Origin of the sequence: Rathayibacter sp. AY1B4, assembly GCF_002932815.1 — a bacterium.
In the GTDB taxonomy this organism is placed as follows: Bacteria; Actinomycetota; Actinomycetes; order Actinomycetales; family Microbacteriaceae; genus Rathayibacter.
Map to the genome: position 1 here is coordinate 1 of NZ_PSWN01000023.1, position 56,295 is coordinate 56,295.

The window sequence follows — 56,295 nt, forward strand, 5'->3', positions numbered from 1 at the left end:
CCCCCCATGCAAGCGGGGGGGAGGGAGGGGGCGCAGGGGGTTGACGACCGGACCGCTCCGTCCTGTCGTCAAGCCCGCGACACCGAGGGCTCCCTGGGTCTTGACTGAGCGTGTCGCCCTTCTTCGGGGCGCTCGGCCAGGAGGTTCGACATGAGCACGACAGACAGGGATCCGGCTGACGGCGGACTGCCACGACGGGCAGAGGGCTCGGCGGCGGGCGGCACGGCGCGCATCGACTCGGCGGGGGACACGGGAGCGGCTGCGGCGACGGACCGCTCCGCGACTCCTGACCGCTCCGCCTCGACGGACCGCTCCGACTCGGCGCACTCGGCCCCCGAGCACCGCGCGCCCGTCGACCCCGACTCCGCCGAGGCGAAGCAGGCCCGTGCGGCCGCGCGCAAGGACATCCACCAGCGCGAGCGCGACCGCTTCGGCGGCTTCAAGATCGGCTGCGCCTTCTTCGGCTGGCTCGCCGCCACCGGACTCGCCGTCCTCCTGACCGCCCTCGTCACCGCGATCGGGGCCGCCGTCATCGGCACCCAGGACGTCACCGGCGACCTCGCGGCCGACCCCGCCGCGTTCGGCTGGGCGGGCGCGATCGCACTGCTGGTCATCCTCCTCGTCGCCTACTACTGCGGCGGGTACGTTGCCGGCCGCATGGCCCGCTTCAGCGGAGCGAAGCAGGGCGTCGGAGTGTGGGCCTGGGCGGTCGTCGTCGCGATCGTCGTGGGCATCGTCTCGGCGATCACCGGCGGCAGCCAGGCGCTCTCCGCGGTCAGCGGCTTCCCGACGATCCCCCTGGACGCCGGCGACGCCACGGCCGCGGCGGTCGTGACGGCGCTCGCCGCCCTGATCGTCGCGCTGGTCGGCGCCGTGCTCGGCGGTCTCGCCGGCATGCGCTTCCACCGCCGCGTCGACCGCGAGGGCCTCTCCGGCCTCTCCGTCTGACGCTCCCGTCCCTCCTCCCTCCCCGGAAGCTGCCGCTCCGGTACGCCACGCACGCCGTGCCGCGCACCGGAGTGGCAGCTCGCGGAGGGGAGGTAGGGTCCATCGCGTGACGGGGGAGCGAGGGGCGCGGCTGGCGGGCGAGCTGCGGGAGTGGGACGCGGGCGCGCTCGCGGACCTGCGGGACGAGTACCTGGCGTTCCTCGAGCAGCGCGGCGAGTCGGCGCTCGAGCGCGACGGCGGACCCGAGCACCTGACGGCGAGCTGCTTCGTGCTCTCGCCGGATCTCGCGCAGGTGCTGCTCTGCTTCCACCGCAAGGGCCGGTTCTGGGTGCAGCTCGGCGGTCACGTCGAGCCCGGCGACGGCTCCACGGCCGACGCGGCCCTCCGCGAGGCGCGGGAGGAGAGCGGAGCGGCAGGGCTGCAGCCGCTCGGCGTCCTGCCCCTCGACCTCGACCGGCACGCCCTCGGCGACGGCTTCGGCCGCTGCTCCCGCCACTGGGACGTGGGCTACGGTGCGATCGCCGATCCGGACGCTCCGGTGAGCGTCAGCGACGAGAGCGACGACGTGGCCTGGTGGCCGGTCGACGCGCTGCCCGCCGAGGTGCCGCCGGGGTTCGCCGAGCGGCTGGCCGGGGCGCTCGCCGCGGCGCGTCTGCTCCGCGGTGCGGGGTCGCTCGGCGGCTGACCGAGGCCCGCCTCCACCCACTCCGCGTCCCGGCAGCGCGCCTGCGACGAGTCCTCCCCGTGACTCCGGCGCCGTGCGGCACGATGGGGCGATGAGCAGCACCGCTGACCCCGTCGTCGTCCTCGCCGGTGCGAGCGGATTCCTCGGGACGGACCTCACCCGCCGCTTCACGGCCGACGGCTGGACGGTGCGGAGGATCGGCCGCTCCGGGCCGGACGCGCGCTGGGGCGACACCGCCGGCATCACCCGGGTCCTCGACGGTGCGCGCCTCCTGGTGAACCTGGCCGGCAAGAGCGTCGACTGCCGGTACACCGCGGCGAACCGCGCCGAGATCCTCCGCTCGCGCGTGGCGACCACCGCGGAGCTGCACCGCGCGGTCGAGGCGGCCGCGACTCCTCCGCCGGTCTGGATGAACGCGAGCACGGCCACGATCTACCGGCACGAGGAGGAGCGGGCGAACACCGAGGACGAGGGCGTGCTCGGCGAGGGCTTCTCGGTCGACGTGGCGCGGGCGTGGGAGTCGGAGTTCTTCGCCGGGGAGACGCCCGGCGTGCGGCGCGTGGCGCTGCGGATGTCCATCGTGCTCGGAGACGGTCCGGCGACGGCGATCCTGCTGCGGCTGGCGCGGCTCGGCCTCGGCGGTCCGCAGTTCGACGGGCCGTGGCCCTCGACGCGCGCGCGCCGCGAGGCCGGCGTGCACCACGAGCACCGGCGCACCAGCGGCCGTCAGCACTTCAGCTGGATCCACGTGGAGGACGTCCACCGGTCGATCCGCTTCCTCGAGGAGTCGACCCTCGACGGGCCGGTGAACCTCGCGTCGCCGAATCCGAGCGACAACACCGAGCTCTCCCGGCTGCTCCGCGCCGCCGTGGGCCGCCGGATCGGCGTGCCGGCTCCGCGCTTCGTCCTCGAACCCGCGGCGCTCCTGCTCCGCACCGAGTCCGAGCTCCTGCTCAAGTCCCGCTGGGTCGTGCCCGCCCGCCTCGAGGACGCCGGCTTCACCTTCGCGCACCCCCACCTCTCCGAGGCCCTCCGCACCCTGGCCTGACCCGCCCCCCCCGCGAGGCGACCGACCTCCGCCGCGAGCCCGTGTCGCGGAGGTCCGAGTCCGAGCGCGGGTCCACTCCACCCCCGGCCACCCTCGAGGCGTCGACCGGAACGCGTGCCGAGCGTGTCGGACGCGCCGATCGCTCCCCGAGACCCGGCCACTCTCCCAGCCGACCGCGCCACGCCGCGCGGGGAGCGGCGTGGCCGACATCACGCTGAGGTCGCTCTACTTCGCGACCTTCGCCGCGATGTCGCTCCGATACAGCCCGCCGTCGAGGTGGATCAGGTCGAGCGCGCGGTACGCCCGCTCCCGCGCCTCGGCGAAGTCGGCGCCGCGTGCGACGACGTTGAGCACGCGGCCGCCGGTGGCGACGAAGCTCCCGTCGACCAGCTGGGTCGCCGCGTGGGCGATGGTGACGCCTGGGACGTCCGCCGCCGCGTCGAGTCCGGTGATGGTCCGTCCGGTGACGGCGTTCTCGGGGTAGCCCTCGCTCGCGAGGACGACGGTGACGGCGACCTCGTCCGTGAACGCGGGCCACGGGACGGAGGCGAGCGCGCCGGTGGCCGCCGCGTGCAGCAGCGCGGACAGCGGGGAGGCGAGGCGGGGGAGGACGACCTGGGTCTCGGGGTCTCCGAAGCGGGCGTTGAACTCGATCACGCGCAGGCCCGCGTCGGTCACGATGAGGCCGCAGTAGAGGAGTCCGACGAAGGGGGTGCGCTCGCGCTCGAGCTGGCGGATGGTCGGGATGGCGACCGTGTCGATCACCTCGTCGACGAAGGCGCGCTCGCTCTCCCAGCGGTCGGCGAGCCAGGGGAGCGGGGAGTAGGCGCCCATGCCGCCGGTGTTCGGCCCCTCGTCGCCGTCGCTCAGGCGCTTGAAGTCCTGCGCGGGGGAGAGGGGGACGACGTCGTGGCCGTCGGAGAGGAGGAAGAGGGAGACCTCCTGGCCGGCGAGGAACTCCTCGATGAGGACGTCGCCGGACTGCAGCCAGAACTCGGCGTGCGCGATCGCGGCGCTGCGCGACTCCGTCACCAGGACGCCCTTGCCCGCGGCGAGGCCGTCGGCCTTGACGACCGAGGGGAGTCCGTACTCGTCGATGGCGCGGGTGGCGTCGACCAGGGTGGAGACGCGGGTCGCGCGGCCGGTGGGCACGCGGGCCATGTCCATCACGCGCTTCGCGAAGGTCTTCGAGCCCTCGAGTGCGGCGGCGGCCCGGTCGGGGCCGAAGGTGGGGATGCGGCGCTTGCGGAGCGCGTCGGCGACTCCGGCGACCAGGGGCGCCTCGGGGCCGATGACGACGAGCTCGATGCCCTGCTCCACCGCGAAGTCGCTGACCAGCCGGGGGCTGTTCGTGTCGAAGTGGATGACCTCGACGTCGCGCGCGATGCCGGCGTTGCCGGGCGCCGCGATGATCTCGTGGTGCTCCTCCTCCGCGAGGAGAGCCGTGATGATGGCGTGCTCACGGGCACCCGAACCGAGGACGAGGATCTTCACCCTGACAGGATAGGGCGCCCCGCGCCGGGGCTGGTCCCTGTGACGTCCTCCTCCGCAGGGCGGCGCTGCGGACGCCGACACGCCGGGCGGAGCCCTGCGGAGGCCTCCGGGAGCGAGCGGCGGCGGCAGGATGGGTGCATGGCCAAGGGCAGGATCGACGAGGCGAGCGGGCAGTCCGCGGTGCGGGCGGCGCTCGCCGGAGGAGCGGACCGGAACACGACGGCGACGGCGGTGCGGTTCCTCCTGCAGATCATCGAGACGAACGTCCCCGGACGCAGCGTCGAGGTGCGCGTTCCGCCGTTCGGCGCGGCCCAGTGCGTCGAGGGACCGGGCCACACCCGCGGGACTCCGCCGAACGTGATCGAGATGGACGCGGCGACCTGGCTGCCGCTCGCGACCGGCTCCCTGCCGTGGAGCGAGGGCCTCGCGAGCGGGCGGATCCACGCCTCCGGAGTGCGCGCGGACCTCACGCCGTTCCTCCCCATCCTGCGCGTCGGCTGAGCGTCGGCGAGTTAACTTCTCGTAAACGCGGCGGCGAGCCGTCGTCAGATTGTTTGACCTGGGGTCCGCCGTCGGGTTGTCTGGGAATAACCCCCTCACGCGGCACGAATCCTCTCCGGATCCACCGCTCGATGCTTGGAGTCCCCTTCACGATGCGCAGTACTTCCCCGGGCCGACGCGGCCTCACCCGACTCCTCTCCGCGACCGCCGTCGGCGCCGTCGCCGGAGCGGCCCTCCTCGGCGCCACGCCCGCCGTGGCGGCCGAGGGCGATGTCGCCATCGACATCCTCTCGATCAACGACTTCCACGGGCGGCTCGCCGCCGACCGCGCCGTCGCCGGAGCCGCCGTGCTCGCCGGCGCCGTCGACTCCTACCGCGCCGCCAACCCGAACACGCTGTTCGTCTCGGCCGGCGACAACATCGGCGCCTCGACCTTCGTGTCGAAGGTGAAGGGCGACATCCCCACGCTCGACTCGCTCAACGCGATGGGCCTCGACGTCAGCACGCTGGGCAACCACGAGTTCGACCAGGGCCGCGCCGATGTCGACGGCCGCGTCGTGGACGCCTCGGCGTTCCCCTACGTGAACGCGAACCTCTACGACACCGCGACCGGCGAGCGCGCCTACTCCCCGTACGTGATCACCGAGCAGGACGGCGTCTCCGTCGCCTTCATCGGCGCGATCACCGAGGACCTCGGCAAGCTCGTCAGCCCCGCCACGATCTCGACGCTCTCCATCGAGCCCATCGCCGAGAACGTCAACGAGGTCGCCGCGCAGCTCCAGGACGGCGACGCCGCCAACGACGAGGCCGACGTGGTCGTCCTGCTCCTGCACGAGGGAGCCGACGCCGACGCGGCCGAGCTGAACACTCCGGAGGCGGACCCCAAGTTCGGCGCGATCGTCAACGCGGTCGCCCCGAACGTCGACGCGATCGTCTCGGGCCACAGCCACCAGGAGTACAACGCGGGCATCGACGCCGGCCGGGCCTTCCCGACCGTCGTGTCGCAGACCGGCAGCTACGCCGAGAACATCGGCCGCATGTCCCTGACCGTCGACCCGGCGACCAAGCAGCTCACCTCGCTCACCAGCGAGGTCGTGCCGCTGACGAAGGTCGTCGACGACCCGGCCTCGGATGACCCGGCCAAGACGATCGTCGTCGGCGCCTTCGAGCCCGACCCCGAGGTCGAGACCATCGTCGCCGACGCCCAGGCCGTCGCCGTCCGCGAGGGCAGCGTGAAGGTCGGCACCATCACCGAGGACATCTCGCGCGCCTACCGCCCGGACGGCACCACGACCAACCGCGGCTCGGAGTCGACCCTCGGCAACCTCGTCTCGGACGCTCAGCTCTGGGCCACCCGTGAGCTCGGCACGCAGATCGCCTTCTCGAACGCGGGCGGCCTGCGCGACGACCTCTCCTACACCGCGACTCCGGACCAGCCCGGCGACGCGGACGGCGTGGTCACCTACGCCGAGGCCTCCGACGCCCAGCCCTTCGCGAACACCCTGGTGACCCTGCAGCTGACCGGCGAGCAGATCTCCGACCTGCTCGAGGAGCAGTGGGTGGGCAGCTCCAGCCACCCGCAGCTGAACCTCTCCACCTCGAAGGACCTCACCTACGTCTTCGACGCCACGGCGCCCGAGGGCTCGCGCATCTCGCAGGTGTTCTTCCAGAACGAGCCGATCGACCCGGCCGCGACCTTCACCGTCGTGACCAGCAGCTTCCTCGCGAGCGGCGGCGACGGCTTCAGCACCTTCACCGAGGGCACCGGCACGGCCGACTCCGGCCGCATCGACCTGGACGCCTTCGTCGGCTACATCCAGGACCTCGGCACCGTCAGCCCCGACCCCGTGCAGCGCACGATCGGCCTGACCGACAACGTCCCGGACTCGGGCGAGTACGCGGTCGGCGACACGATGACCGTCGACCTCTCCTCGCTCCTGTTCAGCACCGGAGCCGCGGCCGACACCACCGTGACCGCGAGCGTCGACGGCACCGTCGTCGGCACCGCGACGATCGACCCGACCCGGGCCGTCACCGACGACTCGACCGGTCGCGCCTCGTTCTCGGTCCCGATCGACGAGAGTCTGGCGGGCGGCGCGCACACCGCGACGTTCGTGCTCGACACCACCGGCACCGAGATCAGCGTCGGCTTCGCCGTCGCGGCCGGCGCCGGAGCGGGCACCCCGACTCCCGGACCGACCACGGAGCCGACGCCCGCGCCGACCACGCCGCCCACCACGGGCCCCGCGCCGACGCCGACCACTGCTCCGGTCGCCGGCTCGCACCACCTCGCCGAGACCGGAGTGGACGCGACCCCCGCGTTCGCCGCCGGGATCGCCGCTCTGCTGCTCGGTCTGGGCATGACGGTCGCGCGCCTGCGCCGCCGCACCGCCGCGAAGTAGCCGCACCGCGCGCACGACGGGCCCTCGACTCCGGTCGGGGGCCCGTCGTCGTGTGCGGGGCGAGCCGATGGTCGACCGCCGGGAGCCGCGGCGGGGAGGCGCTCCCCGAGGAGCGGCGGTAGCCCCCCGGAGACGCGAGAACGCCGCCTCCCGATCGGGAGACGGCGTCGGAACGCGATGAGGTGCTGTCGCGGAGCGGCGGGGCTCAGTGCTGCGCGGGGACCTGACGGTAGCCGTCGCGGCTGGCGACGAGCACCGTCGACACCGTGCCCCATGCGGCGAGGCCACTGAGGACGACGAGGATTGCGATGCTCATGAGTGTTCTGCCTTTCGTTGCGGCGGCTTCTGATCGATCCGCCGGGATGCTGTGTACAACGTCCAGTGTCCGGCCCGGTGTTCCGTAGGACAATCGAACTGTTCTTGCCCTGACGTGTAGTTTCTCTACATGGATGTGCGACGGCTGGAACTGCTCCGCGAGCTCTCGATGCGCCGCTCGATCACGGCCGTGGCGGAGGCGACGCACCGCACGCCCTCCGCGGTCTCGCAGCAGCTCAAGGTGCTCGAGCGCGAGGCCGGCGTGCCGCTGATCGAGCGCTCCGGCCGCGGCGTGGTGCTCACGGCGGCGGGACGCGAGCTCGCCCGGAGCGCCACCGAGATCGCGATCGCGCTCGAGCGGGCCGACGCCGTCTGGCAGACGTTCAAGAACAACCCGATCGGCGAGGTCACCATCGCGACCTTCCCCACCGCGGGCCAGATGCTCCTCCCGAACGCGCTGGTCGCGCTCCGCAGCGTCGAGGGACTCGTCGTGCAGTGCGAGGACGCGGACCCCGGCACCGACGAGTTCGCCGACCTGACCGCCGACTTCGATATCGTGCTCGCCCACTCGCCCACCGGCAGAAGCGCCTGGGCCGGCCGCGGACTCGCGATGGCGGAGCTGATGGTCGAGCCCCTCGACATCGGCCTGCCGGCCGGGCACCGCCTCGCGGACCGGGCGACGGTCTCGGCGGCGGACCTGGTCGGCGAGACCTGGATCGGCGTCCCGGACGGGTTCCCGTTCGAGCGCGTGATGCAGGACATCGAGACCGCGTCCGGCGAGGCGGTGCGGGTGGAGCAGCGCTTCGCGTCGACCCGAGTGACGGAGGCGTTCGTCGCGGCGGGCCTGGGCATCGCGGTGCTCCCGCGCTACACGGCGGGCGGCGCGGGAGTGGTGGTGAAGCCGCTCCGCGGAGTGAACTCCGTGCGGCACATCGTCGCGCTGATGCGGCCGGACCGGGCGGAGCGGCTCTCGGTCCGCACCGTCGTCCGCGAGCTGCGCGCGCAGGCGGGCCGGCTCGTGCACGCGCTCTGAGCGATCACGGTGCCTCGCCCTCGCCCGCGCGGGGGAGAATGGAGACATGAGCGATCCCGCCCGCCCCGAGGTCACCCGCGAAGAGGTCGACGTCCGCCGCTCCCCGCGCGTCTGGCGCATCCTGACCCTCGGCGTCGGGCTCGGAGCGATCGCGGCCTTCGTGCTGACCTTCGCGCTGCCCGAGACGCAGGGCTTCTCCCGCGGGCAGGTCTTCGGCTTCAGCCTGCTGCTCTTCGTGACGCTGTTCGGCGCTCTCGCGGGGCTCGTCGTGGTGCTGCTCGACCGGGTCGTCGGCCGGAAGGTCGTCCGGACCACCGCCGAGCGGATCGTCGAGCGCGAGGACGCGGCCGAGGAGCCCGTGGCCGAGGAGGCCCTGCCCGACGCGCGGACGACGTCCGACGAGGACGACCCGCAGACGGGGTCCGACCGGGTCTAGCCGGCGGAGGCAGGCCGCCCTGCGGCCGCTGCACTCCGCCCTGCGCTGAGGGTCCCGCCCGCGGCTCGCGCTCGCGGACGGGACCGCGGCGTCAGCGTCCCCGGCGCGACGAGGAGCGGCGGCTGCTGCTCGCGCTGGACGTCGGGCGCTTGGCGGCGGCGCGCTTGGCCTTCTGCGACTTCGAGATCTTCTTGGCCACGAAGGTGAGCAGGAACGGAAGGATTCGGTAGATCACGGGGGACTCCTCGGGTGCATGCGCGCGGGGCCGCGCACCCTCCGATCATGGAGCGGCGCACGGATCCGCGGCACCCGTTGCGCCGCGCCCGGCGCTGTGCAGAGCTCAGCTCAGCTGCGTGCGCTCCACCCAGTCGAGGTACTCCGGGGTGACGGTGCCCGTGACGTACTCGCCGGTGAAGCAGCTGGTCTCGAGGTCGGTGACGTCCGAGCCCTCGAGGATCGCCGCCTTCATGTCGGCGACCTCCTGGTAGATCAGCTGGTCGGCGCCGATCGCCTCCGAGATCTCGGGGATGCGGCGGTTGTGGGCCACGAGCTCCTGGCGCGAGGGCATGTTGATCCCGTACACGTGCGGGTAGCGCACGGGAGGCGCGGCGGATGCGAAGGTGACCGTGTTCGCGCCGGCCGCGCGGGCCATGTCGACGATCTCCTTGGAGGTGGTGCCGCGGACGATCGAGTCGTCGACGATCAGGACGTTCTTGCCCTTGAACTCGCTCGACATCGCGTTGAGCTTCTGCCGCACCGACTTCTTGCGGACCGCCTGCCCGGGCATGATGAACGTCCGGCCGACGTAGCGGTTCTTGTAGAAGCCCTCGCGGTACTCGATCCCGAGCTTCTGCGCGACCTGCATCGCGGCGGGGCGGGAGGAGTCGGGGATCGGCATGACGACGTCGATCGCTCCGCCCGGGGTGTACTGCGCGATGGTGTCGGCGAGGCGGTCGCCCAGGCGCAGGCGCGCCTCGTAGACCGAGATGCCCGACATCACGGAGTCGGGGCGGGCGAGGTAGACGTACTCGAACGAGCACGGGATGAGTCGCGGGTCCTTCGCGCACTGGCGGCTGGCCATCCGGCCGTCGGGGGTGATGAAGACCGCCTCGCCGGGAGCGACGTCGCGGACGATCTCGAAGCCCTGCGCCTCGAGCACGAGCGACTCGGAGGCGACGACCCAGTCGTCCGGCGCCCCGGTGTTGCTGCGGCGGCCGACGATGAGCGGGCGGATCCCGAAGGGGTCGCGGAACGCCAGCAGCCCGACGCCGGCGATCAGCGCGATGGTGGCGTAGGAGCCCTCGACGCGCTCGTGCACGCGGGCGACGGCGTCGAACACCTCGTCGGCGTCGAGGTCGCGGCCCGACATCGAGGCCTGCAGCTCGTTCGCCAGCACGTTGACCAGCAGCTCCGTGTCGGAGGTGGTGTTGAGGTGGCGGCGGTCGATGCGGAAGAGCTCCTCGGTGAGCTCGCGCGTGTTCGTGAGGTTGCCGTTGTGGACGAGGATGATGCCGTACGGCGCGTTCACGTAGAACGGCTGGGCCTCCTCCTCGCGCTCGGCGTTGCCCTTCGTCGCGTAGCGCACGTGGCCGAGGCCCATGGATCCGAGCAGCGAGCGCATGTCGCGGGTGCGGAACGCCTCGCGGACCTGTCCCGCGGCCTTCTTGATGTGCAGAGTGCTGCCGTCGGCGGTCGCGATGCCGGTCGAGTCCTGGCCGCGGTGCTGCAGGAGGGAGAGGCTGTCGTAGATGGACTGGTTGACCGGTCCGGAGGACACGATCCCAACGATTCCGCACATGCCGGAGGGGCTCCCAAGGGGATAGCAGGGGGGTTTGACGGTCCATCCTGGCACGCGGGGGACTCATCCCCTAATGGTTCGCCGTGGGCGGATCCGTGGTCGCGGGGGTGCTCGGGGCGGCGCCGACCGGCGGATCGGCCGGGCGGTCGGTCGGGGAGCCGCGCGGCCGCTCAGCTGCTCGGAGCCGTCCAGGCTCCGGCGAGGCTGCGGTCCAGGACGCGGCGCCAGCCCTGCGGAGCCGCGGACTCGCGGCTGGTCGTGCCCGCCATCCAGAGCAGGGCCATCAGGTCGTCGTGGGTGAAGTCGGGGGAGAGGGATCCGTCGCGGTGGGCGGCCTCGACGAGATCCCGGCCGAGCTCGATCGAGCGGTCGCAGGCCTCGATGAGGGCGACCGCGTCGGGGAAGCGGCGCAGCATCGCGTCGTTGAGGGCGGGGTCCTCCAGCTGGAGGTCGATCATCCCGGAGACGAAGCGCTCCAGGCGTCCGCGGGAGGACCGCTCGGCGAGAGCGCGCTCGGTCAGGCCCTTCAGCTTCTCGCCCGCGACGGCCGGGATGACGGCGTCGATGAGCTCCTCACGGGAGCCGACGCGGTTGTAGAGGGTGCCGATGCTCACGCCGGCGTGACGGGCGATGTCCTCGAGGGGGGCGGCGAGGCCGCGGGAGCCGAAGACCTCGAGGGCGGCGGCGTGCAGCTTCTCGACGTTCCGCTGCGCGTCCCGGCGCAGGACCTTCTGCTCGTCCATGCGATCCTTCCGATGATCTTGAGGTGCCACTCAAGTTATGGTCCAATGAGTGTTGAGGCTGACCTCAACTTAGCAGCCCCGCTCATCGCGCCCCGGGGCGCACGACGACAGGACCTCTCATGCCCCTTCTCACCGTCATCGGCGCGGGCCCCGGCCTCGGCCTCGAGATCGCCCGCGTCTTCGGCCGGGCCGGCTTCACCGTCGCCCTCGTCTCGCGGAACCAGGAGAAGCTGGACGGCCTGGCCGCCCGCCTCGCCGAGGAGGGCATCGAGGCGACGGGGTTCGCCGCCGACATCGCGCAGCCCGAGACCCTCACCGCCGCGCTGCGGGCGATCCGTGCCGACCTCGGTCCGATCGACGTCCTCGAGTTCTCCCCCGCCGACTCCGCTCTCACCCCGGTCGGCGTCCTGGACGTCACGCCCGAGAACCTGCAGCCGCAGATCGACTTCTACCTCGGCGGCGCGCTCCGCGCCGTCGGCGAGGTGGTTCCGGACATGATCGCCGCCGGCAGCGGGACGATCCTCGTCACCACCGGCGGCGGCTCCGTCTCCCCGCACGCGGCGCTGGCGAACATCAACATCGCCGCCGCGGGCCTGCGGAACTGGGTCCTCAACCTCCACTCCGCGCTCGAGCCCCGGGGCGTCTACGCCGCCCACGTGGCGATCACCGCGCTCATCGACGGCGGCCACCCGGACGCGGCGGCCGAGGTCATCGCCCGGTCCTACCTCGACCTCCACCGCAGCCGCGACCGCGCCGAGCTGCACTACGTCGCCTGGGACGCGTGACCGCGGGCGCGGAGCGGGAGCCGCCTGTGCGGCGGACCCGGATCCGCGCCGCGGCGGGAGAGGGCAGTCGGTAGGGTCGTCGCGTGAGTGATGAGACGAGCAGCTACGCCCGCGCAGGAGTCGACACGGCGGCGGGGGACCTCGCCGTCGAGCTGATGAAGTCGGCGGTGTCGGCGACGCACGACAGCCGGGTCCTCGGCGGGGTCGGCGGCTTCGCGGGCCTCTACGACGTCTCCTTCCTCCGCGACTTCCGAGCCCCCCTCCTCGCGACCTCGACCGACGGCGTCGGCACCAAGGTCGCGCTCGCCCAGGCGATCGACAAGCACGACACCATCGGGCAGGACCTCGTCGGCATGGTCGTCGACGACATCGTCGTGGTCGGCGCCCGCCCCTTCTTCATGACCGACTACATCGCGTGCGGCAAGGTCGTCCCGGCCCGCATCGCCGACATCGTCGCCGGCATCGCGCGCGCCTGTTCCGAGACGGGCACCGCGCTCGTCGGCGGCGAGACGGCCGAGCACCCGGGCCTGCTCGGACCCGACGACTACGACGTGGCGGGCGCGGCGGTCGGCGCGATCGAGGCCGACCAGGTGCGCGGCGCCGACCGCGTGCGCGACGGCGACGTCGTGGTGGCGATGGCCTCCTCCGGACTGCACTCGAACGGCTACTCGCTCGTGCGCCACATCCTCGCCGAGCGCGGCATCGGCTTCACCGACCGCTCCGAGGAGCTGGGCGGCGTGGTCGGCGAGGTGCTGCTGGAGCCGACCCGCCTCTACACCCGGCCCCTCCTCGACCTGCTCGACGACGCCGAGCTCGGCCCGGCCGTCCACTCCATCAGCCACGTCACCGGCGGCGGGATCGCGGCGAACCTCGCACGGGTGCTGCCGCGCGGCTCCTGGGTCGAGGTCGAGCGGGCGAGCTGGAGCCCGTCCGACGTGTTCCGCGCGCTCGCCGGGATGTCCGGCGCGACGCTCGAGAGCACCGAGGGCACCTGGAACCTCGGCATCGGCATGTTCGCCGTGGTCGCGGCGGAGGCGGCCGACGGCGTGATCGCGCGCCTCGAGCGCTCGGGCGTCCCGTCGTGGGTCGCGGGCCGCGTCTCGACCGCCGCGCGCGGGTTCGAGGGCTTCGAGCAGGGCGCGAAGGGCGTCGACGGCGGAGCGGTCCGCCTGGTCGGGTCCTACGCGGGCTGATCCCCGGAGGCGTCGCGGATCAGCGCGGTGCGGCGTGCGCGCGCTCCCAGGAGTGCTCGTGCCGGGTCAGCAGCCACGAGCCCGCCGCGCAGAGGGCGCAGGCGGCCGCGGTGGCGAGCAGGGCGGTCGCCCAGGTCGGGGCGTCGCGGCTGACGAGCAGGTTCGCACAGGCGACCAGCACGCCGAGGCCGGCGCCCGCGCTGGTGCCGAGCACGAACGGGCCGTCGCGGCGGCTCGCGACGCGCACCGCGACCATGCCGGCGACCGCTCCCGCGCCTCCGACGACTCCGATGCCCGCGCCGGAGGCCGCTCCCATGAGCAGGCCGAAGCTCACCAGTCCGGGCGGTCCGTCGGCGGCGAGGACGCCGGGCAGGTAGAGGACCAGGGCGACGGCGGCGCCGACCGCGCCGCCCACCAGGATCGCGCCGACCAGCAGGGCGGCGGTGACGTAGCCGACCCGCGCGACAGGCCGCGCGGATCCTCCGGGTTCGAACATTCGCGGCTCCATCGACGCGGCCCGCGGGGCAGCGGGCGGTCCTCGGACAGTACGCCCGAACGCCCCTCGGCGGAACCGTCGTCGGGGATCGGCGGGGCTAGCGCCGGAGGGTCTCGCTCGGGAGCTCGCCGAACCGCGTCGCGTAGTGCTGGGCGAAGCGGCCGCCGCTGATGAACCCCCAGCGTGCGGCGACGTCGCCGACCACCAGCGAGCCGATCGATCCGGCCGAGAGCTCCTCGTGCGCGCGCTCGAGGCGGACGTCGCGCAGGTAGTGCCGCGGGGTCTCGCCGAAGGCGCGCTGGAACGCGAGCTGCACGCCGCGGACCGTGAGCCCGGCCGCGTCGGCGATGTCGGCCACTCCGAGGGGCAGGTCGGCGTTGGCCTGCACGAACTCCACGGCCCGGCGGAGGCGCCGCGCGCTGACCGAGGGCGGCACGGCCGGCAGCGGGGCGATGCGGTGGGCGAAGGTCTGCAGGGCGGCGAGCGCGGCGATGCGGGCGACGCCGTCGCGCTGCAGCACGGTGGGCGCGTGCGCGGAGGCGAGGGTGTCGCGCAGGAGCCGGATCGCCGCCCACCAGGCGGTCGTGTCGCGCGCCACGGGGGCGAACCGCAGCGGGCCGGGCTCGGTGCCGTGCAGCTCGGCGGCGATCGCCTCGAGGTGGGCGGCCTCGAAGTGCACGAGCGCGTCGCGGTACTCGAAGGCCTCGAAGCCGAAGGGCCGGCCGCTCGGGAACATGGCCGGGCGCCCGACGACGAGGCGGTGCTCGTCGCGCCCCAGATCGAGGGAGGCGCGCCCCGCGGTCAGCCAGAGGGCGACGTAGACGTCGCTCGGGGCTACCGTGCCGCGCACCCGGCCCAGGAAGGAGGCGGAGTGGAGGCTCACGGGCCCGGGCCCGGTCGTCGTGTAGCGGAACGCGAACGGCACGACCGAGCGCTCGGCCCGGAAGCCGGAGCCGTTGTACGAGCCGGCGTAGAAGTCGCGCGCCTCGTCGAGGTCGCTCCCGCGACGCTCCGACTGCCACACGGGCAGCCGTGCGGGCGGGGAAGTGCTCATCGGGTCAGTGTCCCAGGGGGCACCGACATTCTGCACTCAGTGGCGGAAAGCGGGAGAACGTGCTCGGCCGAGCGACCCGCGCTCCAGGTCGGGTCCCTCACCCGCCGGATCGCCGTCCGCACGCGAAACGGGGCCGCCCCGAGGGAGCGGCCCCGATTCACGGGAGGAGTCACGCACGCTTCTGGTGCGGCTCCTCGACGAGGTCCGTGTCGTCGCCGTCGTCCTCGGCGTCGATCCACTTCGAGTAGTCCGGCTCGTCCGGGTGGCTGAGCTCGCGCTCGAGCGCGCTGTAATCGACCGCCGGGCTGAACGACTTCAGCTCACGGGCGATCTTGGTGTTCTTCGCCTTCTGACGGCCGCGCCCCATGGGTGACCCCCTCACGATGACAGGCCAGACGGGCAGTGAGCCGGCTGGGGAAAAGAGCAGACAGGGAAAGTTGAAATCTACGCGGTAGTTTAGCAGACGGGGGACACGCCACCCCGGGCCTCGATCTGCCGGACGGCCGCCCATCCTCGACCGCGTCAGGAGCACCGTGGACAGCGTCGCCCCACCGCGTCCCGTCGTGGTGATCGGCGCGGGCCAGGCGGGTCTGTCCGTGGCCTACTACCTGCGCCGTCTCGGCCTCGTCCCCGGGCGCGACCTGATCGTCCTCGACCGCGGTCCGGAGCCCGGCGGGGCCTGGCAGTTCCGCTGGGAGGCCCTGCGGCTCGGCTCCGTGCACCGCGTGCACGATCTCCCGGGCATGGAGCGGATGGGGCTCTCGTTCCGCACGGCCGATCACCGGCGACCGGCACGGGACGTGGTCCGCGAGTACTACGGGCGCTACGAGGAGGAGCTCGGTCTCGAGATCCGCCGTCCGGAGTCGGTGCGGCGCGTCACGAGTGCGACGCCGCACGACACGAGGTCGCCGCTCGTCGTCGAGTCCGACCGCGCGGTCGAGCGCGCGAGTCTGCTCGTCAACGCGACCGGCACCTGGGGATCGCCCTTCGTCCCGCACTACCCCGGGCGCGACCGCTTCCGCGGCGTGCAGATCGACCCGACCGAGTACGCCCGCGCCGAGGACTTCGCCGGGAAGCAGGTGCTCGTGGTCGGCGGCGGCACCTCGGCGATCGGCTTCCTGCTGGAGCTCGAGCGGGTGGCGCGCTCGCTGACGTGGGCGACGCGGCGACCGGTGGTCTACCACGACGGCGAGCAGCTGGCGATGGAGTCGGCGGTGGAGGCGGTGGCCGAGCAGGACCGCGCCGCCCGCGCCGGGCTGCCCCTCCCGAGCATCGTCGGCGGCACGGGCGTGCAGCGCACCCGCCGGGTGGTCGCCGGGATCGAGCGCGGGCTCCTGCACGAGCGGGGCATGTTCTCGTCGATCGAGGAGGAGGGCGTGCGCTGGCCGGACGGCTCCTTCACGCGCGCCGACGCGATCATCTGGGCGACGGGCTTCCGGCCGGAGCTGCGCCACCTCGCTCCGCTCGGGCTGCGCGAGCGCGAGGGCGGCATCGCGGTCGCCGACGGAGCCTCGCTGACGGATCCGCGCGTCTTCTTCGCCGGCTACGGCCCGACGGCCTCGACCATCGGGGCGAACCGCTCGGGCCGGCGCATCGCGCGCGCGGTCGTGGCGCGTCTGCCCTGAGCGCGCCTGCCCTGAGCCGGCCTGATCTGAGCCGGTCCGCCCTGAGCGGCGCGGCGCCTCAGATCCTGCCGTCCCAGTCCACCGGCACGACGGAGCCGCGGTAGCGGATCCCGTCCACGCGGATCGGCCCGGCGAGCGCGGGCGAGAGCGGCGCGACGACCAGGGTGTCGCCTCCGGGAGCGAGCCCCAGCGCCGCCGACAGCACGGCGACGGAGGCGGCCGCCGACCAGGCCTGCGGTCGGCAGGCCGCCGGGTACGGCACCGGCGCGTGCACCTCGGCGGCGGGGTCGCCCGAGTGCAGCTCGGGCATCCGGTAGCCGAAGCCCTCGGCCGCGGCGATCAGTCCGCGCGAGAGGGTCGTCGCCTCCGCCCCGAAGCCCTCCCGGGCGAGCCCGGTGACGGCGATCGCGGTGTCGTGGGCCCAGACGGAGCCGCCGTGGTACGACAGCGGCCAGTAGCCGCCCGAGCCGGTGTCCAGGGTGCGCAGGCCGAAGCCCGAGTCGAGCCCGGGGGAGACCAGCAGCTCGGCGACCCGGGCGGCGTGCTCGGGGGAGAGGATGCCGGTGCCGAGGAGGTGGCCGAGGTTGCTGGTGATCGTGTCGACCGGGCGCCCGGCCGCGTCGAGCGCGATCGCCGGGTAGCCGCCGTCGGCGTCGTCGATCCAGAACGCCTCCGCGAAGCGCGCCTTCAGCGTCGACGCCGCCTCGCGCCACTCCGAGCCCTCACGGCCGAGGTGCTCGAGCAGCGCCGCTCCGCCGACCATGGCCTCGTGGGCGTAGGCCTGCACCTCGCAGAGCGCGATCGGACCCTCGGCGAGCGTGCCGTCGCGCCACTGGATCGAGTCGCCCGAGTCCTTCCAGCCCTGGTTGGCGAGGCCGTGCCCCGTGGTGTCGACGTACTCGAGGAACCCGTCGCCGTCCGAGTCGCCGTCGTCGCGGAGCCAGCGCAGCGCCGCCTCCAGAGCGGGCAGCAGCTCCTCGACCTCGTCGTCCGGGAGCCCCCAGCGCCAGGCGTCGTGGAGGAGGCAGACCCAGAGCGCGGTGGCGTCGACCGTGCCGAAGTAGAGCGGGGGCAGCGAGACGCCCTCGCCGGGGATCTCGAGGGTCGTGGCGCGCAGCTCGTGCATGATCCTGCCCGGCTGCTCGGCGGTGTCCGCGACGTGGCGGGTGCCCTGGAGGCCGGCCAGGACGCGGAGGGTGGAGGCGGCGATCCCGGTCCCGAGGGGGAGGAGCATCCGCGCCGCCCAGATCGAGTCGCGGCCGAAGAGGGTGAAGAACCACGGCGCTCCCGCCGCGAGGAACGGCTCGCCGGGCCGCTCCACGGTGACCATGCGCAGGGCGTCGAGGTCGTCGAGCGCGGCGCGGCACCAGGAGGCGAGGCGGGAGTCGCCGGTCTCGAGCGCGGTCCCCGCCCATTCGGCCGGTCCGGACGCGGCGGCGACCACGGCGGAGGCGTCCTCCGCGGCGACGCTCCACACGACCTCGACGCTCCCGCGGGCCGGGACCACGACGCTCCAGGTGAGCACCGTGCCCGAGATCGAGGCGCCGGGTGCGCGCAGCTCGGCGCGGACCGGGCCGTGGGTCCAGTCGAGGCCCCCGTCCACCGGAGCGGTCGCGAAGGAGGGCTCGTCGCGGAGCCCCGCCTTCACCACGTGCACGAGCGAGAAGTCGGGGTCGAGGGTCAGCTCGACGGTCGTCGCGACCTCGTCGGGGAGCGCCGACTCGAGGCGGATGCTCTCGCGGACGCCGCCGGCGGAGACCTCCCGCGAGCGGACCACGCGGATCCGCGGGTCCGCGGCGGCGTCGTCGAGATGGCGGGCGAGCGCGGTGAAGCGGGCGGAGGAGGCGCCGTCGCGGCCGGTCGCGATCGCCTCGAGCGCCGCGCCGCCCACGCGGAGCGAGGCGCCCGCGAGCACGCGCACGTCGCCGAGGTAGAGCCCGTGCACGGGGCGGGAGCCGACCTCGCCCGCCTCGTCCGACCACAGCTGCACGGGTGCGCGGAGCAGGACGAGGGAGTCGTGGAGGAGGGGCTGGCGGGGCGGGGTCTGTCGGTCGTCGCGCTCGGTCGTCACGGTCGACTCCTCACTGGATCGTCGGTGCTGGGGGCGTGCCGCCGATCGTCCTCCGCCGGCCCCGGGAGTGCCGGAGCGTGGCGGACGGTTGACAGCGGCGTCGTCGGAGGTAACCTTACCGAAGGATTTGATCGATCAAACCGGTATATTCCGCCAGGTTGGAACGATCAAGAGCACGTCGAGGAGGACCCATGGCACTGCCGACCGTCGAGGACGTCGCCCGTGCCGCCGGCGTCTCGCGCCAGACCGTGTCGAACGTGCTCAACAGCCCGCACATCGTCCGTGACAGCACCCGCGAGCGCGTGGAGAAGGCGATCGGCGACCTCAACTACCGGCCGCACGCCTCGGCCCGCCGCCTCCGCACCCGCAAGTCCGGCACCATCGGCGTCCGGATGGACCGCGTGCTCGACGGCATCTCCGGCAGCCTGCTCGACCGCTTCCTCCACGCCGTCACCGAGCAGGCCGATGCGCGGGGCATGCGCATCCTCCTCTACACGGCGAAGAGCCCGGAGGAGGAGATCGAGCGGATCGGGCGCCTCCGCGACGGAGCCGACGTCGACGCCTTCGTGCTCACCTCCACCTTCTACGGCGACCCCCGGACCGCCTGGCTGATCGAGCAGGCCGTGCCCTTCGTCACCTTCGGCCGGCCGTGGGGCGTCGACGACCGCAACGACCCGCAGCACCTCTGGGTCGACGTCGACGGCGCCGCCGGGCTCGCCCAGGCCACGGCGCACCTCGCCGACAGCGGCTGCTCCCGCATCGGCTTCCTCGGCTGGCCGAGCGGATCCGCGACCGGCGACGACCGCCGCGGCGGCTGGGAGCGGGTGCACCGCGAGCGGTTCCCCGACGCGCCCCTGCTCGCCGCCTCCTCCGAGGACGACGTCCAGCAGGCCCGGATCGCGGCCATCGAGTTCCTCCGCTCGACCCCGGAGCTCGACGGGCTGGTCTGCGTCTCCGACTCGCTCGCGCTCGGCGCCTCGATGGCCGCCGTGGCCGTCGGCCGGTCCTCCCTCCCGATCGTCGGCTTCGACAACACCCCCGTCGCCGCGGCCGTCGGTCTGCCGAGCATCGAGCAGGACCTCGACGCGGTGGCCGCGGGCGCGCTCGAGCTCCTGCTGGGCGAGCGCGGCGACGACGTCGTCCACCGCTCGCTCGCGCCGGGCGAGGCCCACCGCCTGATCGAGCCCCACCTCGTGCTCCGCACACCCCTCCACCACCCCGCCGACTGAGGCGCCGTCACTCCGACCGGCGCCCCTCCCCACGAAAGGCCAGACCATGACACCCACCCACCGCGCGGCACGCTGGGGTGCCGCGATCCTCGCCGGAGGCCTGCTGCTCCCGCTCGCCGCCTGCTCGAGCGGCTCCGACTCCGGTGACGCGGGCGGCGACTCCGCCCTCACCGTGATGATCGGCTCGTCCGGCGACGCCGAGACGACCGCCGTCACCGACGCCGTGAACGCCTGGGGCGAGCAGAACAGCACGACGGTCGACGTGGTCGCCGCCAGCGACCTGACGCAGCAGCTCGGCCAGGGCTTCTCCGGCGGCAACCCGCCCGATCTCTTCTACATGAGCTGGGACCAGTTCCAGACCTACGCGAGCAACCGCTACCTGGAGCCGTACGCCCAGGACGCCGGGAACGCCGACACCTTCTACCCGGCGCTGCGCGACGCGTTCAGCTACGACGACCGGTTCTACTGCGAGCCCAAGGACTTCTCCACGCTCGGCCTCGTGATCAACACGGACCTCTGGGCGGCGGCCGGCCTCACCGACGCGGACGTCCCCACCGACTGGGCCTCGCTCGAGGCGGCGGCGACGAAGCTGACCGCGAACGGAGTGACCGGGCTCTCCTTCGGCGCCGAGTACGCGCGCATCGGCACCTTCATGAACCAGGCCGGCGGATCGCTCCTCTCGGAGGACGGCACCACCGTCACCGCGGACACCCCCGAGAACGTCGCGGGCCTGACCGAGGTGAAGACGCTGCTCACCGACGGCGTGCTGAAGTTCCCGGCCGCGCTCGACTCCGGCTGGTCCGGCGAGGCGTTCGGCAAGGGCGCGGCGGCGATGGTCATCGAGGGCCCGTGGATCAACGGAGCGCTCGCGGCCGACTACCCCGACGTGAACTACCGCGTCGCCGAGCTCCCCGCCGGCCCCGGCGGGAAGTCGACCTTCACCTTCAGCAACTGCTGGGGCATCCCCGTCGGCAGCGCCACGGCCGAGAAGACGGAGTCGCTCGTGTCGGCCCTGACCTCGGACGAGCAGCAGCTCGCCTTCTCGGACGCCTTCGGAGTCATCCCCTCCACCGAGACCGGAGCCGCCGAGTACGCGACGAAGTACCCCGAGAACTCCGCCTTCGTCTCCGGCAACGACTACGCGGTGAGCCCGGTGGCTTTCGCCGGCGCGGCGACCGTCATCACCGACTTCAACTCGGCGCTCGAGGGCCTCGCGACCGGCGACCCGGAGTCGATCCTCGGCGATCTGCAGACCAACCTGCAGGACGCGCTCGACACCGCGAACGCGAAGTAGCCCGGCCGGGAGGCGGCGGACCCGACCGCCGCCTCCCCGTGCCCGACCGGCACGCCCCACCCCGCGCACGTGAGTCGAAGGAGACGCATCGATGAGCACCACCGCCGCCCCCCGGAGCCGCCGCTCCGGCATCCGCGGGCACGAGGCCCGCTACGGCTGGCTCTTCACCCTCCCGGCGATCGTCGTGATCGGCGTGTTCCTCGTCGTCCCGATCGGCCTCGCCCTCTGGGTCAGCGTCAGCAACTGGAACGGGCTCGGCTCGCCCCTCGGGCCGACCGCGCAGTTCGTCGGAGCCGACAACTACCGCGCGGTGCTCACCGACTCCGGCCTGGCGCAGAAGGACTTCGGCACCGCGATCCGCAACAACGTCTACTACGTGCTGCTCGTGGTGCCGCTGCAGACCGCGCTCGCGCTCTTCCTCGCCGTGCAGGTGAACCGGCGGATCCTGCGGGGCCGGGGCTTCTTCCGCACCGCCTTCTACTTCCCCTCCGTCACCTCCTCGATCGCGATCACCGTGATCTTCCTGTTCCTCTTCTCCGCCTCCGGCGTCGTCAACGCGGTGCTCGGCTGGTTCGGCGCCGACGGGCCGACCTGGATGGCCGACCCGACCGGCGTTCTGCACTCGCTCCTGGGCGCCGTCGGCGTCGACGGCTCCGGGCCGCTGGCCGCGGGCGCCCCGCTCGGCCTCACCTGGTGGGACTGGCTGTCCGGCCCGTCCGTCGCGATGTGCGTTCTGATCACGATGGCGATCTTCACCACCTCGGGCACGTTCATGCTGCTGTTCCTCGCGGCGCTGCAGAACATCGGCGCCGAGATCGACGAGGCGGCGCTCATGGACGGCGCCGGCCCGCTCCGGAAGTTCTTCTCGGTCACTCTGCCGATGCTCAAGCCCACGCTCTTCACCGTGCTGACCCTCGGACTGATCGGCACCTGGCAGGTGTTCGACCAGATCTACCTCACCGGAGGAGGGGCGCCGGGCAAGACGCTGCTCACCCCGGCGTACCTCGCCTACGAGTCCTCGTTCACGGATCTCCGCTGGGGTCAGGGCGCCGCGATCGCCTTCATCCTCTTCTTCATCATCGTCGTGCTGACGCTCCTGCAGCGGGCGCTCCTCCGAGAGAAGGGGGAGCCGCGCCGGCGCCCCCGCCGCGCCGCCCGCGCCGACGCCGCGACGACCCTCACCACGGGAGGCATCCGATGAGCACGCTGACCGAGCCCGGCACCCGCGCCCCCGAGAGCCCCGAGCCCGCCGCGCCGGTCCCGCACCGCCGCATCCGCCTCGGCGCGCGCGGCCGCGCGTCGCTGATCGGCGGCTACCTGCTGCTGATCGCGCTGGCGCTGGTGTACATCTACCCGTTCCTGATCTCGGTCGCCTCGTCGTTCAAGTCGGACGCCGACGCCACCGCGAACCCGCTGTCGCTGCTGCCCGCGACCTGGTCGTTCGCCTCCTACGAGCGGCTGTTCACCGACGTCCCGCTGCCGCTGTGGACGCTCAACTCGGTGATCGTCACCGTGTTCGTCACGGTCGGCCGGGTCTTCTTCGACTCGCTGGCCGGCTACGCGCTGTCGCGGCTGCGCTTCCGCGGACGGGGCCTGCTGTTCGCGCTGTTCATCGGAGTGATGAGCGTGCCCGCGGTGGTGCTGCTGATCCCGCGGTTCCTGATCCTCAAGCAGCTCGGCCTCTACGACAGCTACGCGGGGATGATCGTCCCGCTGATCGTGGACGCGGCGGGGATCTTCATCATGAAGCAGTTCTTCGACTCGATCCCGCTCTCCATCGAGGAGGCCGCGCGGATCGACGGAGCCGGAGTGTTCCGGACCTTCCGCTCGATCGTGGTGCCGATGGCGCGTCCGGCGATCGTGACGCTGTTCATCCTGTCGTTCCAGGGCTCGTGGAACGAGTTCTCGCACTTCGTGGTGTCTCGGCAGTCGCCGGAGCTCAACACGCTGACGACCGGAGTCGCGTCGCTCGTGTCGGGGCAGCTGGGCACCGGCAACCAGTACCCGCTGCAGCTCGCGGCCGCGGTGCTGATGTCGATCCCGGTGGCCGTGCTGTTCTTCGTCTTCCAGCGGCGGATCATGAACACGACCGAGGGCGCGGAGAAGGGCTGACGCGGGGGCTCCGGCTCCTGCTGAGCGAGCATCGCGCGTGGGTGACCGGTTCCTGCTGATCGAGCAGCGCACAGGGCGCGTATCGAGATCCGTGTCCGTGCGACGGGCCTCGATACGCGCCTGCGGGGCTGCTCGACCAGCATGCGGGAGTGCCGCCGCTACTTCGCGAGGAACTCCAGGACGACGCGGTTCCACTCCTCCGGGTGGCTCACGGTCACTCCGTGCGGGGCGCCGTGGACGACGTGCAGCTCGGAGCCGGGGATCGCCGCGTGGGTGCGGGCGCCGGAGCCCTCGAACGGAACCGTGCCGTCGCCGTCGCCGTGGATGACGAGCGCGGGCACCGACACGTTGGGCAGGTCCTCGCGGAAGTCGGTGGTCGCGAACGCCGTCATGCAGGCGAGGGCCGCGTGCTTGGCCGACTGCTTCGCCAGAGCGATCGCCTCCTGGCGCTGCTCCTCCGTCACCTTCAGCACGCCGTCGACCGAGAAGAAGTCGGTGGTGAACTGGTCGTAGAAGTCGTCCTCGCTCTTCGTGAGGCCCGCGGTCATCTGCGCGGCCTGCGCCTTCTCGAGCGGGCCGTCCGGGTTGTCGTCCGTCTTCATCAGGTACGGCGGGACGGCCGAGGCGAAGACGACGCTGTGCAGGCGATCGGCGCCGTACTTCGTGAAGTAGCGGGCGACCTCGCCGCCGCCCATCGAGAAGCCGACCAGGGTGACGTCCTGCAGGTCGAGCTCGGTGAGGAGGGTGTGCAGGTCCTCGGTGAGCGTGTCGTAGCTGTAGCCGGTGAGCGGCTTGTCGCTGCGCCCGAAGCCGCGGCGGTCGTAGGTGACGACGCGGTAGCCGGCCTCGGCGAACGCGGGGACCTGCTCCTTCCACGACTCGCCCGAGAGGGGCCAGCCGTGGATGAGGACCAGGGGGCGGCCCGATCCGCCGGTGTCGTCGACGTGCAGGTCCGTGTCCTTGAAGAGTCCGTGGTGGGCGGTGATCTCGGCCATGGCGAGTGCTCCTTCCGGCGCCGACGATCGGCGTCACTTGATGTTCGAGGACGTCCCTGCGAGCGGATGGCCGGGGCGGGGAGGGTTGACAGCTCCCGTCACTCCGCGACGACGGCCGCGGCGAGGCCCCGCAGCGCGGTGTGCAGCCCGGGGCTCATGGGCAGCCCGGCGTCGAGCACCGCGTTCGCGGCGGCGACCAGCACCGGTGCCGCAGGGGAGGAGACCACGGTGAGGCCGGCGGGCGGATCCGCGTCGCCCGAGGGCCGCACGACCAGGACGAGCCGGGAGCTGGGAGCGCTCGTGCTGATCGTCGCTCCCGATCGGGCGGGCAGCACCGCGAGGGTGCCGCGGCCGACGAACTCGCGCTCCTCCCGACTGGCGACGGTGAACGCGCCCTCGAGCGGGAGCAGGAGCACCACCGACCCCGGGTCGGCGCGGGGGCTCGGGCGGAAGTCGATCGTGCCGGCCGTGTGCCAGATCCGCCGGAGGAGCACGCCCTCGGCAGCCGCCTCCTGCCCGGTGACGGCGAACGCGGGGTCGGGCCCGGCCTCGGCGTGGCGGGCCCGCAGCCAGTGCCGGGCGGAGTCGCCGCGGAGGGGCATCGGGCGGATCAGCGGATCGGACACGGCGGCTCCCGAGGAACGCGGACCTGAATCGGCCGAGACAGTGAGGAACCATCATCCTAGGAGCGGCGGGAGGCGTGGTCTCCGGAGTGGCGCGTCCTCACATGCCGATGCCGCCCCGGCCGCGCTGAGCGCGACGCCGGAGCGGCATCCGAAGGGTGGTGCGGACTACTGGAATCCGCCGCCGCGGTCCTCCGGGTCCTCGATCGGGTCGGAGTCGGGAGTGTCGATCGAGTAGGTCACGTGGACCGCCTCGCCGACCTCCTTCGCGGAGACGGCGTTGTAGACGAGGTGCGTCTCCTGGCCGTCGACGGCGGCGTAGACGTCGACCTCCTTCTCGTAGCCCCCCTCGGTGCTGACGCGGTTCTCGGTCTGGCCGTCGAACGGCCCGCCCTGGAAGAAGGCGAGGTAGCTCTCGCCCTCGGCGAGTGCGCGGATGTCGTTGCTCATGCCCCCAGGTCTACCACTCGGCGCCTTCCCGCCGCTCGGCCTTGCGCTCGGCGGGCGGAGGAGGGCCGGGGCGCCGCATTCCTCACGCCGGTCGTTCTCGGCTCCGCGGCCGGGGTCAGGAGGCCGACCGTTCCATCCGGCGCCAGGCTCCGCCGAGCAGCGGAGTGCCGGCGGCGACCACGTAGACCACGGCGGTGACGGCGAAGGTGAGGCGGAGGCCGAGCGTGTCGGCGGCGAGCCCTCCGAGGACTCCGCCGAGCGGCATCCCTGCCCAGGTCCCGGCGGACACGAGTCCGAGCACGCGCGCCTGGAGGGCGGTCGGGATGCGATCGAGGAAGACCGCGCCGAGGATCGGGTTCAGGGCTCCGGCGGCGAGCCCGCAGACGGCGGCCGAGGCGGCCAGCCCCACGACACCGAGACCGAGAGCCGGCGCGGCTCCGTAGGTGGCGGCGACGAGGAAGCAGGCGGCGAAGGGGATCCGGCGCGGCAGGCGGTGCGCGACGAGGCCGAAGGCGAGCGTTCCGGTCAGGGCGGCCGCGCCGAACACGCCGGAGACGAGGCCGAGGGACGACGCGCCCTCGAGGTGCCGCTCGGCGTAGAGGGGGAGGAGCGTGCTCGACCGGGCGGCGTCGAGGGTGTTGGTGACGAGGACGAGGGCGATGATGCAGCGCAGGAGGGGATCCCGGCGGATGAAGCGCAGACCCTCCCGGAGGTCCGACCAGTAGCCCGTCGAGCTCTCCTCCGGCCCCTCGGGGGTGGTCGACGGTGCCCGGACGAGTGCCGCCGTGAGGATCGCGGACGCGGCGAAGGACACTGCGGTCGCGAGGAGGGCCGCATCGGCGCCGAGAGTGCTGACCATCACCCCCGCGAGCGGCGCGCCGAGCATGGTGGAGAGGCGGGTGGTGGCGTCGAGGAAGCCGACCGAGCGCTCCAGCGGGATGCCCGCCGTCTGGGAGAGGCGGGGGAGGAGGACGCGTCGGGCGGTCTCCCCGGGGACGTCGAGGAGGCCGCTGACGAAGACGATCGTCAGGAGGACCGGGAACGGCAGCGCGTCGAGCGCGGTCAGGAGCGGGATGAGCGCGAGACTCGTGCCGCTCACCGCGTCGGAGAGCACGGACGACCGCACGAGGCCGACACGATCGACGAGTGCGCCGCCGAGCGGCCCGCCGAGGAGGACGGGTGCGGTCGCCGCGGCGGCCGCTGTCCCTACCTCCACCGGTCCTCCGCCCGCGCTCAGCACCAGGAACGGCACGGCGAACAGGGTGACGACGTTGCCGGTTCTGGAGAGGACGTGCCCGACGAGGAGTGCGGCGAGGGGCCGCGAGGAGCGCTCCGCCGCGCTCATCGCGGCCGGCGGTAGGCCTGGACGAGGAAGAACACCTCTTCCGACCCGTCGTCGGTCCGGTGGTCGTCGCTGATCCGCGCCCACTTCCGGTCGAGCTGCGCGAGCTCGTCGCGCAGCTCCCACAGCTGATCCGCGCTCAGGCGCCAGCGGCGGTCGCTGCTCGTGCCGGCGCTCACCCACTCCTCCGGCAGCGTCGGCGTCGACGCGAGGTACTCGTCGTACTGCTGCGCGTAGACGCGGGAGATCGCCGCCGCCATCTCACGGAGGGCTCCGAGCTTCTCCGGGTCGCGTGCGACCTCGCTCTCGTCCCACACGGTCTCGAGGTGCTTCGCCCTCCACCAGCGTTCCCGCCGATCCCGGCCCGACTCCGGCGCCTCCTCGATCAGCCCGGCTCCCGCCAGCTTCGTCAGGTGGTAGCTCAGCGTCCCCGGCGCCTCGTCGATGTGCTCCGAGAGCTGCGCGGCGGTTCGTGGGCTGAGCTCTCGGAGCAGCCCAAGCAGGCGTAGGCGGGTGGGGTGAGCAAGGACGCGCATGTGAGCTGCGTCGTGCAGATTCGATCGGTCGACCATGCGCTCAGCCTAAAGCACAAGAAAGATTGTGCAAGAAGCGTTGTGTATCTGGGTGGCGGCGCGGTACTTCGACGACCCGTCAGGGCACGAGCCGCTGCGTGATCGAGGCCGTCGGCCCGCTCAGCGCGATCTCGGCGAGCGCGCCGTTGACCAGGGGCATCTGCGGCGGCTGGTGCCCGGTGTCGACGTCGAGGATCACCGGCACGCCGAGATCGCCGAGAGCCCGCCGCACCGCGTCCTCCTGGCTCAGCTCGGGCAGGGACGCGCCCTCGGTCCGGCCGATCAGGACGCCGGTCGCCTGCTCGAACCACCCCGCGAGCCGGAGGGAGGTGAGCATCCGGAGCACCGAGACGGAGTCGGACCCGGCCGCCTCCAGGTAGACGACGGTGCCCTCCGCCGCGTGCCGGCGAGCGAAACCCGGCACGTCGCCGTAGGGCGTGCCCGCGAGCAGGGACACCGTCTCGAGGCATCCGCCGATCAAGCGGCCGGACATCGCCGCGTCCGCTGCCCCGTCGAGCGAGCGCCAGCGGGTCGGCTCCTCGTAGGCCCGATCGCGGTCGAGCGGCTCGTCCGCCCACGCACCCCACGGACGGCTCCGGCGTCGCGGCGCGGCGTGCTGCGTGAACGCGGCTCCGGGCTCGAGACCGGCGACCTCCGTCCAGCGGTGGAACCCGACCGGCAGCTCCCACGGCTCGTCCATCAGATTGGCGCCGTGGATCGTCGCGAGCCCGGTCGTCGTCGTCAGGGGCAGGAGCAGCGTCGAGACGTCCGACCAGCCGACGAACCAGGGCCGGGCCTCCGCGAGGGCGTGCCAGTCGAGCCTCTCCAGCAGCTCGACGGCGAGCTCGCCGCCCCATGGAGGAAGGACCGCGTCCCCGCTCCGGAAGGCGTCGTGCAGGTCGGCCGCCCGATCCGCGGCGGACGCCGGAGCGAGTCCGCCGAGGAGGGCGTGCGGCCGGACCCGGACGTCGTATCCCGCCGAGCCGAGTCGGCGCGCGGCGTCCTGCAGCCGGTCGTGCAGGTGCTCGGGGACTCCCATCGAGGGCGCGGGCACCTCCACCCGGCCTCCGACGCGGAGGGGCGCGGGGTACGTGATGCTCGCCATCCGACGACGCTAACGCCCCTCGCGGTGACGGGCTTCGAATGCTCCGTCCGGCGAGTACCTCCGCGCCCTTCCTGCCCCGACTCGCGGGCGGCCGCTGAGCGCGATCGCGAGAGGGGTCGGCGCGAGTGCCGCGCCGCCCACCCACCCACTCGTGCGCAGCGCCGCCCGCCGGGAAGAAAGATGGGGCCGGGAGGCGCACCGGAACGTGACGTCCCGGTCTCGCACAGGCGTCTCGGCTCCGCTGCTGCCTGCGGCGACCCGCGCCACGCGGCGCCCTCAGCTCGTGAGGCGGCCGATCTCGTCCTCGGAGAGGAGGCGGTCGGAGTAGAGCACGATGCGAGCCGCGGGGTCGGGGCTGTGCGCATCGGGGCCCGCCCACCTCCGGTCGAGACCGAGTCGAGCGACCGTCCGGTGCGATCGCTCGTTCCGTTCCGCGACGACCGCGGTCACGGGGAGCTCCGGCCTGAGCCGCCGCGCCCGCGCGATGCCTGCGGAGGCGATCTCCTGGGCGTACCCCCTGCCCCAGTGGTCCGGATGGACGGTGAACGCGACGTTCCAGGCCGTGTCGGTGAGGAGGGTGCATCCGCCGATCCCGATCGCACCGTCCGCGCCGCCCTCGGGACTCCGCAGCCGGACGACCCAGCTGCTGAGGTCGTCCCGTGCCCACTGCGCCGTCCGGCGGGCGAGCACCGCCCGGGTCTGCTCGACGGAGCCGTGCCGGAGGAGGGGGTCGCCCGCCGCGATCCGCTCGTCGGAGTACAGCCGCCACAGCTCGTCCAGATCGCTCTCGGCGGGACGGAACAGCCGGAGCCGCTCGGTCGTCTCGTCGGGGCGATCACCGGCGCCGATGCTGCCGCCGCTCGCTCGAGGGGGGACTCGCGACCACCGGCGCGGTCGCTGAGGGGTGAGGCGAGCGCGGTGACCGCGCCTGGACGTCCACCTGCTCAGCCCGTGATCAGGCCGGTGAGGCGGTCGGCGGCGGCTCCGACGGTCGAGACCGCGCTGACCGTGAAGAGGCACGCGACGCCCCAGAACCAGGTGCGACCGGGTGCCCCGGCGCTGCGCCGCTCGAAGGCGAGCCACCAGGCGCCGACCACCGAGACGCACGCCGCGACCACCGAGCCGAGCGCCATGCGGACGTACTCCTCCGGTCCGGGGGAGGACCAGGCCGTGGTCGCGAGGACGATGAGCAGCGGGGCCACGATCATCCCCAGTGCGCCGAGCAGCACCGCGTGGAGGTGACTGCGGGGAGGGGCCCCGGCCGTCGTCGTCGCGGTCCGCGTCCGAGTCGTGTCCATGCCGCGTCCCCCGTCGCCGCGGTCCGGTCCGCGCTGCCCCGACGCTATCCGCTCGCTGTCCCGCCGTCACCCCGCACCTCGAAGCGGGCCGCGTGCCAGGGTGGCGTCAGCACCACGCCGCCCGCGCCGCCCCGGCCGAACGCCGAGAACGTAGGATGTCCGGGATGACGATCGGACGCCGCCTCTTCCTCTCGGGAGCCGCCACGGGAGTCGGGCTCCTGGCTCTCGCGGGCTGCACGCCGTCGCGTCCGACGCCGACCCGCTCCGTCACGAAGGCCCCCGTGCCCACGCCGAGCACCACCGCCGTCCCCGCGCCGGCCGCCTTCGTGCGCTCCGCCTGGGCCGAGGATCCGTACGCGCTCGGCTCCGTCTCGTACCTGCCCGTCGGCGCGACGCCGCAGCACCGCACCGACCTGGGCACGGCGGTCCTCGACCGCGTCTTCCTCGCGGGCGAGGCCACCGACACGGAGGCGCCCGGCACGCTCCAGGGCGCCTGGAGCTCCGGGGTCCGCGCGGCCGCCGAGATCAGCGCCGTCGCCGACGAGGGCGAGCGGATCGCGATCGTCGGGGCCGGTCTCGCCGGAGCGGTCGCCGCGCGGCGCCTGTCCGACGCGGGCTTCGACGTCACCGTGGTCGAGGCGCGCGAGCGCACCGGCGGCCGCATCGCCACCGCGACTCCGGACGGCTGGCCGATCGCCGTCGAGACCGGAGCCTGGGCGCTCACCGGCCCGGGAGCCGCCCTGCGCGAGAGCATCGCGGACGCGGGCGTGGTCACGACCGCGGTCGACCTCGCCGACGTCCGCTCGAGCGACGCCGACGGCGCGGCTCTCGACACCGGCACCACGGGTGCCGACGCCCTGACCCGTGCTCTCGAGTGGGGAGCGGAGCAGCCGGAGGATCTGGCGCTCGCCGAGTCGTTCGCCGGCTCCGGAGCGCCCGATCCCGCCGAGGCCGAGCCGGGCTCCGGCGACGGCGACGCCGCCCGCGTGGCGGCGCACCTCGCCGGGACGACCGCGCTGCGCACCGGCGCCGCTCCCGAGGAGCTCTCCTCCTGGTACGGACTGGGCGACGCCTCCGCCGCCACGACCGCGGAGGAGCTGAGCGACGACTCCGGCGACGCGCTGCTGACCGACGGGCTCGCGCCGCTGGTCGACACCTTGCTCGCCGACGTCGAGGTCTCGCTGCGCGCCGTGGTGAGCGGCATCGGCTACACGGAGACCGGCGTCAGCATCCGCCTGGGCACCGGCGAGTCGTTCACAGCCGACCGGGTGCTGGTCACCGTGCCGATCGGGGTGCTCCAGACGGACGCGATCGCCTTCGACCCGCCGCTCCCGTTCGCGCAGCGCGCGGCCGTCGCGGCCCTCGGCTCCGGCGTCGTCGAGACGCTGTGGCTGCGCTTCGACGAGGCGTTCTGGGAGGCCGACGCCCCCGCGCGCTGGTCGCTCGTCGGCTCCGAGGCGGGCATCACCGAGTGGCTCAATCTTCAGCCGTCGACCGGCGAGGCGGTGCTCGTCGGGCTGGTCGGAGCGGATCAGGCCCTCTCGCTGCAGGATCTCAGCGACGACGAGCTGGTCACCCTCGCGCAGACGGCGCTCGAGCCGTTCGCCGTCGTCCCCGGCTGACGAGCTCGCGGAGCCGCGCCAGCGGCCCCCGCCACTCCGACGCGTGCGCCGCCCCGAGCGGCCGCACCCGGCTGAGCGCGAGGACGAACGCGGCGATGCCGGAGATCAGGCTCAGCACGATCACGTCGTAGAGCACGAACATCACGGGTCCGTCGACCTGGCCGGGGTCGAGGAAGAAGTACGGGTACCAGCCGATGAGGGCCCCGCGGACCAGGGTGATGACGCCCCAGACGATCGGGAAGCCGAGCACGGTCAGCGCCCCGCGCCAGGCGACCGGGCGGCGGCCGGGTCCGAGGATCCAGTCGAGGATCGCGAGCGTCGGGATCACGAAGTGCAGGAGCGCGCTCGACCAGGGCACGTCGACCCGCACGCCGCGGTTGTTGGCCTCGACCGCGATCAGCCCGAAGACGATCCCCGACACGACCATGTAGGTGAGCACGAGCGCCCGCACCGTGCTGAGCCAGCGCGGCTCCCGCTCGCGCGCGAGGGCGACCAGGCCGGACAGGCCCAGCACCACGACCCCGGCCATGTTCGACTGCGTCGTGAAGTAGGCGAAGAAGTTGTCGATCTGGAACGCGCGGAAGCCCAGTGTGTAGAAGAAGTCGCCGACGAGTCCGACCGCGCCCAGCCCGGCGAGGGCCAGGCGGAGGATCGCGAACGCCTTCCGCACACCCGCTCCGATCCGTCGCCGCTGGGCCCGGAGGGCCGGACTTCCGGACGATTCTACGGTCGCCGCGCTCGGAGCTCCCCGAGCGCGCAGCTCCGCCGGACGGGGGAGGCGGGCCTCGCGGAGGCGATCTAGCGTGGAGCGATGGTGCGCGCACAGGACGGGAAGGGTTCGGGTCGGATGTCGTCGGAGGAGGCGTCCCGGCGCTGGAACGCGGTCACGGGTCCGCTGTTCCTCGCGGCGGGAGCGGTCTTCGCGGTCCTCGGGAATCCGGTCTGGCCGGTGTTCCTCGTCCTGGGGATCACGTTCCTCGGGCTGACCGCCGGCCCCGGGAGGCCGACGAGCCGGAGCGGAGCGCAGGAGCCGGACCGCGATCGGTGACGCGCGCTTCGCGACGCGGACACTCGCCGGACGCGTCGCCGGGATAGCGTGCGTGTCATGCCCTTCACGCCGAGCCACGCCGTCGTCGCGCTCGCGTTCTCGAACGGCCGGATCCCCGCCGCGGCCGTGGCCATCGGCGCGATGGTCCCGGACATCGGCATGTACCTCCCGATCGCCGTCGCCCGCGAGTCCACCCACTCCCTCCTCGGCGTCGTCACCGTCGACCTGCTGCTCGGGATGCTCGGCCTCGCGCTGTGGAGCGCGGTCGTCGCTCCGGCCTGGCGCGACCTCGCGCCCGCGCTGGTCCGCTCGCGCCTGCGTCCCCGGCGCTCGCCGCCCCGCGGGGCCGCCGAGTGGATCCGCGTGCTCGTCTTCGCGGCCGCCGGCATCGCCATCGGAGCCGCCAGCCACGTGATGTGGGACGGCTTCACCCACCGGGGCGGCCTCTTCGTCTCGGCGATCCCCCTGCTGCAGCAGGAGCTCGGGCCCTTCCCCGGCTTCCGATGGGCGCAGTACGCGAGCGGCGTGCTCGGGCTGCTCGGGCTCGGGATCGGCGCGGTGGTCTGGTACGTCGGCCGCCGTCCCCGGAAGCTCCGCTCCGACGGCCGGCAGCCGGTGCGCATCGCGGCCGCGGCCGTGGTGCTCGCGGCCGCGGTGGTTCCCGCCGGGATCGTGCTGGCGGGGGCGGGCATCGATCCGCTCGACGCCGCCTACCGGGCGCACGTGGTGCGGGCGGCGATCCTGCTCGTGGGCGGCGGCGCTGCGGCCGCGGTCGCCGTCGCGGCGGTCTGGTGGCTCACCGGCCGAGGGGTGCGCGGGGCCGTCGTCTGAGACGACGGAGGACGAGCCTGTCGTCTCAAGGGAGCACGGGCATCCGTCGCGAGGAGGATGCGCCGGTGCATAGCCCACCGATAGCGTCGGACACGGCCCGTTGGGGCGGGCCGCCTTCGGGGGAAGGCACTAAGGGGAAATCGGGGGCTCGCGGCACACGCCGCGGGCCCTCTACCCGTTTCCGGGCCGCCGCCTCAGCGCCGCTTCGAGCGCGGCCGGTTCTGCGCGGCCGGGCGCTGCGGGATGCGCGGAGCGCCCTCGCCGGCGGCACCCTGGGGGAGCGAGGACGCGGGCGGGATCGGGCGGCGGGTCACCGGGCGCACCGGCTCGCCGCGGCGCGTCTGGCCGGGGATCGGCCGGGAGCGGCGTCCGTAGATCAGCTCGGACGAGTCGAGCAGCCACGGCACCAGCGCCACCGTCACTCCGTGCACCAGCAGGAGCTTCTGGCGGATCCGCCGCGACTTGTGGTTGTGGAGGAACGCCTCCCACCAGTGCCCGACGATGTACTGCGGCATGTAGACCGTCGTGATCTCGGAGCCGTGCTCGAGGCGGTGGGCCTTGATGTACTTGATCAGCGGGTACGAGATGTCGCGGTAGGGAGAGGCCACGCAGCGCAGCGGCACCTCGATGTCCATCTGCGCCCAGTCGGCCTTCAGCTGTGCGGTCTGCGCGTCGTCGATGGAGGAGTGCACCGCCTCCAGCGTCTCGTGCCGCGCCGCGATGGCGTAGTCGAGCGCCTTCAGCGTGGGCTTGTTCATCCGGCCCACCAGCACGATCGCGTGGTCGCCGTTGGCGCCGAAGGTCGTGGTCGGGTCGACCTCGATCTCCTTCTCGACGTCGCGGTAGTAGCGGTAGACGCCGGCCATCAGGACGCCGAGGATCGGCATCACCAGGTAGACGAGCCAGGCGCCGTGGGTGAACTTCGTGATCGTGACGACGACGAGCACCGCGAACGTCAGCGTCGCGCCGAACAGGTTGATGGCCAGGCTCGTGTAGACGGTGCGCGAGCCCTCGCCGTTGCGGATCATCCGGACCCAGTGCTTGACCATGCCCGACTGCCCGAGCGTGAACGAGACGAAGACGCCGATGATGTACAGCTGCACGAGGCTCGTGAGCGAGGCCTGGTAGACGAGCAGGATGATCGCGGCGACGAGCGCCAGGATGATCACTCCGTTGGAGTAGATGAGGCGGTCGCCGCGGGTGTTCAGCGACTTGGGCGCGTAGCCGTCGCGGGCCAGCACGGAGCCCAGCAGCGGGAAGCCGTTGAACGCGGTGTTCGCCGCGAGGAGCAGGACGGCGGCCGTCGCGGCCTGGATGATGAAGAACAGGATCGTGTTGTTGCCGAACGTGGCGGCGGCGACCTGCGCGATCACGGAGCGCTGCGGGGTCGTGGCGCAGTCGGCGAAGCCCACCAGATGGCAGGCGTTCTCGGCGTAGTGCACGTTCGAGAGCAGGGCGAGGGCGGTCAGGCCGACGAAGAGCACGATCGCGATCGTGCCCATCGCGACGAGGGTGCGCTGGGCGTTCTTGACCTTCGGGGCGCGGAACGCGGGCACGCCGTTCGAGATGGCCTCGACGCCCGTGAGCGCCGCGCAGCCGCTCGCGAAGGAGCGCAGCAGCAGGAGGACGACGGCCGCCTGCGTGAGCTGCTCGCCCTGCACGGTGAAGCCCGCCGACTCCGCGACCGGGGTGTCGCCGAAGGCGGTGCGGACCAGGCCGACGACGACCATCACGAAGACGCTCGCGACGAAGAGGTACGTCGGGACGGCGAAGGCGCGGCTCGACTCCGAGACGCCGCGGAGGTTCACGGCCGCCAGCAGCACCACGAAGAGGATGGCCAGCTCGACCCGCAGCGGCGCCAGCTCGGGCACCGCGGAGATGATGTTGTCGACTCCGGAGGCGACCGACACGGCCACGGTGAGCACGTAGTCGACGAGGAGGGCGGCGGCGACCGTGAGGCCCGCCGTCTCGCCCAGGTTGGTGCGGGCGACCTCGTAGTCGCCGCCGCCGGACGGGTACGCCCGGATCAGCTGGCGGTAGCTCAGCACCACCACGACGAGGAGGACGACCACGCACGCGGCCACCCAGGGGGCGAAGGTGAGGAAGGAGAGTCCGCCGAGCAGCAGGATCATCAGCAGCTCCTGCGGCGCGTAGGCCACGGAGGAGAGCGGGTCGCTGGCGAAGATCGGGAGCGCGAGCCGCTTCTGCAGCAGCTGTCCCTCGAGCTTGTCGCTGGGGAGCGGCTCGCCGATGAAGAAGTGCTTGGCGGTGCGCAGCTCGGTCGCGTCGGCCGACGATCCGTCCGCGGCGGACGGGGGGCCCTCGTGTGTCACGAGCGATGACACTACTCCGTACGAAGGGGCAGTCAAGACGGCCGGGAGCGGGCCGAGCGGAGGCTGATCCCGCGCTGTGACCGGGAGTTTCCCGGTGCGGCGGGGAGCGGCGGCCGGCGTGCTCGCGGCCGGCGCCCCGAGCGGGGGGTCAGCGGCCGTCGCGGGTCGCGGCTCCGATCAGGCCGGTGAGGCTGTCGCGGAGCGCGGTGAGCTCCTCGAGGGGGACGTCGAGCCGCTCCACGATCTGCGGAGGAACCTGCAGGGCCTGCTCGCGGAGGGCCGCTCCGGAGGGGGTCAGCGCGACGTCGAGGCGGCGCTCGTCGTCGCTGCTCCGGGCCCGCGTGACGTGGCCGCTCGCCTCCAGGCGCTTCACGAGCGGGCTGAGCGTGGCCGGCTCGAGGCGGAGGGCGGAGCCGAGGTCGGCGAGCGAGCGGGGGCTGCGCTCCCAGAGCGCGAGCATCACGAGGTACTGCGGGTGCGTGAGTCCGAGCGGTTCGAGCACGGGGCGGTACAGCCCGATGACGGTGCGCGCCGCGACGGCGAGGGAGAAGCAGACCTGGTTCTGGAGGGCGAGCGGGTCGGTTTCCACGGCGTCATCCTCTCATCGTGCCCTGATGGTTAGTACACTAAGGATATGACGCGGAAGAAGACCGGCTCCCTCTACCAGCGCTTCAACGCGCGGCTGTTCCCCTGGATCGGCCCGCCGCCGCTCGGCCCGTACGACCAGCCCGAGCAGGAGGCGCCCGCGGGGCAGGCGTGCCCGCTCTGCGGTCGGCCGATGTCCGAGCACGTCATCGACCGCTCCGGTCCGCGCACCCAGCTGTACTGCCCGAGCGACCCCTCCTGAGTCGCACGCCCCCGTTCGGGGGTCGGGGGCTTCGGGCGGCGGGGGCGGATGATGAGCGCATGTCCCGTCTGAGCCCCACCGCCGCCCGCGTCGTCCAGTACAGCCGTTTCGGCGACGCGGACGTCCTCGAGATCGCCGAGGTCGAGCGGCCGAAGCCCGGGGCGAGCGAGGTGCTGGTCGAGGTGCTCTCCGCCGGGGTGAACCACATGGAGGCGTTCATCCGGCAGGGCCAGTTCGACTCCGACCACTCCGCCGCCTTCCCGATGCGCCAGGGCACCGACTTCTCGGGCGTCGTCGTCGCCCTCGGCGAGGGCGTCACCGACATCAGGCTCCGCAGCGACGTGGTCGGCCACGCGCTCGTCGGCTCGCACGCGACCCACGTCGTGGTGCCGCGCCGCAACCTCGTCGCCAAGCCCGCCTCCGTGAGCTGGGAGGTCGGCGGCGCGCTGTTCCTCGCCGGAGTGACCGCGTGGCGTGCGCTCGAGGCCACGCACGTCGGACCGGACGACACCGTCCTCGTCTCCGCCGCGGCCGGAGGAGTGGGCAGCCTCGAGATCCAGCTGGCGAAGCTCCGCGGCGCGACGGTGATCGGCACCTGCGGCGAGCGCAACTTCGACTACCTCCGACAGATCGGCGTGAAGCCGGTGGTCTACGGCGACGGGATCGCCGACCGCATCCGGGCCGCGGCGCCCGGCGGGGTCACGGTGTTCCTCGACAACTTCGGCGGGGAGAACGACGCCCTCGCCGACGAGCTCGGCATCGCGGCGGGCCGCTTCCACTCCAGCGACGACCGCAAGGAGATCGAGCTGCGCGCCGTCTGGCCCGACGCCGAGACCGCCCAGCGCGACACCGAGATCCTCGGCGAGCTGGTCGGCCTCGTCGGCGAGCAGAAGCTGCGGGTGCTCGTCTCGGGCTTCTACCCCTTCGACCAGGTGCAGGACGCCTTCGACGACCTCGAGAAGCGGCACTCGCGCGGCAAGATCGTCCTCGGCATGAACCCGGTGGACCCGGCGAAGGTCACCAAGGCGCGCGACATCCACGAGGCCGGCCGCTAGCCTTACCCTCCCGGCGGCTGTCCGGGCTGCTCTCCGGGCGGCCACAATGGGGCCGTGGCGCGCGGACGCCCGGGAGGAGTGACGCGATGGAGGAGCCCGTCGTCGCGATCGTCTGGATCGTCTCGTTCGTGGTGGTGACCGTCCTGGTCACCGGGCTGTCGGGGCGGGTGAACTGGTCCGCTCCCGTGGCGCTCGTCGCCGTCGGAGCCCTCGCCTCCTTCGTCCCCGGGATCCCGGAGGTGGTGGTCGAGCCGGACGTGGTGCTGTTCGGGATCCTGCCGCCGCTGCTCTACGCGGCGGCGATCCGCACCTCCGTCCTCGACGTCCGCGCCCGCGGCGACAGCATCCTCCTGCTGTCGGTCGGGCTCGTCGTCTTCACGGTCGCGGTGGTCGGCGCGGTGGCCTGGATGGTCGTCCCGGCGATCACGGTCGCCGCAGCCCTCGCGTTCGGCGCGATCGTGGCGCCCACGGACGCGGTGGCGGTCACGGCGATCGCGGGGCGGCTCCGCCTGCCGCGGCGGATGCTCACGGTGCTCGAGGGCGAGAGCCTCCTCAACGACGCGACCGCGCTGGTGGCGCTGAACGCCTCCCTCCTGGCGATCGTCAGCACGGTCACTCCCGGGCGCATCGCGCTCGACTTCGTGCTGGCCGTGGCGGTGGGCGGCGGGGTCGGGATCGGCATCGCCGTGCTGCTCGGGTTCGTGCGCAAGCAGGTGCAGTCGTCCGTCCTGGACACGAGCCTCTCGCTGGTGACGCCCTACGTCGCGTTCATCCCGGCGCAGCTGCTGCACGGCTCCGGGGTGCTGGCGGTCGTGGTCGCGGGGCTCTACCTGGGCTACCGGGCGCCGGTCATCCAGTCGGCGCAGGCGCGGATCGCGGAGTCGCTCAACTGGCGGACGATCCAGTTCCTGCTCGAGAACGCGGTATTCCTCTTCATCGGGCTGAGCCTGTCGTCGGTGGTGGAGGCGACGGCCGACTCGGGCATCGGGGTCTGGCAGACGGTCGGCATCGGCGCGGCCGTGCTCGCGGCGCTGGTCGGGAGCCGCGTGGCCTGGATGTGCATGACGACGCTGCTGTTCCGGCACGGTCCGCGCCGGCTGCAGCAGCGCGGGTGGACCTGGCCGACCGCGATCGGGGTGTCGTTCGCGGGCATCCGCGGCGTGGTCACCCTCGCCGCCGCGTTCCTCCTGCCCGCGGAGACGCCGCAGCGCGCGTTCCTGCAGTTCCTCGCCTTCATCGTGGTGGCGGGGACGCTCGTCGAGGGGCTCGCGCTCCCGCGGCTCGTCCGCGCCCTGAAGCTGCCGGCCCCGAACGAGATGCAGGAGCACGTCGAGAAGCAGATGCTGCTCGCCGAGGCGCAGGCCGCCGGGCTCGCCCGGCTCGACGCGGAGCCGCAGGACGGAGTGGAGGACCGCGTGCTCGACCGGCTGCGGCGGAACGCGACGTTCCTCGCCGACGCCCTGGAGAATCCGCCGGAGGGCGAGGGCGTGGAGCCGCTCCCGCAGGCCTACAACCGGCTCCGGCGCGTGATGATCACGGCCGAGCGGGAGGCGGTGCTCCGCGCGCGCTCCGAGGGGCGGTACCAGGAGCCGGCGGTGGTGAGCGCTCTGGCGTTCCTCGACGTGGAGGAGGAGGCGCTGGCGGTCGGGCGGCAGTAGCGCCGGGAGGGCGGGGACCCCGGGTGGGATCCCCGCCCTCTCGGCGGTACGGTGTCCGGGCTCAGTCCAGGGTGGAGCGGACCGAGGCGCGGGCCTCGTCGAGCGCGGCGCGTAGGGCGTCGACGCTCGCGGTCGTCACGGATCCCGAGGAGGCGGCGGTGCGTAGCTCCGCGCGCAGCTCGTCGCGGAACTCGGTGAGCAGCACCTCGGCGTCGCGCAGGGCGATCCGCGAGGCGGTGCGCGCGTCGGGCGAGGCCGGCGCGGCCTGCTCCGGCGCGGGCTGCTCGGAGGGGGTGCCGGACGTGTCCTGCGGGCGCGGCTCCTCGGCGGAGTGCTCCGGTCGGCGTCCGGGCTCCCGCGAGTCGCGGGCGGCGCTGGCCAGGTCGGCGCGGAGACTCTTCATCGCCTCCGCGACGCCGAGGCGGACCTCGTCGGCGAGCCGGCGGACGGAGTCGGTGAGCTCCTCCTCGATGTCGCCCAGGTCGGTCGCGCGGTTCGCGAGCTCGGCGCGGCCGGCGTCGGTGATGGAGTAGACGGTCTTGCGGCCGTCGGCCTCCTTCGTGACGAGTCCCTCCTCCTCGAGCTTCGCGAGGCGCGGGTAGACGGTGCCGGCGCTGGGCGCGTAGGTGCCGCCGAAGCGCTCGCTGAGCGCCTGGATCAGCTCGTAGCCGTGGCGCGGCGACTCGGCGAGGAGGTTGAGCAGGTAGAGGCGCAGGCGGCCGTGCGCGAAGACGGGGCTCACAGCGAGCTCCCGTCCATCGGGCGGCGGCCGTCGGCGGGGCCGGTGCCGGGGGAGCCCCAGCCCTCGCCCACCGAGGCGGAGGACGCGGCGACGGACCGGCGGACGACGACCACGTCTCCCGAGACGGAGTTGGCGGCGACGTCGACCCACTTCGAGTCGAGCGAGCCCGTGGTCGAGGTGAAGCCCCGGCCGAAGGTGCCCTTGACGACGGAGCCGTCGAGCTGGAGCGTGCCCGAGACGGTGTTGATGCGGTAGCGGGCGCCGAGGCCCTCGTCGACACGGATCGTGAGGTCGCCGCTGACGGTGTTGGCCTGGATCCGGTCGGGGGTGCCCTCGGCGTCGACGAACACGCTGCCCGAGACGCCGTCGACGGTGAAGCGGGTGAGCTCGCCGGTCGCGGTGACGTCGCCGGAGACGGTGCGCGCGGTGACGCGGCCGGTGTGGCTGCGGACCGAGAGCTCGCCGTGGACGGTGTTCACCTCGATGTCGCCGTGCAGGCCGTCGACGACGATGTCGCCGCCGACCGTCGAGACGCGGGCGTCGCTGTGGAGGCCCGAGACCAGGCCGTCGGCCGAGACGGTGTCGAACTTGAGGTCGACGCCGCGGGGGACGAGGAGGCTGATGTCGGCGCGGTCGCCGCGGCGGCCGAGGCCCTTCACGACGTCGACGATGGTGTCCCAGCGGAGCTGGACGTGGTCGATCTCGAGGCGGTCGCCGTCCATCGAGACCTTGAGCGGGCGGCCGTCGACGCTGTGGACCTCCACGCGAGCGGTCGGCTCGTCGTGGGCGATGACGTCGATCTGGCCGCCGACGAGGGCGACCTTGACCGAGCGGACGACGTCGAGGTCGATGACCTTCGTCTCGCCGGCCTGTACGAGCCATTTCTCGAGGGACATGAGCTCCTCCTCCTGCACCGGAGTGCCTTTCTGAAACGCGATACATCGCGAGTGGACGAGAGTCACGATATATCTCGATCGCTGCGGTCGGCAACGGGGCTCGGCCGGTTCCCAGCGTCGAGCGGCAGGGACCGGGGGCGGGATGAGGCCGGGGGCCGGAGCCGAGGCCGCCGTCGAGGGGGTGAGGCCGCGGCGGGCGCCGTGGTAGACCGGGCGCATGGACCCGATCGCGGCACTCGAGGAGATCGCAGCACTGCTCGAGCGGGAGCGGGCCTCCCGCTACCGGGCGAAGGCGTTCCGCCGGGCGGCCGCGGTGCTGGAGGGGATGGCGTCCGCCGAGCGTGACGACCTCGCCCTCGTGCGGCGGGCCTCCGGGATCGGCGACACGACCTTCACGGTGATCGAGCAGGCGCGGTCGGGCCGGGTGCCCGACTACCTCGCGGAGCTGCGCGGCTCGGCTCCTCCGCCCGCGAGCGCCTTGCGGGGACGGCTGCGCGGCGATCTCCACAGCCACAGCGAGTGGTCCGACGGGGCGACGCCCGTCCTCGCGATGGCGGACGCGGCCCGCGCGCTCGGCCACGAGTACCTGGCGCTCACCGACCACTCGCCGCGGCTCCGGGTCGCCCACGGTCTCAGCGCGGAGCGGCTGGAGGAGCAGCTCGCCCATCTCGCGGGCCTCGACACCGGGCCCCTGCGGCTGCTCAGCGGGATCGAGGTGGACGTCCTCGAGGACGGCGCGCTCGACCAGACGGACGAGCTGCTGGACCGCCTCGACGTGGTCGTCGCGAGCGCCCACTCGAAGCTGCGGCTGCCCTCCCGTGAGGTGACGGCCCGGCTGGTCGCGGCGGCCTCGGATCCGCGGACCGACGTCCTCGGCCACGTCACGGGGCGGCTGGTGTCGGGCGAGCGCGGCACCCGCCCGCCGTCGACCTTCGACGCCCGGGCCGTGTTCCGCGCGTGCGCCGACCACTCCACCGCGGTCGAGATCAACGCCCGCCCCGAGCGCGAGGACCCGCCGGACGAGCTGATCGAGCTCGCGCTCGAGGAGGGCTGCCTGTTCTCGATCGACAGCGACGCGCACGCTCCGGGCCAGCTGGGCCTGCTCGACTACGGGGCCGAGCGGGCGGAGCGGCTCGGCGTCCCGGAGGAGCGGATCGTGACCACCTGGCCGGTCGAGCGGCTCCTGGAGTGGACCCGCGGTTGAGGATCCTCGCGCGTTGCGCAAACGAACTGCGGCCATCACCCCCTTGACAGGAGGCCGTACCGCGGGAGGAGATCCGACGCAAGTGGCGAAATCCCAGCCGCCCACGCGGCATGCTCGGTACCGGTCCGCTCCTCCTGGGCCGCTCCAGCGGTCGGGAGTCGCGCTCCGTCGTACTCTCCGCTCCGACAGACCAGGTGAACCATGGCCACGCAGACCGCTCTCGACGCCGTGCGCGCCGCTCCCACTCTGCTCGAGGCCGTCCGGATGGCGGACGAGCTGACGGTCGCCGCGGTGAGCGACGGCGGCGGCCGCGCGGTGCGCCTGCTCACCCGCGCAGCCCTGGACCCCTCGGACCAGCTCACCGCGATCGCGGCCGTGCACTCGCTCGCGCAGGTCTTCGACGAGGAGGCCGACCTCGCGCTGCTGATGCTGCTCGAGGACGAGCGCCCGTACCTCCGCGAGCACGCCGCCTGGGCCTTCGGCGGGCGCCTGCCCCGCCCTGCCGCGCTCGGGCCGCTGCTGCGCCTGGTCCGCGACGGCGGCTTCTCCGGCATGCTCGCGCAGCGCACCGTCCTGCTCTGGGCCTCCTCGACCCCCGACCTCGTCGCCGTCGCGCTCGAGGGCGCGCTGCTCGGCGAGCGCGAAGCGGCGGCCCGGGCACGGCTCGTCGAGACCCTGGGCCTCGTGCCCGGCACGATCGCCGAGCGCACCCTCCTGCACGTGGCCGCCGATCGCGCGGAGGGGCTGGAGGCGCGGGCCGCCGCGACGGACGCGCTCGGCGAGCGCGGCTCCGACGACGCCGAGCTCCTGCTCACCGGCCTGGCCGAGGAGGCGGCGCCGATCGGGCCCCTCGCCCGGCTCGCCCTCGGCGACCTCGCCCCCGCACCGGCCGTGGAGGCCGGGCCGACGGTCGCGCAGCTCTTCGTCCACGCCGACATCGACGGCACCCTGACGCGGGTGGGCGCCGGCGACAACGGCGGCATCGCGACCCTGCTGGTGCGCCTGGGCGACTCCCTCGTCGAGCAGGAGGGCATCGACCGGGTGCTCACGCTCTCGCGCGGGACCCCGGCCGAGGCCGAGCGCGCGCTCGGCGAGCTGCCCGACTCCGGCCACGGCTTCGCTCCGGTCCCGTTCGTGGGGCCGCCCGTGGCCATGCCCCAGGCGTGGAGCCGTCGCATCGCCGCCGAGCGCGGCATCCGCCGGATCCTGCGCGCGGCCGGTCGGGTCGACGTGCTGCACCTGCGCATGGCGGACGTCGGATCCCTCGCGGCGGCCGCGGTCGCCCGGGAGCTCGAGATCCCCGTCGTGTTCACCCTCGCTCCGGACCCGCACGCCCTGATCGCGGGCCTGGACGCGTCCGGCGCCCTCACCCGCGCGGACTTCGGCGAGCGCGACGCCGCCGAGCACTTCTGGTTCCGCGTGCGCCTGGTGCAGCGCCTGGCCGCCGACGCCGCGCACACCGTCCTGTTCCCGCGGGAGGAGCTGGCGGCGACCATCCGCGAGCTGATCGGCGTCGACATCACCGCGCACCCGGAGCGGCACACGATCGTCCCGGAGGGGATCGACGTCGGACTGGTCGAGCGCGGCGAGGCGGCCGCACGGGCCTCCGCCGCCGGTGAGCCGGTCGCGCTGGACGAGGGCGGGGACCTGGCCTCGCTCGACCTCCTGCTGGAGGAGCTGCCCGAGCACCGCCGCGGCCTCCCGCTGCTGCTCAGCGTGGGCCGCCTGCACCGGGTGAAGGGGATGGCGGCGCTCGCCGAGGCCTGGGCGTCCGACCCCTCGCTCCGGGAGCGCGCCAACCTGCTCCTGGTCGGCGGCGACCTCGCCGACCCGAGCCCCGACGAGCGCGAGCAGCTCGACCGCATCCGCGCCGTCGCGTCCGACGGGCTGCTCCTGGCCGGACACCGCCCGAACGGCACCGTGGCCCGCTGGCTCGGCGCGATCCGGCACGGCCGACCGGGGATCTCAGCTCCGGGAGGCGCCTACGTCTGCGCGAGCGTCAAGGAGGAGTTCGGCATCGCCCTCCTCGAGGCGCTCTCCGCAGGACTGGTCGTCGTCGCTCCGGCGACAGGCGGGCCCGCGACCTACGTCGAGGAGGGGGAGACCGGCTTCCTGGTCGACACCGCCGACCCCGCGGCGCTCGCCGCCGGCGCCGCCGCCGCACTGGATCTCGCAGGAGGGCCTCTCGGCGAGCACGCCGCGGCCCGCGGGCACGCGATGGTCGCCGAGCGCTACACGGTGCAGGCCATGGCTCATGCCCTCTCGGGCGTCTACGCGCATGCGACCGCGGACCAGGAGCGTCCTCTCCGCTCGCCGCTCGTGCTGGGGGCCTCGTGACCCTGCTGATCATCAGCCCCGACTACGCGTCGCACCTGCTGCCGCTGGCGACCCTCGGCACGGCCTGGCAGGAGGCGGGCGAGCGCGTCGTCGTGGCGACCGGCGACGCGACGCGCTCCATCGTGGACGGCTTCGGATTCGAGCACATCGCGCTCCGGCTGGGGCGCGGCTCCAACCCGGGCACGATCCGCGCGGAGGAGCAGGCGCCCGACGAGGGCGCGTCCCTCCGCGGCTTCTTCGACGCCACCCGGCGCGGGATGGTCCCGACCCTCGCCTACCAGGCGCGGGAACGGCTCACCGACCTGCTCTGGGATCCGTCCGGCGTCGCCGCGCGCCTGCGCGTGATCCTCGACGAGGTGCAGCCCGACGCGATCGTGGTCGACCACCTCGCCTTCACCGCGCGCGTGGCGCTGAAGGCACTCCGCGTGCCCTACGGCGACGTCGTGCTCGGCCACCCCAGCGCGCTCACGGTGCCCGGCGAGGTCTACGGCTTCCCCCCGGTCTGGCCGGACGCCTTCGCTCCGGAGCCGGACGACCTCGATGCGCTCCGCGCCCTCTGCGAGCGGGTGCGCGACTCCTTCACCGCGGAGTGGAACGCCGCCCTCACCACCCTCGACCCCGGGGCGGCGCCCAGCGCCGACGCCTTCGCCGAGAGCGGCGACGTCCTGCTGCTCAACTACCCGGGCGAGCTCCACGACTCGGCCCGCACCGCTCAGCTGCCGCCGCACGCGTTCCTCGGCTCCGCCGTCCGCGAGGAGCCCGACGACGCGGAGGTCGAGGAGTGGCTCGCCGCGTCCGAGGATCCGGTCGTCTACGTGAGCTTCGGCAGCTTCCTCTCGGTGCGCGACGACGTGCTCGCCCGGGTCGTCGAGGCCCTGGCCGGCGTCGAGGTCGGGCGCAGGCCCGTCCGGGTGGCTCTCGCCTCCGGCGCGACCGAGCGCTCGGCCCTGGGCGAGGTCCCCGAGGGCTGGCTGGTCCGCGGCTTCCTGCCGCAGGTCGCGCTCCTGCGCCGGGCCGCGCTCGCGGTCAGCCACGGCGGCAACAACAGCGTCACGGAGGCGATGACCGCCGGCGTGCCGCTCGTCGTCCTCCCGTTCTCGACGGACCAGTTCGCGGGGGCGGCCGCACTCGAGGACGCCGGGTTCGCCGCCGTGCTCGACCCCAACGCCGCCTCCGCGGGAGAGCTCGCGGAGGCTGCGCGGCGGATGCTCGCACTCGACGCTCCCGCCCGGGAACGGCTGACGGCGCTCGCCGAGGGCCTCGCCCGCGAGACGGGGCCGCAGCGGGCCCTCTCCGCCCTGAGCGGAGCGACCGTCCAGCGCTAGCCTGGGCCGATGGTCGAGCCGACACCCCGGGACGCGCCCCTGCGCGCCGAGCGGGACGCTGGGCGGGCGGAGCCGATGCTGGGCGCTCTCGGCGCGTTCGGGCGCTTCGAGGGGATCGTCCCTCCGCTGTTCGAGGCGGCCATGCGGATCCTGCACCCCTCCGACGACCCGCCCCGGCGCTGGCGCGAGGTCGCCGAGCGGGAGGGGACGCTCCTGCATCCGCTCGCGCAGTGGTACTCGCTCACCGGTGAGCATCCCGACGAGTACGCGGAGCCCCGCCTCGGAGTGCTCCCGCTCGACGAGCTCGCGGCCGTCGCCGCCGTGCTCGCGGAGCACACGAGCACCCCCGAGGACTGCCTCGCCGTGTTCTGGGAGGGGTTCGGCGTGCTGAGCGGCGGGTCGCGGATCCTGATCTCCCGCGCGGACGCCTCGGACGAGCTGCCCGAGTGGATGAGCGACACCCGGCCGACCGGCTGGGAGCACCCCGAGACCGCCGCCGCGGCGACGGTCGAGCTGCCGGGGCGGGAGGGGCCTCTGCTCTCGCTCGACGTCCGGGTGCTCGAGGACACCGCGTGGGCGCGCGCGGCGGGCTTCGCCGACGCCTCCGGGCTCGTCGTGCAGACTCCGCTCGCGCTCTGGCCGGAGGACCGGGCCTGGTACCTCGCGAGCGAGGTCGACTTCGACTCGACGCTGATCGGCGGCTCGCGCGCCCTCGTCGACGACCTGCTGCGGCTCTCCGCCGCGGGGCGGATCGAGGCGCTCCTGCTGCCGGAACAGGTGGACCTCACGAGCACCGGTGACCGGCTCAACCCGAGGCGGCGGTGACGGGGTGAGCGACGAGGACGACGAGCGCTGGCTCGTGGTGAAGGGCCGCCGGTGGCGGCGCACCGATCCCTCGCTGCCGGAGGACGTGGTCGCCGGCCTCACCTCGCACCTCGGGCGCGGGCGCTCGGGAGTGCGCTCGGCCAGGACGCACGAGGACGCGGAGGCGGAGGCGCTGGCGCGCAGGAGGGTCGGGCTCGCCAAGCACGGGCTGGGCGAGCGCGGACCGGCATGGTGGGACGAGCCCGAGGCCGATCGGCTCGAGCGCGCCCGCGAGGCGCTGCGGGCGCTCGAGGAGCTCGACGCTCCGGAGGACTGACTCGGCTTCTGCATCCCCCGAGCGTGCTCGCCGGGCGAGGCGGGCGGGGAGGGCCCGAGCGGATCCGGGGAGAGCGCGCGGATCCGCGGCCTGTGGAGGACGACCGCCCCCGCGGAGGCCGCCGACCGAGGCCGCCCGCCGAGGCCGCCCGCCGAGCCCGCCCGCCCCTAGCGGAACCTCACCACGAAGCCGTCCTCCGGCCCGGTCGGGAAGCTCTGCATGCTCACGCGCAGATCCTGCCCGTCCTCGACGTCGTACGGGTGCCCCGCGGCCAGGAGCTCCAGCGCCGCGGACAGCAGGTCGACGGTCGCCGGCTCGCCCGGGCACCGGTGGTCGCCTCCGTAGTGCCCGCCGCCCTGGGCGATGAAGCCGTTGCGGTCGACCGGCGACCGGAACCGCTCCGGATCGAAGCGGCCCGGCGCCTCCCAGTGCGAGCCGTGGTCCGTCGCGTAGAGGTCGAGCAGCATCCACTGCCCCGCGGGAAGCGTCTCGCCGCGGAAGTCCAGCTCCCGGCGGGCCCTTCCTCCGACCATCGGGAAGAACGGGTAGAAGCGCCGCACCTCGTTCGCGAACGCGACGCGCTCCTCCTGGTCGGCGAGCCGCTCCCGCCACTCCGGATGCCGGTGCAGCGCGAGCGCCGCCAGCACCACGAAGCGCCCCACCGCGACCGTGGGTCGCAGCACGTTGATCAGCTCCACCGCGGCGACCTCGACGGGCAGGAGGCCGCCGTCCTCCTTCTCGTGCGCGATCCGGTGCAGGGGAGTCGGGGAGGGGCCGGCCGCCCGGCTCGCCTCGATCAGGCCGCGCGCCCACCGCTCGGTCGAGCGGCGGCGGAGTCGCGCGGCCCAGTTGGGCGGGCCGAAGCGCCCGGCGTTGTCGATCATCGCCCGGAGCTCGTCCGTGCGCCGCAGCACCTCCTCCTCGTCGGCCTCGATGCCGGCCCAGGACAGGACCGCGCGGCCCAGGACCTCGGCGGCGACGTCCTGGAGGCGGACCCGCTCGCCGGTCAGACGGGCGGCGACCGCCTGCCACTCCCGCGCGAAGGCCGCGACCAGCCTCGACCGCTGCTCGGGCGTCTCCACCAGATCCAGGAACATCCGCTTCCGCCTCCGGTGCGGCTCGTCCTCGAGGGTCTGCACGCTGCCCTCGTCCTGCAGGAGGTGCAGCACGGAGTCGGGCAGCGCGCCCTCGCGGTCGAAGCGCCCGCCCTCGTAGAAGAAGCGCGCCGCCTCGATGCCGCGCGCCGTGATCACGGGCCGTCCGAGGATCCGGGTGCGGAACGCGTCCGTTCCCACGTCGTCGAAGCGCCGCGTCCCGAAGAGGTAGCCGTCGGCGAGGACGGCCGCGCTGCTGTCGATCGCGGGGAGGACGGGGATCGAGGCGGCGATCAGCCGGCCGATCCCTCGGTGTCGTCGCCCTCGGCCTGCGAGGGCTTGTCGACGCCCGCGTCGTCGACGTGGTCGTGGTTCTGCGGGTTCTCCTGCGGCTGCTCGGTCCGGTCGGTCATGGTGCTCCTCTCGCGTCGGCGCGGTGCGCGCCTCGCGGCCACGGTAGGAAGAGCGCGGCGGAGCCGGGTACCCCGTTGACTCGCGGGGGAGGGGCGGGCAGACTCCGCCGCCCTCAGCGCCTCCGCAGGAGGACCGGCGCGGTCGCCCAGACCACGGCGAGCAGCAGCAGCACGCCTCCGCCCGCCCAGAGGCCCGCCGGCCCGCCCAGCACGACGTCGAACACGAAGCCCACGACTCCGACGAACAGCAGCGATCCCGCCGCGAGGCACACCGTGACCACCCGGTTGCCGAACCGCACCAGCTCGGCCTTCCTCCGCCGCTGGAACAGCAGCCGGTGGGCGATGACCGGTGCCAGCGCCAGGATCGTGACGCACGCGGCGAGCAGGACGAGCACGAGGTAGAGCGCCACGTCCGGCGGCGCGAGGTCGGCGAAGCGCTGCTGGAAGCACAGCGTCAGCAGGAAGCCGCCCAGGATCTGCGTGCCGGTCTGCACGACCCGCAGCTCCTGCAGGATCTCGTTCCAGTTGCGGTCGGATCGCTCCTCCACTGTCTCGTCGCGACCGGAGTCGGGGGCGGAGGGGTCGACGGGTCGGTCGCTCATGGGACGAGGGTAGAGCTCAGGCGAGCAGGGACTCCGCCAGCGAGATCGCCCCGCGCACCCCGGACTCGTCGCCGAGGGCCGGGCGCACGATGCGGATTCGCCCGCCGCCCGTCCCCGTCGCTCCGGGCGCGCCCATCAGCCGCTCGACCTCGGCCTCGACCGCGGGGACGAGCCCCGGCGTCTTCGACACGCCTCCGCCGACGACCGCGAGCCGCACGCCCGCGACGTAGGCGAGCGTCGTGACGAGCTGCGCGAGGTAGTAGGAGCTGAAGCGGAGGTTGGCGGCCGCCTCCTCGGGGCCGAGGCGGGAGCCGTCGACGCCCCAGCGCGCCGAGATCGCGGGACCGGCGACCAGGCCCTCGAGGCAGTCGCGGTGGAACGGGCAGGTGCCGGCGAAGCCGTCCTCGGGGTGGCGGCGGGGCAGCAGGTGCGCGACCTCGGGCCAGCCGCTGCCGGCGAGGAGCCGTCCGCCCGCGATCACGCCGCCCCCGACTCCGGTGCCGACGGTCAGGTAGACGAAGTCGTCGACTCCGGCTCCGGCGCCCCAGCGGGACTCGCCCAGCGCGGCTCCGTTCACGTCGGTGACCAGCGCGAGCCGGGCGCCCGGTGCGGCCGCGCCGATGGGGCCGAGGACGTCGGTGCCCTCCCAGCCGAGCTTCGGCGTGGAGGTGAGGTGCCCGTAGGTCGGGGAGCCGGGGTCGATGTCGAGCGGGCCGAAGGAGGCGACGCCGACCGCGGCGACGGTGCCGTCGACACCGTGGCCGCTGACGAAGCCGGCCAGATCGGCGAGAGTCTCGGCGGGCCCGCGGGTCGGCAGGGTCGTCGTCGCGAGGATCCGCTCGGGATCAGCGGCGTCGGCGACCGCCGCGACGACCTTCGTGCCCCCGGTCTCGATGCCGACGAGGAGGGGACGGTCGGCGGTGGCGCTCATGGATCTCCAGGGCTGGTGCGGTGCGTCTCGGGTCTCAGCAGGCGGACAGCGAGCGCACCTGCGCCGACAGGGTCAGGGGGCTGCCGAGGAGCAGCACCTGATCGAGGTCGTGGCCCTGCATCTTCACACGGGTGCTGCGCGGCAGGCAGGTCGGCTCGCTTAGGTAGAGCGGGGCGCCCTGCTTCGCGGCGACCGGGCCGACGGCCAGCGCGTCGGCGAAGCCGGTGGCGGTCGCGAGGTAGACGGAGTCGCCCAGCTCGGACGGCGGGAAGACGTCGTTGAGGCGTCGGCTGGTGTCGTGGCGGTCCGTCCCGGCGATGCGCGACACGGTGTCGGCGATCTTCGCGGCGCGCAGGTCTGCCTCGACGGCGGTCGAGATCGACGGCGCACCGCCGAGCAGCTGCACGGAGGAGGGGTCGAGTCCGGCGAGGGTGTCGCGGGTCGGCTGGTCGAGGCGCGAGCGGGCGCCGTCGACGAGGAGGACGGGCTCGGCGCGGCGGCCGGCGATCGGCGCGACCGAGAGGGCGTCCGGGAAGTTGGTGCCGGTCGCGACGAAGACGTTCTCGTAGCTGCCGTCCGGGAAGGCGTCCTCGACGATCCGGCGCGAGGTGTCGTAGCGGTCGACGCCCTCGATGCGCTCGGTCGGGATCCCGAGGGCCCGCACCTGCTGGAGCACCGAGTCGCTCACGGAGAGGGCGCTGCCGACCACGACGATCCGCTGCGGGGCGAGGCGGCGCAGCTCGTCCGCCACCACGGCGGGCAGGACGCTCGGGTCGGTGAGCAGGAGCGCGCCGCCCTGCTTCGCGGCGGCGGGGCCGGCGCTCAGCGCGTCCGGCCAGTTCGCTCCGCTGGCGAGGTAGACGACGGGGGCGCCGTCGGCGAATCCGGAGGCGGTCACCGCGACGGCGGTCGCGTACCGGTCGGTCCCGGCGAGGCGGGCGACGTCGGAGGAGTAGGCGGACGGGAAGAAGTCGATGCCGCTGCGGCCGCCCGGCGGCACGGAGACGACCGCGCGCTCGTCGAGGCGGGCCAGGCGCGAGAAGTACTGGTCGTCGTAGGCGGGGTACCCCGGCTCCACGAGGCGCAGGAGGTAGTCGCCGGCGGGCAGGGCGAGGTCGCCCGTGTCCCACGCGCGGGCGGCGCCGGGGGTTCCGGTGACGGGGACGGTGTCGAGCAGCGAGTACGTCCCTCCGTCGACCCACCAGGCCTGCACGTCGAAGGAGGGGGAGGAGACGCCCGGGACCGCGTCGGCGGTGATCGATCCGGACAGCTCGGCGGTGCGCAGGAGGGAGATGGCGACGGACTCGTCGGTCCCCCGGGTCGTCCTCGCGGCCTCGGCGACCGGGGTGTCGCCGAACCAGGTCGGGTACCAGTCGTCGCTGCCGATCAGGTTCGCGCGGACGGTGAGGGGCTCGCCGCCGGGAACGGGGAGGGTGAAGTCGGCGCCCGTGTCCGCCTCGGCGACCACGTCCCCCTCGGCGTTCTGGACCTGGACGTAGAAGGACGGGTTCTCGGGGGCGGGGTGCTCCTCGTCGGCGTCGCGGAGCGCGATGGTGCCGGAGAGGACGACCTCGGCGGCCGCCTCCTGCGCGGCGCTCGCGCCCGGGAGATCGGGGGCGGCGACGGCCGGACCGGCGGCGAGGCCGGCCAGCAGGAGAGCGGAGACGCCGATCGCGGCGAGGGAGCGTGCGGGCACGGCGGGCCTTTCGGCAGGATCCGCGGGAGGCCGCGGCGGACACGGTGTCTGAATGCTAGCCGCCGCCCGCCTCCGGGCGAGGGCGGGTGTCGGCGGGATGGGCCCCCGTCCGGGGGACGATGGTGGTGGATTCCCGGGCCGCCGAAGGAGTCCGCGCGAGCAGGCTCGCCCCGGCGACCCGGGTCGGATCCCCTACTTGACGACCGCTGTGGTGGCGGCGGAGGTGCGCGTCGCCGTCGTGTAGTCGGCCTTCTTGCCGGTGACGGTCACCGTGATCTTCTTCCCCACCGTGGCGCTGGTCGGCTTGTAGGTGGCGGAGGTCGCCCCGGAGATCGCGGTGCCGTTCGCCTTCCACTGGTAGGTGAGGGCCACCGGCGAGGGACCCCAGGAGCCCGGCTTGGCGGTCAGGGTGGAGCCGACCTTCGCGGTGCCGGTGATCGTCGGGGTCGCGGCGGAGAGGGTTCCCGCCACCACGGCGCTCGTCTTCGCGGAGGTCTTCGTCACGGCGGTGAATCCGGACTTCGACCCCGTGACCGTCACGGTGATCGTCTTCCCGAGAGTGGCGCCGGTCGGCGTGTACGTCGCGGACGTCGCCCCGCTCAGAGCGGTGCCGTTCGCCTTCCACTGGTAGGCGAGGGCGACGGGGGAGGGGCCCCAGGTGCCGGGCTTCGCGGTGAGGGTCGAGCCGACCTTCGCGGTGCCGCTGATGGTCGGCGTAGCAGCGGTGATCGCGCCGCCGGTCACGGCAGCGGTCCCGGAAGAGACCCGCGTGGTTGAGACGTAGCCCGACTTCGAGCCCGTGACGGCGACGGTGATCACCCTGCCCGCGTCGCCCGCGACCGGACGGTACGTGGTGCCGGTCGCCCCGCTGATCGCGGTGCCGTTCGCACGCCACTGGTACGCGAGGGCCACGGGGGAGGGGCCCCAGGTGCCGGCGCTCGCCGTGAGCGTCGAGCCGACCGCGGCGGTGCCGGTGACGGTCGGAGTCGCGGCGGTGAGGGCGGTGCCGCCGATGACGATGCTCCTCGTCACGGCGTAGCTCTCTCCGGCGGAGTTCAGAGCGCTCACCCGCAGCGTGTAGGCGGAACCGACGGTCAGATTGGAGAAGGTCTGCGAGAGCTTCGACGCCGACACCACGGTGGACCAGGGACCGGCTCCACTGTTGTCGATGCCGTCGCGCGACACGCGGTAGCCGGTGATCGAGGTTCCTCCGGTGTCGGTCGGCACCTTCCAGTTCAGGGTCGCGCTTCGGGTGGAGCTGTCGGGGATCGCTACGACGGAGTTCGGCTCCGAAGGGGCGTGGTGCGGCTCGACGACGATCGTGGTCGTCGCGGATTCGCCTTGACCGATCTTGTTGAAGGCGGTGACCGAGAAGGTGTACTCGGTGTTCGCCTTCAGATTCGTGAAGGTCTGGCTGTAGGGCTGAGCGGGATCGCTCCGCACGGTACTGACGATGGTCGACCAGGGTCCGCTACCGCTCGCGTCAGTGCCGGACCGGCCGACGCGATAGCCGAGAATCGGCGAGTTGCCGTCCCCAGCCGGCGGCTGCCAGCTCACGACGACTCGGCGATCCGATCCTGCCGTTGCCTGGAGCGATGAGACGGAGGCTGGAGCGGAGGTGCTCCACGTCGCCGTCGCGCACATCTCTTCGCCTCTCGCGAACTCGGCAGTCTCATCTCCGGTGTACTCGTATGTCTCGGCGGCGACGCAGAACTCGTACTGCTGCCCCGGCTTCATCTGGAAGGACGTTTCGCTCGTTCGGAAATCGACGATATCTTCGTATTGATCCGAATAGTCCTGAGTCGCCGCACGCCAGCTGTATCGGTCGAAGGAGCACGACATCCCATCCTTCGTCGGCGAAGTCCATCGCCAGGTGACCGTTCCGGTGCTCGACACCTCTCCGGAGACCTGAGCCGGAGCCGGTGCGGTCCAGAAGTGGTCGATCTCCGCGATCGAGCTGGTGCTCTGGGTATCGGAAGGCACGAGCAGGACTCCGTCGGAACCGCCCTCGAACGGAACGCTGAAATCAGTGACGCTCGCCACTTCGAAGTAGTACGGGTTCCGGTCGGACCCGAGATCCACCGTGATCGACGTGCTGCCGGAAGTTGAGTAGAGCCGGACGGTGTCCTTCCAGCCGCCTCCGTCCCACCAGTCGCCCTCGATCGTGTAGATGTGCACGCGATAGCCGGCGACCTTCTGCGCGGGTGCCGTCCATGAGATGGTGACGGCGTCCGTGCAGCTGTTGTCGGAAGCGACGACGTTCGTCGGCGCAGCCGGCGAGCCCGCGGCCTGGGCCGGGGTCGCGACGAAGAGGGAGAGGAGCAGGGCGAGGAAAAGGGAGACGCTGAGGGTCTTCGTTCGCATGGAGGAGAGCATCCGGATTCGTCGGAGCGAGAAGGCCGACGACTGTCGGACCGGAGGGATCGTCCCATGCCGCTTATCGCTGCACTAAGTCCCCCATTCAGGGCAGAATTCGGTGGATTCCACAGATGTCATCAGCGCGATGACAAGAGAGAGGGATAAGGCCTTCTCGCCGAGAGGCGCAACGTCGTCCCTCCGAAAGCCCCTGCCTCAGGGCGAGGAAGAGTAGTCGCTGCCGCAATACAGCGCCCCGCGCGAGAGCCGCGGCGGTTTCCCGCGCCGCACCCACCGTTCACGCGCGTTCCGTGCGCCCCACGGCGAGAACCGCACGATCGGCGCGTGCAAGACTGGGCGCGAGCGTGCTCCATCCCGTTGCGTCATGCGCGGGGCACGGAGCCACTGGACCCGGTCCGCTCATCCGCATCCTTTCGCAGGAGGACTCGAATGACCGATACCGCCGTGCTCGCCGAGGCACCCGCCCGAACCGCCGTCGCGAAGACGATCCTGATGTGCCGTCCCGAGCACTTCACCGTCGTCTACCGCATCAATCCGTGGATGGACCCGCAGGTCCCCACCGACACCTCCCTCGCCGTCCGGCAGTGGCAGACCCTCTACGACACCTACGCCGACCTCGGCTTCACGATCGAGCTGATCGAGCCCGAGGCCGGACTGCCGGACATGGTCTACGCGGCCAACGGCGGATTCGTGATCGACGGCATCGCCTACGGCGCCTCCTTCACCTACCCCGAGCGCCAGCCCGAGGGCCCGGCGTACATGGACTGGTTCCGCTCGGCCGGCTTCGACGTCCGCGTCCCCGAGGAGGTCAACGAGGGCGAGGGCGACTTCCTCCTCGTCGGCGAGCGGATCCTCGCCGGCACAGGCTTCCGCTCCGCCTCCGACTCGCACGCCGAGGTCGCCCGCGTCTTCGGCCGCGAGGTCGTCACGCTCGAGCTCGTGAACCCGTCGTTCTACCACCTCGACACCGCGATCGCCGTGCTCGACGACACGAACATCGCCTACCTTCCGAGCGCGTTCAGCGAGGAGGGCAACCGCACCCTCCGCGAGCTCTACCCCGACGCGATCCTCGTCTCGGAGGAGGACGCGTCCGTGCTCGGGCTCAACTCCTTCTCCGACGGCCTCAACGTCGTCATCGCCTCCCGCGCGACGGGCTTCGAGCGCCAGCTGCGCGAGCGCGGCTACAACCCGATCGGCGTCGACCTGTCCGAGCTGCTGCTCGGCGGCGGCGGCGTGAAGTGCTGCACGCTCGAGCTGCGCCGCTGACCCACTCCCCGTGGTCGGCGACCCGCAGCGCCGACCCACCCTCCACTGTCCACGATCCGTCGCACTCGACGCCGAGTGCGACGACTCCTGGAGAGTCGATCGTCCCCTCAGGAGGAACGACATGAGCATCACCGACACCGACACCGCCCGCTCCGCCGCCCTCATCGCCGCGGAGGAGGAGCACGCCGCCCACAACTACCACCCGCTGCCCGTCGTCGCGGCCACCGGCGAGGGCGCCTGGATCACCGACGTCGAGGGCGTCCGCTACCTCGACTGCCTCGCCGCCTACTCCGCCGTGAACTTCGGCCACTCGCACCCGGTGCTGCTGGAGGCGGCCCGCGAGCAGCTCGGCCGCGTCACCCTGACCAGCCGCGCGTTCCACAACGACCGCCTCGGCCCGTTCGTCACGGCGCTCGCCGCGCTCGCCGGCAAGGACATGGTCCTGCCGATGAACACGGGCGCGGAGGCGGTCGAGTCGGGCATCAAGGTCGCCCGCGCCTGGGGCTACCGGGTCAAGGGCGTCGCTCCGGGCCGGGCGAACATCATCGTCGCGGCGGGCAACTTCCACGGTCGCACGACCACGATCATCTCGTTCAGCGACGACGCGGAGGCGCGCGACGGCTTCGCCCCGTTCACGCCCGGATTCCGCACGGTCCCGTTCGGGGACGCGGAGGCCCTCGAGGCCGCGATCGACGACGACACCGTCGCCGTGCTGATCGAGCCGATCCAGGGCGAGGCGGGCATCGTCGTGCCGCCGGCCGACTACCTCCCGGCCGTCCGCGAGATCACCGCTCGCCGCAACGTCCTCTTCATCGCGGACGAGATCCAGTCCGGCCTCGGCCGCACCGGCGCCACCTTCGCCTGCGACCTGGTCGGAGTCGTCCCCGACGTCTACCTGCTCGGCAAGGCGCTCGGCGGCGGCATCGTCCCCGTCTCGGCCGTGGTCGCGGACGCCGACGTGCTCGGCGTCCTGCAGCCGGGTCAGCACGGCTCCACCTTCGGCGGCAACCCGCTCGCCGCCGCCGTCGGCCTCGCGGTCGTCGAGATGCTCGCGACCGGCGAGTACCAGGCCCTCGCCCGCGAGCGCGGCGCGCAGTTGCACGCGCGCCTCGAGGCGCTGATCGGCCGGGGAGTGGTCGCCGTCCGCGGCGCGGGACTCTGGGCCGGCATCGACATCGACCCGGGGCTCGCCTCGGGCCGCGCCGTCTGCGAGGCCCTGATGGCCCGCGGA

53 protein-coding genes (1 of these 53 only partly in view) are annotated in these 56,295 nt (G+C 73.3%); 27 read left to right on the forward strand and 26 right to left on the reverse strand.

Annotation, left to right across the window (positions count from 1 at the left end; all coding sequences use genetic code 11):
• The first annotated feature begins 150 nt into the window (after positions 1-150).
• From C5D66_RS13580 to C5D66_RS13590, 3 genes are all read left to right on the forward strand, one after another.
• Entirely contained in the window at positions 151-948 is a 798-nt protein-coding gene (locus C5D66_RS13580; protein ID WP_104256042.1) for a hypothetical protein, read from the forward strand.
• Between the two features lie 106 nt (positions 949-1,054).
• Positions 1,055-1,633, forward strand: a complete 579-nt coding sequence (locus C5D66_RS13585) for an NUDIX hydrolase (protein WP_258061333.1) — start codon at positions 1,055-1,057, stop codon at positions 1,631-1,633.
• 91 nt (positions 1,634-1,724) lie between these two features.
• Complete coding sequence (locus C5D66_RS13590) at positions 1,725-2,681, forward strand: epimerase (RefSeq protein WP_104256043.1); 957 nt, start codon at positions 1,725-1,727, stop codon at positions 2,679-2,681.
• A 225-nt stretch (positions 2,682-2,906) separates the two neighbouring features.
• Here the strand turns inward: C5D66_RS13590 and purD are convergent, their stop codons facing one another.
• Positions 2,907-4,175 carry a phosphoribosylamine--glycine ligase gene (gene purD, locus C5D66_RS13595; RefSeq protein ID WP_104233829.1) on the reverse strand — a complete coding sequence of 423 codons (1,269 nt, stop codon included), beginning with the start codon at positions 4,173-4,175 and terminating at the stop codon, positions 2,907-2,909.
• A gap of 138 nt (positions 4,176-4,313) precedes the next feature.
• Here purD and C5D66_RS13600 point away from each other — a divergent pair, with 138 nt between their 5' ends.
• From C5D66_RS13600 to C5D66_RS13615, 4 genes are all read left to right on the forward strand, one after another.
• The gene (locus C5D66_RS13600; protein ID WP_104223770.1) at positions 4,314-4,676 is read left to right on the forward strand and encodes a sterol carrier family protein; all 363 of its coding nucleotides are present in this window, start codon (positions 4,314-4,316) and stop codon (positions 4,674-4,676) included.
• Between the two features lie 152 nt (positions 4,677-4,828).
• Entirely contained in the window at positions 4,829-7,078 is a 2,250-nt protein-coding gene (locus tag C5D66_RS13605; RefSeq protein ID WP_104256045.1) for a bifunctional UDP-sugar hydrolase/5'-nucleotidase, read from the forward strand.
• A 445-nt stretch (positions 7,079-7,523) separates the two neighbouring features.
• Positions 7,524-8,426, forward strand: coding sequence for a LysR family transcriptional regulator (locus C5D66_RS13610; protein WP_104238722.1), 903 nt, complete (start codon positions 7,524-7,526; stop codon positions 8,424-8,426).
• Between the two features lie 46 nt (positions 8,427-8,472).
• On the forward strand, positions 8,473-8,862 hold the full coding sequence (locus C5D66_RS13615; protein ID WP_104250788.1) for a hypothetical protein: 390 nt from the start codon (positions 8,473-8,475) through the stop codon (positions 8,860-8,862).
• Positions 8,863-8,953: 91 nt separating this feature from the next.
• On the opposite strand, the gene C5D66_RS17250 is transcribed toward C5D66_RS13615, so the two are convergent.
• The 3 genes from C5D66_RS17250 to C5D66_RS13625 all read right to left on the reverse strand — a co-directional run bounded on the left by C5D66_RS17250 (position 8,954) and on the right by C5D66_RS13625 (position 11,403).
• The gene (locus C5D66_RS17250) at positions 8,954-9,097 is read right to left on the reverse strand and encodes a hypothetical protein (RefSeq protein WP_181028791.1); all 144 of its coding nucleotides are present in this window, start codon (positions 9,095-9,097) and stop codon (positions 8,954-8,956) included.
• 105 nt (positions 9,098-9,202) lie between these two features.
• Positions 9,203-10,660: an amidophosphoribosyltransferase gene (purF, locus tag C5D66_RS13620; protein ID WP_104223766.1), complete on the reverse strand. Its 1,458-nt coding sequence runs from the start codon at positions 10,658-10,660 to the stop codon at positions 9,203-9,205.
• A gap of 170 nt (positions 10,661-10,830) precedes the next feature.
• Positions 10,831-11,403, reverse strand: a complete 573-nt coding sequence (locus C5D66_RS13625) for a TetR/AcrR family transcriptional regulator (RefSeq protein WP_104256046.1) — start codon at positions 11,401-11,403, stop codon at positions 10,831-10,833.
• 119 nt (positions 11,404-11,522) lie between these two features.
• Here C5D66_RS13625 and C5D66_RS13630 point away from each other — a divergent pair, with 119 nt between their 5' ends.
• Together C5D66_RS13630 and purM are read left to right on the forward strand one after the other, a co-directional pair.
• Positions 11,523-12,188, forward strand: a complete 666-nt coding sequence (locus tag C5D66_RS13630) for an SDR family NAD(P)-dependent oxidoreductase (protein ID WP_104256047.1) — start codon at positions 11,523-11,525, stop codon at positions 12,186-12,188.
• Positions 12,189-12,271: 83 nt separating this feature from the next.
• Entirely contained in the window at positions 12,272-13,381 is a 1,110-nt protein-coding gene (gene purM, locus C5D66_RS13635) for a phosphoribosylformylglycinamidine cyclo-ligase (protein WP_104223764.1), read from the forward strand.
• 19 nt (positions 13,382-13,400) lie between these two features.
• On the opposite strand, the gene C5D66_RS13640 is transcribed toward purM, so the two are convergent.
• The 3 genes from C5D66_RS13640 to C5D66_RS13650 form a co-directional block, all read right to left on the reverse strand.
• A complete protein-coding gene (locus tag C5D66_RS13640) occupies positions 13,401-13,877 on the reverse strand; it encodes a hypothetical protein (RefSeq protein WP_104256048.1) in 477 nt (158 codons plus the stop codon).
• A 97-nt stretch (positions 13,878-13,974) separates the two neighbouring features.
• On the reverse strand, positions 13,975-14,931 hold the full coding sequence (locus C5D66_RS13645; RefSeq protein ID WP_104256049.1) for a helix-turn-helix transcriptional regulator: 957 nt from the start codon (positions 14,929-14,931) through the stop codon (positions 13,975-13,977).
• Between the two features lie 169 nt (positions 14,932-15,100).
• Entirely contained in the window at positions 15,101-15,298 is a 198-nt protein-coding gene (locus tag C5D66_RS13650; protein ID WP_097167615.1) for a DUF3073 domain-containing protein, read from the reverse strand.
• Between the two features lie 166 nt (positions 15,299-15,464).
• Here C5D66_RS13650 and C5D66_RS13655 point away from each other — a divergent pair, with 166 nt between their 5' ends.
• A complete protein-coding gene (locus tag C5D66_RS13655; RefSeq protein ID WP_104256050.1) occupies positions 15,465-16,556 on the forward strand; it encodes an FAD-dependent oxidoreductase in 1,092 nt (363 codons plus the stop codon).
• A gap of 58 nt (positions 16,557-16,614) precedes the next feature.
• Here the strand turns inward: C5D66_RS13655 and C5D66_RS13660 are convergent, their stop codons facing one another.
• Positions 16,615-18,627: a glycogen debranching N-terminal domain-containing protein gene (locus C5D66_RS13660; RefSeq protein ID WP_104256051.1), complete on the reverse strand. Its 2,013-nt coding sequence runs from the start codon at positions 18,625-18,627 to the stop codon at positions 16,615-16,617.
• Between the two features lie 191 nt (positions 18,628-18,818).
• Between C5D66_RS13660 and C5D66_RS13665 the strand changes: the two genes are divergently transcribed.
• The 4 genes from C5D66_RS13665 (at position 18,819) to C5D66_RS13680 (ending at position 23,262) form a co-directional block, all read left to right on the forward strand.
• Complete coding sequence (locus tag C5D66_RS13665; RefSeq protein ID WP_104256052.1) at positions 18,819-19,856, forward strand: LacI family DNA-binding transcriptional regulator; 1,038 nt, start codon at positions 18,819-18,821, stop codon at positions 19,854-19,856.
• A gap of 46 nt (positions 19,857-19,902) precedes the next feature.
• Positions 19,903-21,150: an extracellular solute-binding protein gene (locus tag C5D66_RS13670; protein WP_104256053.1), complete on the forward strand. Its 1,248-nt coding sequence runs from the start codon at positions 19,903-19,905 to the stop codon at positions 21,148-21,150.
• A gap of 91 nt (positions 21,151-21,241) precedes the next feature.
• Positions 21,242-22,351, forward strand: coding sequence for a carbohydrate ABC transporter permease (locus C5D66_RS13675; protein ID WP_104238714.1), 1,110 nt, complete (start codon positions 21,242-21,244; stop codon positions 22,349-22,351).
• Positions 22,348-23,262: a carbohydrate ABC transporter permease gene (locus tag C5D66_RS13680; protein WP_104238713.1), complete on the forward strand. Its 915-nt coding sequence runs from the start codon at positions 22,348-22,350 to the stop codon at positions 23,260-23,262. Before C5D66_RS13675 ends, C5D66_RS13680 begins: the two co-directional genes overlap by 4 nt.
• A 158-nt stretch (positions 23,263-23,420) precedes the next feature.
• On the opposite strand, the gene C5D66_RS13685 is transcribed toward C5D66_RS13680, so the two are convergent.
• The 8 genes from C5D66_RS13685 to C5D66_RS17255 all read right to left on the reverse strand — a co-directional run bounded on the left by C5D66_RS13685 (position 23,421) and on the right by C5D66_RS17255 (position 29,647).
• Positions 23,421-24,257, reverse strand: a complete 837-nt coding sequence (locus C5D66_RS13685; protein ID WP_104256054.1) for an alpha/beta fold hydrolase — start codon at positions 24,255-24,257, stop codon at positions 23,421-23,423.
• Positions 24,258-24,355: 98 nt separating this feature from the next.
• Positions 24,356-24,883 (reverse strand): hypothetical protein, encoded by a 528-nt coding sequence (locus tag C5D66_RS13690; protein ID WP_104256055.1) that lies wholly within the window; start codon positions 24,881-24,883, stop codon positions 24,356-24,358.
• A 165-nt stretch (positions 24,884-25,048) separates the two neighbouring features.
• Entirely contained in the window at positions 25,049-25,330 is a 282-nt protein-coding gene (locus C5D66_RS13695) for an oligoribonuclease (protein ID WP_104223758.1), read from the reverse strand.
• Between the two features lie 115 nt (positions 25,331-25,445).
• The gene (locus tag C5D66_RS13700; protein ID WP_181028792.1) at positions 25,446-26,675 is read right to left on the reverse strand and encodes an MFS transporter; all 1,230 of its coding nucleotides are present in this window, start codon (positions 26,673-26,675) and stop codon (positions 25,446-25,448) included.
• Entirely contained in the window at positions 26,672-27,244 is a 573-nt protein-coding gene (locus C5D66_RS13705) for a winged helix-turn-helix domain-containing protein (RefSeq protein WP_104256056.1), read from the reverse strand. Before C5D66_RS13705 ends, C5D66_RS13700 begins: the two co-directional genes overlap by 4 nt.
• A 79-nt stretch (positions 27,245-27,323) precedes the next feature.
• Positions 27,324-28,349, reverse strand: a complete 1,026-nt coding sequence (locus C5D66_RS13710) for an LD-carboxypeptidase (RefSeq protein ID WP_104256057.1) — start codon at positions 28,347-28,349, stop codon at positions 27,324-27,326.
• A 276-nt stretch (positions 28,350-28,625) separates the two neighbouring features.
• On the reverse strand, positions 28,626-29,369 hold the full coding sequence (locus C5D66_RS13715) for a GNAT family N-acetyltransferase (RefSeq protein WP_181028793.1): 744 nt from the start codon (positions 29,367-29,369) through the stop codon (positions 28,626-28,628).
• Positions 29,294-29,647, reverse strand: coding sequence for a hypothetical protein (locus C5D66_RS17255; protein ID WP_181028794.1), 354 nt, complete (start codon positions 29,645-29,647; stop codon positions 29,294-29,296). The genes C5D66_RS13715 and C5D66_RS17255 overlap by 76 nt, the downstream gene beginning before the upstream one ends.
• A 164-nt stretch (positions 29,648-29,811) precedes the next feature.
• Between C5D66_RS17255 and C5D66_RS13720 the strand changes: the two genes are divergently transcribed.
• A complete protein-coding gene (locus C5D66_RS13720; protein ID WP_181028795.1) occupies positions 29,812-31,269 on the forward strand; it encodes an NAD(P)/FAD-dependent oxidoreductase in 1,458 nt (485 codons plus the stop codon).
• On the opposite strand, the gene C5D66_RS13725 is transcribed toward C5D66_RS13720, so the two are convergent.
• Entirely contained in the window at positions 31,220-31,939 is a 720-nt protein-coding gene (locus C5D66_RS13725; protein ID WP_104233845.1) for a Pr6Pr family membrane protein, read from the reverse strand. The genes C5D66_RS13720 and C5D66_RS13725 overlap by 50 nt on opposite strands.
• 141 nt (positions 31,940-32,080) lie before the next feature.
• Between C5D66_RS13725 and C5D66_RS13730 the strand changes: the two genes are divergently transcribed.
• Positions 32,081-32,317, forward strand: a complete 237-nt coding sequence (locus tag C5D66_RS13730; RefSeq protein WP_104353577.1) for an SdpI family protein — start codon at positions 32,081-32,083, stop codon at positions 32,315-32,317.
• A gap of 57 nt (positions 32,318-32,374) precedes the next feature.
• Positions 32,375-33,148, forward strand: a complete 774-nt coding sequence (locus C5D66_RS13735) for a DUF4184 family protein (RefSeq protein WP_104256060.1) — start codon at positions 32,375-32,377, stop codon at positions 33,146-33,148.
• Between the two features lie 194 nt (positions 33,149-33,342).
• Here C5D66_RS13735 and C5D66_RS13740 read toward each other — a convergent pair whose 3' ends face one another.
• The gene (locus C5D66_RS13740) at positions 33,343-35,481 is read right to left on the reverse strand and encodes an APC family permease (RefSeq protein ID WP_374952928.1); all 2,139 of its coding nucleotides are present in this window, start codon (positions 35,479-35,481) and stop codon (positions 33,343-33,345) included.
• Between the two features lie 148 nt (positions 35,482-35,629).
• Positions 35,630-36,070 (reverse strand): MarR family winged helix-turn-helix transcriptional regulator, encoded by a 441-nt coding sequence (locus C5D66_RS13745; protein ID WP_104223751.1) that lies wholly within the window; start codon positions 36,068-36,070, stop codon positions 35,630-35,632.
• A gap of 45 nt (positions 36,071-36,115) precedes the next feature.
• Between C5D66_RS13745 and C5D66_RS13750 the strand changes: the two genes are divergently transcribed.
• From C5D66_RS13750 to C5D66_RS13760, 3 genes are all read left to right on the forward strand, one after another.
• Positions 36,116-36,328 carry a hypothetical protein gene (locus C5D66_RS13750; RefSeq protein ID WP_104223750.1) on the forward strand — a complete coding sequence of 71 codons (213 nt, stop codon included), beginning with the start codon at positions 36,116-36,118 and terminating at the stop codon, positions 36,326-36,328.
• Positions 36,329-36,387: 59 nt separating this feature from the next.
• Positions 36,388-37,383, forward strand: a complete 996-nt coding sequence (locus tag C5D66_RS13755) for an NADP-dependent oxidoreductase (protein WP_104256061.1) — start codon at positions 36,388-36,390, stop codon at positions 37,381-37,383.
• Between the two features lie 86 nt (positions 37,384-37,469).
• Positions 37,470-39,041, forward strand: a complete 1,572-nt coding sequence (locus C5D66_RS13760; RefSeq protein WP_104274202.1) for a sodium:proton antiporter — start codon at positions 37,470-37,472, stop codon at positions 39,039-39,041.
• Positions 39,042-39,102: 61 nt separating this feature from the next.
• Here C5D66_RS13760 and C5D66_RS13765 read toward each other — a convergent pair whose 3' ends face one another.
• A complete protein-coding gene (locus C5D66_RS13765) occupies positions 39,103-39,783 on the reverse strand; it encodes a PadR family transcriptional regulator (protein WP_104239545.1) in 681 nt (226 codons plus the stop codon).
• Positions 39,780-40,679, reverse strand: coding sequence for a hypothetical protein (locus tag C5D66_RS13770; RefSeq protein ID WP_258063932.1), 900 nt, complete (start codon positions 40,677-40,679; stop codon positions 39,780-39,782). The genes C5D66_RS13765 and C5D66_RS13770 overlap by 4 nt, the downstream gene beginning before the upstream one ends.
• 217 nt (positions 40,680-40,896) lie before the next feature.
• On the opposite strand from C5D66_RS13770, the gene C5D66_RS13775 reads away from it, so the two are divergent.
• The 5 genes from C5D66_RS13775 (at position 40,897) to C5D66_RS13795 (ending at position 46,686) form a co-directional block, all read left to right on the forward strand.
• Complete coding sequence (locus C5D66_RS13775) at positions 40,897-41,883, forward strand: PHP domain-containing protein (protein WP_104274201.1); 987 nt, start codon at positions 40,897-40,899, stop codon at positions 41,881-41,883.
• A 201-nt stretch (positions 41,884-42,084) separates the two neighbouring features.
• Positions 42,085-44,220, forward strand: coding sequence for a glycosyltransferase (locus C5D66_RS13780; RefSeq protein ID WP_104274200.1), 2,136 nt, complete (start codon positions 42,085-42,087; stop codon positions 44,218-44,220).
• A complete protein-coding gene (locus C5D66_RS13785) occupies positions 44,217-45,545 on the forward strand; it encodes a glycosyltransferase (protein WP_104326942.1) in 1,329 nt (442 codons plus the stop codon). Before C5D66_RS13780 ends, C5D66_RS13785 begins: the two co-directional genes overlap by 4 nt.
• A gap of 9 nt (positions 45,546-45,554) precedes the next feature.
• Positions 45,555-46,370: a hypothetical protein gene (locus C5D66_RS13790; RefSeq protein ID WP_146084788.1), complete on the forward strand. Its 816-nt coding sequence runs from the start codon at positions 45,555-45,557 to the stop codon at positions 46,368-46,370.
• Between the two features lie 4 nt (positions 46,371-46,374).
• Positions 46,375-46,686, forward strand: coding sequence for a biopolymer transporter Tol (locus C5D66_RS13795; protein WP_104274617.1), 312 nt, complete (start codon positions 46,375-46,377; stop codon positions 46,684-46,686).
• Between the two features lie 167 nt (positions 46,687-46,853).
• On the opposite strand, the gene C5D66_RS13800 is transcribed toward C5D66_RS13795, so the two are convergent.
• The 5 genes from C5D66_RS13800 to C5D66_RS13820 form a co-directional block, all read right to left on the reverse strand.
• Complete coding sequence (locus C5D66_RS13800) at positions 46,854-47,981, reverse strand: cytochrome P450 (protein WP_104274618.1); 1,128 nt, start codon at positions 47,979-47,981, stop codon at positions 46,854-46,856.
• A 325-nt stretch (positions 47,982-48,306) separates the two neighbouring features.
• Positions 48,307-48,795 (reverse strand): DUF6328 family protein, encoded by a 489-nt coding sequence (locus C5D66_RS13805; protein WP_104223741.1) that lies wholly within the window; start codon positions 48,793-48,795, stop codon positions 48,307-48,309.
• Between the two features lie 16 nt (positions 48,796-48,811).
• Positions 48,812-49,726 (reverse strand): ROK family protein, encoded by a 915-nt coding sequence (locus C5D66_RS13810; RefSeq protein ID WP_104326943.1) that lies wholly within the window; start codon positions 49,724-49,726, stop codon positions 48,812-48,814.
• A 34-nt stretch (positions 49,727-49,760) separates the two neighbouring features.
• Entirely contained in the window at positions 49,761-51,422 is a 1,662-nt protein-coding gene (locus C5D66_RS13815) for a cell wall-binding repeat-containing protein (protein ID WP_104274591.1), read from the reverse strand.
• A gap of 192 nt (positions 51,423-51,614) precedes the next feature.
• Positions 51,615-53,786: a fibronectin type III domain-containing protein gene (locus tag C5D66_RS13820; RefSeq protein WP_181028796.1), complete on the reverse strand. Its 2,172-nt coding sequence runs from the start codon at positions 53,784-53,786 to the stop codon at positions 51,615-51,617.
• Between the two features lie 441 nt (positions 53,787-54,227).
• On the opposite strand from C5D66_RS13820, the gene ddaH reads away from it, so the two are divergent.
• Positions 54,228-55,064, forward strand: a complete 837-nt coding sequence (gene ddaH / locus C5D66_RS13825; protein ID WP_104256072.1) for a dimethylargininase — start codon at positions 54,228-54,230, stop codon at positions 55,062-55,064.
• Between the two features lie 121 nt (positions 55,065-55,185).
• Positions 55,186-56,295, forward strand: partial view of an ornithine--oxo-acid transaminase gene (gene rocD, locus C5D66_RS13830; protein WP_181028797.1) — the 5' portion only. Its footprint extends 120 nt past the window's final position; 1,110 of the gene's 1,230 nt are visible here — the first part of the coding sequence; it begins with the start codon at positions 55,186-55,188; its stop codon lies off the right edge, out of view.

Bases quoted from the DNA above. Each gene is read 5' to 3' on its own strand.
- C5D66_RS13580 (WP_104256042.1), top strand. From the start codon at position 151: ATGAGCACGACAGACAGGGATCCGGCTGACGGCGGACTGCCACGACGG.
- C5D66_RS13590 (WP_104256043.1), top strand. From the start codon at position 1,725: ATGAGCAGCACCGCTGACCCCGTCGTCGTCCTCGCCGGTGCGAGCGGA.
- C5D66_RS13600 (WP_104223770.1), top strand. From the start codon at position 4,314: ATGGCCAAGGGCAGGATCGACGAGGCGAGCGGGCAGTCCGCGGTGCGG.
- C5D66_RS13605 (WP_104256045.1), top strand. From the start codon at position 4,829: ATGCGCAGTACTTCCCCGGGCCGACGCGGCCTCACCCGACTCCTCTCC.
- C5D66_RS13610 (WP_104238722.1), top strand. From the start codon at position 7,524: ATGGATGTGCGACGGCTGGAACTGCTCCGCGAGCTCTCGATGCGCCGC.
- C5D66_RS13615 (WP_104250788.1), top strand. From the start codon at position 8,473: ATGAGCGATCCCGCCCGCCCCGAGGTCACCCGCGAAGAGGTCGACGTC.
- purF (WP_104223766.1), bottom strand. From the start codon at position 10,660: ATGTGCGGAATCGTTGGGATCGTGTCCTCCGGACCGGTCAACCAGTCC.
- C5D66_RS13625 (WP_104256046.1), bottom strand. From the start codon at position 11,403: ATGGACGAGCAGAAGGTCCTGCGCCGGGACGCGCAGCGGAACGTCGAG.
- C5D66_RS13630 (WP_104256047.1), top strand. From the start codon at position 11,523: ATGCCCCTTCTCACCGTCATCGGCGCGGGCCCCGGCCTCGGCCTCGAG.
- C5D66_RS13640 (WP_104256048.1), bottom strand. From the start codon at position 13,877: ATGTTCGAACCCGGAGGATCCGCGCGGCCTGTCGCGCGGGTCGGCTAC.
- C5D66_RS13645 (WP_104256049.1), bottom strand. From the start codon at position 14,931: ATGAGCACTTCCCCGCCCGCACGGCTGCCCGTGTGGCAGTCGGAGCGT.
- C5D66_RS13650 (WP_097167615.1), bottom strand. From the start codon at position 15,298: ATGGGGCGCGGCCGTCAGAAGGCGAAGAACACCAAGATCGCCCGTGAG.
- C5D66_RS13665 (WP_104256052.1), top strand. From the start codon at position 18,819: ATGGCACTGCCGACCGTCGAGGACGTCGCCCGTGCCGCCGGCGTCTCG.
- C5D66_RS13670 (WP_104256053.1), top strand. From the start codon at position 19,903: ATGACACCCACCCACCGCGCGGCACGCTGGGGTGCCGCGATCCTCGCC.
- C5D66_RS13675 (WP_104238714.1), top strand. From the start codon at position 21,242: ATGAGCACCACCGCCGCCCCCCGGAGCCGCCGCTCCGGCATCCGCGGG.
- C5D66_RS13680 (WP_104238713.1), top strand. From the start codon at position 22,348: ATGAGCACGCTGACCGAGCCCGGCACCCGCGCCCCCGAGAGCCCCGAG.
- C5D66_RS13685 (WP_104256054.1), bottom strand. From the start codon at position 24,257: ATGGCCGAGATCACCGCCCACCACGGACTCTTCAAGGACACGGACCTG.
- C5D66_RS13695 (WP_104223758.1), bottom strand. From the start codon at position 25,330: ATGAGCAACGACATCCGCGCACTCGCCGAGGGCGAGAGCTACCTCGCC.
- C5D66_RS13700 (WP_181028792.1), bottom strand. From the start codon at position 26,675: ATGAGCGCGGCGGAGCGCTCCTCGCGGCCCCTCGCCGCACTCCTCGTC.
- C5D66_RS13705 (WP_104256056.1), bottom strand. From the start codon at position 27,244: ATGGTCGACCGATCGAATCTGCACGACGCAGCTCACATGCGCGTCCTT.
- C5D66_RS13710 (WP_104256057.1), bottom strand. From the start codon at position 28,349: ATGGCGAGCATCACGTACCCCGCGCCCCTCCGCGTCGGAGGCCGGGTG.
- C5D66_RS17255 (WP_181028794.1), bottom strand. From the start codon at position 29,647: ATGGACACGACTCGGACGCGGACCGCGACGACGACGGCCGGGGCCCCT.
- C5D66_RS13720 (WP_181028795.1), top strand. From the start codon at position 29,812: ATGACGATCGGACGCCGCCTCTTCCTCTCGGGAGCCGCCACGGGAGTC.
- C5D66_RS13730 (WP_104353577.1), top strand. From the start codon at position 32,081: ATGGTGCGCGCACAGGACGGGAAGGGTTCGGGTCGGATGTCGTCGGAG.
- C5D66_RS13735 (WP_104256060.1), top strand. From the start codon at position 32,375: ATGCCCTTCACGCCGAGCCACGCCGTCGTCGCGCTCGCGTTCTCGAAC.
- C5D66_RS13750 (WP_104223750.1), top strand. From the start codon at position 36,116: ATGACGCGGAAGAAGACCGGCTCCCTCTACCAGCGCTTCAACGCGCGG.
- C5D66_RS13755 (WP_104256061.1), top strand. From the start codon at position 36,388: ATGTCCCGTCTGAGCCCCACCGCCGCCCGCGTCGTCCAGTACAGCCGT.
- C5D66_RS13760 (WP_104274202.1), top strand. From the start codon at position 37,470: ATGGAGGAGCCCGTCGTCGCGATCGTCTGGATCGTCTCGTTCGTGGTG.
- C5D66_RS13770 (WP_258063932.1), bottom strand. From the start codon at position 40,679: ATGTCCCTCGAGAAATGGCTCGTACAGGCCGGCGAGACGAAGGTCATC.
- C5D66_RS13775 (WP_104274201.1), top strand. From the start codon at position 40,897: ATGGACCCGATCGCGGCACTCGAGGAGATCGCAGCACTGCTCGAGCGG.
- C5D66_RS13780 (WP_104274200.1), top strand. From the start codon at position 42,085: ATGGCCACGCAGACCGCTCTCGACGCCGTGCGCGCCGCTCCCACTCTG.
- C5D66_RS13790 (WP_146084788.1), top strand. From the start codon at position 45,555: ATGGTCGAGCCGACACCCCGGGACGCGCCCCTGCGCGCCGAGCGGGAC.
- C5D66_RS13805 (WP_104223741.1), bottom strand. From the start codon at position 48,795: ATGAGCGACCGACCCGTCGACCCCTCCGCCCCCGACTCCGGTCGCGAC.
- C5D66_RS13810 (WP_104326943.1), bottom strand. From the start codon at position 49,726: ATGAGCGCCACCGCCGACCGTCCCCTCCTCGTCGGCATCGAGACCGGG.
- C5D66_RS13820 (WP_181028796.1), bottom strand. From the start codon at position 53,786: ATGCGAACGAAGACCCTCAGCGTCTCCCTTTTCCTCGCCCTGCTCCTC.
- ddaH (WP_104256072.1), top strand. From the start codon at position 54,228: ATGACCGATACCGCCGTGCTCGCCGAGGCACCCGCCCGAACCGCCGTC.